The 55,494-nt window shown below is 64.6% G+C and carries 58 protein-coding genes (1 of these 58 only partly in view); 24 read left to right on the top strand and 34 right to left on the bottom strand.

Annotation, left to right across the window (positions count from 1 at the left end; all coding sequences use genetic code 11):
• Both LGM71_RS23125 and LGM71_RS23120 read right to left on the bottom strand, forming a co-directional pair.
• A protein-coding gene (locus tag LGM71_RS23125) for a type II toxin-antitoxin system VapC family toxin (protein WP_226116539.1) crosses the window boundary here: on the bottom strand, positions 1-76 show its start. 308 nt of this gene lie to the left of the window's left edge; 76 of the gene's 384 nt are visible here — the first part of the coding sequence; the start codon lies at positions 74-76; the stop codon falls past the left edge of the window.
• Positions 73-279 (bottom strand): type II toxin-antitoxin system VapB family antitoxin, encoded by a 207-nt coding sequence (locus tag LGM71_RS23120; RefSeq protein ID WP_174912129.1) that lies wholly within the window; start codon positions 277-279, stop codon positions 73-75. Before LGM71_RS23120 ends, LGM71_RS23125 begins: the two co-directional genes overlap by 4 nt.
• A gap of 523 nt (positions 280-802) precedes the next feature.
• On the opposite strand from LGM71_RS23120, the gene LGM71_RS23115 reads away from it, so the two are divergent.
• Positions 803-1,462, top strand: coding sequence for a carbonic anhydrase (locus LGM71_RS23115; protein ID WP_124628873.1), 660 nt, complete (start codon positions 803-805; stop codon positions 1,460-1,462).
• A 281-nt stretch (positions 1,463-1,743) separates the two neighbouring features.
• On the opposite strand, the gene LGM71_RS23110 is transcribed toward LGM71_RS23115, so the two are convergent.
• On the bottom strand, positions 1,744-2,313 hold the full coding sequence (locus LGM71_RS23110; RefSeq protein ID WP_226116537.1) for a lipocalin family protein: 570 nt from the start codon (positions 2,311-2,313) through the stop codon (positions 1,744-1,746).
• 251 nt (positions 2,314-2,564) lie between these two features.
• On the opposite strand from LGM71_RS23110, the gene LGM71_RS23105 reads away from it, so the two are divergent.
• The 13 genes from LGM71_RS23105 (at position 2,565) to LGM71_RS23045 (ending at position 13,949) form a co-directional block, all read left to right on the top strand.
• Positions 2,565-3,176, top strand: coding sequence for a sigma-70 family RNA polymerase sigma factor (locus tag LGM71_RS23105; protein WP_059608031.1), 612 nt, complete (start codon positions 2,565-2,567; stop codon positions 3,174-3,176).
• Complete coding sequence (locus LGM71_RS23100) at positions 3,173-3,907, top strand: anti-sigma factor domain-containing protein (RefSeq protein ID WP_151049144.1); 735 nt, start codon at positions 3,173-3,175, stop codon at positions 3,905-3,907. The genes LGM71_RS23105 and LGM71_RS23100 overlap by 4 nt, the downstream gene beginning before the upstream one ends.
• Before the next feature lie 151 nt (positions 3,908-4,058).
• On the top strand, positions 4,059-4,892 hold the full coding sequence (locus tag LGM71_RS23095) for a DUF1295 domain-containing protein (RefSeq protein ID WP_226116535.1): 834 nt from the start codon (positions 4,059-4,061) through the stop codon (positions 4,890-4,892).
• Positions 4,889-5,989, top strand: a complete 1,101-nt coding sequence (locus tag LGM71_RS23090; RefSeq protein WP_226116534.1) for an SAM-dependent methyltransferase — start codon at positions 4,889-4,891, stop codon at positions 5,987-5,989. Before LGM71_RS23095 ends, LGM71_RS23090 begins: the two co-directional genes overlap by 4 nt.
• Positions 5,986-6,606 (top strand): lipocalin family protein, encoded by a 621-nt coding sequence (locus LGM71_RS23085; protein ID WP_226116532.1) that lies wholly within the window; start codon positions 5,986-5,988, stop codon positions 6,604-6,606. Before LGM71_RS23090 ends, LGM71_RS23085 begins: the two co-directional genes overlap by 4 nt.
• Positions 6,607-6,698: 92 nt before the next feature.
• Complete coding sequence (locus LGM71_RS23080) at positions 6,699-8,003, top strand: NAD(P)/FAD-dependent oxidoreductase (protein ID WP_226116530.1); 1,305 nt, start codon at positions 6,699-6,701, stop codon at positions 8,001-8,003.
• A complete protein-coding gene (locus LGM71_RS23075) occupies positions 8,000-8,854 on the top strand; it encodes a DUF1365 domain-containing protein (protein WP_124906394.1) in 855 nt (284 codons plus the stop codon). Before LGM71_RS23080 ends, LGM71_RS23075 begins: the two co-directional genes overlap by 4 nt.
• Positions 8,851-10,068, top strand: a complete 1,218-nt coding sequence (locus LGM71_RS23070; RefSeq protein WP_226116528.1) for an SAM-dependent methyltransferase — start codon at positions 8,851-8,853, stop codon at positions 10,066-10,068. The genes LGM71_RS23075 and LGM71_RS23070 overlap by 4 nt, the downstream gene beginning before the upstream one ends.
• 1 nt (position 10,069) lies before the next feature.
• Positions 10,070-10,597: a chalcone isomerase family protein gene (locus tag LGM71_RS23065; protein WP_226116526.1), complete on the top strand. Its 528-nt coding sequence runs from the start codon at positions 10,070-10,072 to the stop codon at positions 10,595-10,597.
• A 109-nt stretch (positions 10,598-10,706) separates the two neighbouring features.
• Positions 10,707-10,877, top strand: coding sequence for a DUF2256 domain-containing protein (locus LGM71_RS23060; RefSeq protein ID WP_082729517.1), 171 nt, complete (start codon positions 10,707-10,709; stop codon positions 10,875-10,877).
• Between the two features lie 793 nt (positions 10,878-11,670).
• Positions 11,671-12,261, top strand: coding sequence for a hypothetical protein (locus LGM71_RS23055; protein WP_226116524.1), 591 nt, complete (start codon positions 11,671-11,673; stop codon positions 12,259-12,261).
• Between the two features lie 135 nt (positions 12,262-12,396).
• Entirely contained in the window at positions 12,397-13,128 is a 732-nt protein-coding gene (folE, locus tag LGM71_RS23050) for a GTP cyclohydrolase I (RefSeq protein ID WP_059608020.1), read from the top strand.
• A 116-nt stretch (positions 13,129-13,244) separates the two neighbouring features.
• Complete coding sequence (locus LGM71_RS23045; protein ID WP_124906404.1) at positions 13,245-13,949, top strand: sigma-70 family RNA polymerase sigma factor; 705 nt, start codon at positions 13,245-13,247, stop codon at positions 13,947-13,949.
• A 311-nt stretch (positions 13,950-14,260) separates the two neighbouring features.
• Here LGM71_RS23045 and LGM71_RS23040 read toward each other — a convergent pair whose 3' ends face one another.
• From LGM71_RS23040 to LGM71_RS23015, 6 genes are read right to left on the bottom strand one after another with little or no spacing between them, the layout of a single operon-like run.
• The gene (locus tag LGM71_RS23040; RefSeq protein WP_175868011.1) at positions 14,261-14,962 is read right to left on the bottom strand and encodes a succinate dehydrogenase iron-sulfur subunit; all 702 of its coding nucleotides are present in this window, start codon (positions 14,960-14,962) and stop codon (positions 14,261-14,263) included.
• Positions 14,963-14,983: 21 nt separating this feature from the next.
• Positions 14,984-16,759, bottom strand: coding sequence for a succinate dehydrogenase flavoprotein subunit (gene sdhA, locus LGM71_RS23035; RefSeq protein WP_151052550.1), 1,776 nt, complete (start codon positions 16,757-16,759; stop codon positions 14,984-14,986).
• A 3-nt stretch (positions 16,760-16,762) separates the two neighbouring features.
• A complete protein-coding gene (sdhD, locus tag LGM71_RS23030) occupies positions 16,763-17,131 on the bottom strand; it encodes a succinate dehydrogenase, hydrophobic membrane anchor protein (RefSeq protein ID WP_226116522.1) in 369 nt (122 codons plus the stop codon).
• Between the two features lie 4 nt (positions 17,132-17,135).
• Positions 17,136-17,552, bottom strand: a complete 417-nt coding sequence (gene sdhC / locus LGM71_RS23025) for a succinate dehydrogenase, cytochrome b556 subunit (protein WP_175868010.1) — start codon at positions 17,550-17,552, stop codon at positions 17,136-17,138.
• Positions 17,553-17,565: 13 nt separating this feature from the next.
• Positions 17,566-18,018: a DUF3429 domain-containing protein gene (locus LGM71_RS23020; protein ID WP_226116520.1), complete on the bottom strand. Its 453-nt coding sequence runs from the start codon at positions 18,016-18,018 to the stop codon at positions 17,566-17,568.
• A 2-nt stretch (positions 18,019-18,020) separates the two neighbouring features.
• Positions 18,021-18,773 (bottom strand): SDR family NAD(P)-dependent oxidoreductase, encoded by a 753-nt coding sequence (locus LGM71_RS23015; RefSeq protein ID WP_124625093.1) that lies wholly within the window; start codon positions 18,771-18,773, stop codon positions 18,021-18,023.
• 286 nt (positions 18,774-19,059) lie between these two features.
• Here LGM71_RS23015 and LGM71_RS23010 point away from each other — a divergent pair, with 286 nt between their 5' ends.
• A complete protein-coding gene (locus LGM71_RS23010) occupies positions 19,060-20,082 on the top strand; it encodes an NAD(P)/FAD-dependent oxidoreductase (protein WP_319000397.1) in 1,023 nt (340 codons plus the stop codon).
• Positions 20,083-20,368: 286 nt separating this feature from the next.
• On the opposite strand, the gene LGM71_RS23005 is transcribed toward LGM71_RS23010, so the two are convergent.
• Positions 20,369-21,898: a cryptochrome/photolyase family protein gene (locus tag LGM71_RS23005; protein WP_226116518.1), complete on the bottom strand. Its 1,530-nt coding sequence runs from the start codon at positions 21,896-21,898 to the stop codon at positions 20,369-20,371.
• A 378-nt stretch (positions 21,899-22,276) separates the two neighbouring features.
• On the opposite strand from LGM71_RS23005, the gene LGM71_RS23000 reads away from it, so the two are divergent.
• Positions 22,277-23,248: a MerR family transcriptional regulator gene (locus LGM71_RS23000; protein ID WP_226116517.1), complete on the top strand. Its 972-nt coding sequence runs from the start codon at positions 22,277-22,279 to the stop codon at positions 23,246-23,248.
• Between the two features lie 226 nt (positions 23,249-23,474).
• Here LGM71_RS23000 and LGM71_RS22995 read toward each other — a convergent pair whose 3' ends face one another.
• Complete coding sequence (locus tag LGM71_RS22995) at positions 23,475-24,434, bottom strand: alpha/beta hydrolase (protein WP_413226904.1); 960 nt, start codon at positions 24,432-24,434, stop codon at positions 23,475-23,477.
• Positions 24,435-25,144: 710 nt separating this feature from the next.
• On the opposite strand from LGM71_RS22995, the gene LGM71_RS22990 reads away from it, so the two are divergent.
• The gene (locus LGM71_RS22990) at positions 25,145-25,705 is read left to right on the top strand and encodes a DUF2878 domain-containing protein (RefSeq protein WP_226116515.1); all 561 of its coding nucleotides are present in this window, start codon (positions 25,145-25,147) and stop codon (positions 25,703-25,705) included.
• A 98-nt stretch (positions 25,706-25,803) separates the two neighbouring features.
• Complete coding sequence (locus tag LGM71_RS22985; protein WP_226116513.1) at positions 25,804-27,324, top strand: cryptochrome/photolyase family protein; 1,521 nt, start codon at positions 25,804-25,806, stop codon at positions 27,322-27,324.
• 290 nt (positions 27,325-27,614) lie between these two features.
• On the opposite strand, the gene LGM71_RS22980 is transcribed toward LGM71_RS22985, so the two are convergent.
• On the bottom strand, positions 27,615-28,199 hold the full coding sequence (locus LGM71_RS22980) for a fasciclin domain-containing protein (RefSeq protein ID WP_413226903.1): 585 nt from the start codon (positions 28,197-28,199) through the stop codon (positions 27,615-27,617).
• 265 nt (positions 28,200-28,464) lie between these two features.
• Between LGM71_RS22980 and LGM71_RS22975 the strand changes: the two genes are divergently transcribed.
• Entirely contained in the window at positions 28,465-29,154 is a 690-nt protein-coding gene (locus LGM71_RS22975) for a hypothetical protein (protein ID WP_059602865.1), read from the top strand.
• Between the two features lie 20 nt (positions 29,155-29,174).
• On the top strand, positions 29,175-29,843 hold the full coding sequence (locus LGM71_RS22970; protein ID WP_226116511.1) for a hypothetical protein: 669 nt from the start codon (positions 29,175-29,177) through the stop codon (positions 29,841-29,843).
• 333 nt (positions 29,844-30,176) lie between these two features.
• On the opposite strand, the gene LGM71_RS22965 is transcribed toward LGM71_RS22970, so the two are convergent.
• The 9 genes from LGM71_RS22965 to argH form a co-directional block, all read right to left on the bottom strand.
• The gene (locus tag LGM71_RS22965; protein WP_226116509.1) at positions 30,177-31,190 is read right to left on the bottom strand and encodes a porin family protein; all 1,014 of its coding nucleotides are present in this window, start codon (positions 31,188-31,190) and stop codon (positions 30,177-30,179) included.
• 304 nt (positions 31,191-31,494) lie between these two features.
• Positions 31,495-33,060: a methyl-accepting chemotaxis protein gene (locus tag LGM71_RS22960; RefSeq protein WP_226116507.1), complete on the bottom strand. Its 1,566-nt coding sequence runs from the start codon at positions 33,058-33,060 to the stop codon at positions 31,495-31,497.
• Positions 33,061-33,214: 154 nt separating this feature from the next.
• Positions 33,215-34,621 (bottom strand): MmgE/PrpD family protein, encoded by a 1,407-nt coding sequence (locus LGM71_RS22955; protein ID WP_226116505.1) that lies wholly within the window; start codon positions 34,619-34,621, stop codon positions 33,215-33,217.
• Positions 34,618-35,526, bottom strand: coding sequence for a polysaccharide deacetylase family protein (locus LGM71_RS22950; protein ID WP_226116503.1), 909 nt, complete (start codon positions 35,524-35,526; stop codon positions 34,618-34,620). Before LGM71_RS22950 ends, LGM71_RS22955 begins: the two co-directional genes overlap by 4 nt.
• Positions 35,523-36,395 (bottom strand): polysaccharide deacetylase family protein, encoded by an 873-nt coding sequence (locus tag LGM71_RS22945; RefSeq protein ID WP_226116501.1) that lies wholly within the window; start codon positions 36,393-36,395, stop codon positions 35,523-35,525. The genes LGM71_RS22950 and LGM71_RS22945 overlap by 4 nt, the downstream gene beginning before the upstream one ends.
• A gap of 7 nt (positions 36,396-36,402) precedes the next feature.
• Positions 36,403-37,236 carry an ABC transporter substrate-binding protein gene (locus tag LGM71_RS22940; RefSeq protein ID WP_226116499.1) on the bottom strand — a complete coding sequence of 278 codons (834 nt, stop codon included), beginning with the start codon at positions 37,234-37,236 and terminating at the stop codon, positions 36,403-36,405.
• Between the two features lie 77 nt (positions 37,237-37,313).
• Positions 37,314-38,117: an amino acid ABC transporter ATP-binding protein gene (locus LGM71_RS22935; RefSeq protein WP_319000396.1), complete on the bottom strand. Its 804-nt coding sequence runs from the start codon at positions 38,115-38,117 to the stop codon at positions 37,314-37,316.
• Positions 38,114-39,007, bottom strand: a complete 894-nt coding sequence (locus tag LGM71_RS22930) for an amino acid ABC transporter permease (protein ID WP_226116495.1) — start codon at positions 39,005-39,007, stop codon at positions 38,114-38,116. Before LGM71_RS22930 ends, LGM71_RS22935 begins: the two co-directional genes overlap by 4 nt.
• A complete protein-coding gene (gene argH / locus LGM71_RS22925) occupies positions 39,001-40,434 on the bottom strand; it encodes an argininosuccinate lyase (RefSeq protein ID WP_124625145.1) in 1,434 nt (477 codons plus the stop codon). The genes LGM71_RS22930 and argH overlap by 7 nt, the downstream gene beginning before the upstream one ends.
• A gap of 126 nt (positions 40,435-40,560) precedes the next feature.
• On the opposite strand from argH, the gene LGM71_RS22920 reads away from it, so the two are divergent.
• On the top strand, positions 40,561-41,439 hold the full coding sequence (locus tag LGM71_RS22920; protein WP_124625148.1) for a LysR substrate-binding domain-containing protein: 879 nt from the start codon (positions 40,561-40,563) through the stop codon (positions 41,437-41,439).
• A 31-nt stretch (positions 41,440-41,470) separates the two neighbouring features.
• Here LGM71_RS22920 and LGM71_RS22915 read toward each other — a convergent pair whose 3' ends face one another.
• The 6 genes from LGM71_RS22915 to LGM71_RS22890 all read right to left on the bottom strand — a co-directional run bounded on the left by LGM71_RS22915 (position 41,471) and on the right by LGM71_RS22890 (position 45,204).
• Positions 41,471-42,112: a GNAT family N-acetyltransferase gene (locus LGM71_RS22915; RefSeq protein ID WP_226116493.1), complete on the bottom strand. Its 642-nt coding sequence runs from the start codon at positions 42,110-42,112 to the stop codon at positions 41,471-41,473.
• Entirely contained in the window at positions 42,102-42,851 is a 750-nt protein-coding gene (locus tag LGM71_RS22910) for an amino acid ABC transporter ATP-binding protein (RefSeq protein ID WP_226116491.1), read from the bottom strand. Before LGM71_RS22910 ends, LGM71_RS22915 begins: the two co-directional genes overlap by 11 nt.
• Positions 42,838-43,488 carry an amino acid ABC transporter permease gene (locus tag LGM71_RS22905; protein ID WP_124625151.1) on the bottom strand — a complete coding sequence of 217 codons (651 nt, stop codon included), beginning with the start codon at positions 43,486-43,488 and terminating at the stop codon, positions 42,838-42,840. Before LGM71_RS22905 ends, LGM71_RS22910 begins: the two co-directional genes overlap by 14 nt.
• Positions 43,485-44,171, bottom strand: a complete 687-nt coding sequence (locus LGM71_RS22900; RefSeq protein ID WP_124906120.1) for an amino acid ABC transporter permease — start codon at positions 44,169-44,171, stop codon at positions 43,485-43,487. Before LGM71_RS22900 ends, LGM71_RS22905 begins: the two co-directional genes overlap by 4 nt.
• Positions 44,172-44,260: 89 nt before the next feature.
• Entirely contained in the window at positions 44,261-45,067 is an 807-nt protein-coding gene (locus LGM71_RS22895) for a transporter substrate-binding domain-containing protein (RefSeq protein ID WP_059602822.1), read from the bottom strand.
• Positions 45,064-45,204 (bottom strand): hypothetical protein, encoded by a 141-nt coding sequence (locus LGM71_RS22890; protein ID WP_185633766.1) that lies wholly within the window; start codon positions 45,202-45,204, stop codon positions 45,064-45,066. Before LGM71_RS22890 ends, LGM71_RS22895 begins: the two co-directional genes overlap by 4 nt.
• Before the next feature lie 142 nt (positions 45,205-45,346).
• Between LGM71_RS22890 and LGM71_RS22885 the strand changes: the two genes are divergently transcribed.
• Positions 45,347-45,619, top strand: a complete 273-nt coding sequence (locus LGM71_RS22885) for a hypothetical protein (protein WP_226116490.1) — start codon at positions 45,347-45,349, stop codon at positions 45,617-45,619.
• Between the two features lie 33 nt (positions 45,620-45,652).
• Here LGM71_RS22885 and LGM71_RS22880 read toward each other — a convergent pair whose 3' ends face one another.
• From LGM71_RS22880 to LGM71_RS22870, 3 genes are all read right to left on the bottom strand, one after another.
• Entirely contained in the window at positions 45,653-45,973 is a 321-nt protein-coding gene (locus tag LGM71_RS22880) for a DUF4148 domain-containing protein (protein WP_124906118.1), read from the bottom strand.
• Positions 45,974-46,126: 153 nt separating this feature from the next.
• A complete protein-coding gene (locus LGM71_RS22875; protein ID WP_226117022.1) occupies positions 46,127-47,476 on the bottom strand; it encodes an ATP-binding protein in 1,350 nt (449 codons plus the stop codon).
• Positions 47,476-48,138: a response regulator transcription factor gene (locus tag LGM71_RS22870; RefSeq protein WP_059602812.1), complete on the bottom strand. Its 663-nt coding sequence runs from the start codon at positions 48,136-48,138 to the stop codon at positions 47,476-47,478. Before LGM71_RS22870 ends, LGM71_RS22875 begins: the two co-directional genes overlap by 1 nt.
• A gap of 164 nt (positions 48,139-48,302) precedes the next feature.
• Here LGM71_RS22870 and LGM71_RS22865 point away from each other — a divergent pair, with 164 nt between their 5' ends.
• The gene (locus LGM71_RS22865) at positions 48,303-48,677 is read left to right on the top strand and encodes a cytochrome b562 (RefSeq protein WP_226116487.1); all 375 of its coding nucleotides are present in this window, start codon (positions 48,303-48,305) and stop codon (positions 48,675-48,677) included.
• Between the two features lie 43 nt (positions 48,678-48,720).
• Positions 48,721-49,287 (top strand): cytochrome b, encoded by a 567-nt coding sequence (locus tag LGM71_RS22860; RefSeq protein WP_124906112.1) that lies wholly within the window; start codon positions 48,721-48,723, stop codon positions 49,285-49,287.
• A gap of 51 nt (positions 49,288-49,338) precedes the next feature.
• On the opposite strand, the gene LGM71_RS22855 is transcribed toward LGM71_RS22860, so the two are convergent.
• From LGM71_RS22855 to LGM71_RS22840, 4 genes are all read right to left on the bottom strand, one after another.
• Positions 49,339-49,692, bottom strand: a complete 354-nt coding sequence (locus LGM71_RS22855) for an H-NS family nucleoid-associated regulatory protein (protein ID WP_413226902.1) — start codon at positions 49,690-49,692, stop codon at positions 49,339-49,341.
• 199 nt (positions 49,693-49,891) lie between these two features.
• The gene (locus LGM71_RS22850; protein WP_226116486.1) at positions 49,892-50,299 is read right to left on the bottom strand and encodes a hypothetical protein; all 408 of its coding nucleotides are present in this window, start codon (positions 50,297-50,299) and stop codon (positions 49,892-49,894) included.
• Positions 50,300-50,472: 173 nt separating this feature from the next.
• Positions 50,473-51,135, bottom strand: a complete 663-nt coding sequence (locus LGM71_RS22845; RefSeq protein ID WP_124906109.1) for an OmpA family protein — start codon at positions 51,133-51,135, stop codon at positions 50,473-50,475.
• Positions 51,136-51,265: 130 nt separating this feature from the next.
• Positions 51,266-55,494: YadA-like family protein (locus LGM71_RS22840; RefSeq protein ID WP_226117018.1), on the bottom strand; the 4,229-nt coding region annotated here is incomplete at its 5' end.

Raw genomic sequence — 55,494 nt, 5'->3', positions numbered from 1 at the left:
GCAGCAGCTGGATAAGCGCCGGTAGCGGTCGCCGGAAATGCTCGACCCAGACGGACGTGTCGACCAGAACACTCATCGGGCGGCTGCCTCCGGGTTGCGGCGCGGAACATCCGGCATGTCGGGCGCGCTACCGCCAAGCGCGGCAAGGCGTTGGCCGGCCTGGACACGCACGAACGTTTCTAGTGCAGCCCGAAACAGGTCGGCCGGCGACATACCCGGCTCGGCAAGTTCGAGTGCGCGCGCATACAGAGTGTCGTCGACGGTGACGGTGGTACGCATGATGGCTCCTTTGATGTCGTTTCGCATCAATTTTAGCATCAACTCGCCGGCGGTCCAGTCGTTGATAAATGAATTAATGGTCTGTCTGAAATGGGGCCGTGACGCTTGCGCGAGCGAGAGTCGACTACGGAGGCGGGAGCGGTTGTCGAAATTCGTCACGGCGTTGCAGGCGCGCGCATAGGCGTGGTCTCGTTCTGCATGGTCAACGCGCTGCGCGACCATCCGTGCGCAAGTGACTTTTAAGCAACGACTCGGGGCAACAAAGCGTGTGAGTTGCAGTCGTTGCGCCGGCGCCGTATGCGTCGGCCAAGACCGGGCTCGTAGATGGTGTTTTCTTGTGACCATAAAAAATCGATAGTCAGCATTATGTCAAGTTGAACTGCTATTCGCCCCCGTACCTGGGTGGGTCTCGCGCGATGCTGCGCACCATACCCACGCTCGCCGGACATGCATTATGATGCTCGCCGCGCAGGCGTACCTGCCGCTACTGCGCTGATCATTCGACTGAAGTTCTGGAGCGAGCATGCAAGACATCATCGACGGTTTTCTGCGTTTTCAGCGCGACATCTACCCGCAACGTGAGGCGCTTTTCAAACAACTCGCGACGTCACAGAACCCCAAGGCGCTGTTCGTCACGTGCTCCGACAGCCGAGTCGTACCTGAGCTGCTCACTCAGCGCGAGCCGGGCGAACTGTTCGTGATCCGCAATGCGGGCAATATCGTGCCGTCGTACGGCCCGGAACCTGGCGGCGTGTCGGCCACCGTGGAATACGCGGTCGCCGTTCTCGGCGTTCGGGATATCGTGATCTGCGGCCACTCCGATTGCGGTGCGATGGGCGCGATTTCGCGCTGCACCTGCCTCGATCATCTGCCGGCCGTCGCGAACTGGCTGCGTCATGCCGATTCCGCGAAAGTCATCAACGCCGCGCATGAATACGACTCGCCGCGCGCGAAGCTCGACGGGCTCGTGCGCGAAAACGTGATCGCGCAGCTTGCCAACCTGCGCACTCACCCTTCCGTCGCGCTTGCGCTGGAGCAAGGACGCCTGAATCTGCACGGCTGGGTCTACGACATCGAGACAGGCGGCATCGACGCGCTGGACGGCACCACCCGACATTTTGTCCCGCTGGCCGAGTCGCCCGCGGTGGTCGCGGTGAACTCGCGCAATCGCGGACAGGTCTAGCCCCCGACCGGTTCGCGCCCGGTATCGGGCGCGAACACAACGCCCCGATGAACAGAACGGGTACGCAGGCGCCGGTTGCATCGATCAGCCCCGCGCGTGTCTTGCGCCGTCGAGGCTGACGCCGTTTCGCGTGACGTGCATCGAGCAACGTCACGCGACTTCGGTCTTCGACCAGCCTCTCCGCTTCCTCTCCTTCGCAACCGTCATCGGCACGGCGCATACGGAACGCGGCGTTGCCCGCACCTAATGAGGCCGCGCATGCCGGTTGCAGTGTGGTCGCCCTAATGCGCAGTGCGCAGCAGCATCGTCGTGTCGTAACCGAGCGTCCGGACCCGCTCAACAAGCGCCGCGGCCTGTTCAGCGGAGGGCTTCGCGTCGCGCGTCAGGATCCACAGGAACCGACCCGACGGTTCACCGACGATCGACCATGAATAGTCGTCGGCGTGATCGAGCACCCAGTAATCGCCGAAAAAGAAAGGCCCGAAGAACGACACTTTCAGCTTTGCATTGCCGCTATCGGCCACGATCTTTGCGCGCCCGTCGGAGGTTCGCGCGCGGCCGTCCGGTCGACCTTCGTGGCAGGTATTGCGCACGCCGATGAGACCGTCTTCCCGCTTCGCATATTCGGCCGTCACCCCGGCGCAGCCGCGCTCGAACCGGTTCTCGTAGCGCGCGAACTCGTACCATCGGCCGACGTAGCGATCGAGATCAACGGTTCTCGCGGGCTGCGGAACATGCGCATTGCCGCTCGGTCCGCCGGCCAGGCCTGCGCATCCCGCGAGCAGGAGTGCTGCGCCCGCAACGATCACACTCGCCGTCCGCAGCGGTCTACCAAGGGTACTTCGCTTCATTCAATGGCTCTCCAGGCACGAAACCCGGCCATTGTGCACCCAACCAACGGTGGGCTGCAGCATCCGCCGAATGTCGCGGCTGCCTGCATCCCCGTGTGCGAGTCGCTCGTATCTGGCTGAGGGTCTCACAACGCGCGTCGCCCGGCACAACGTGCAGCGGGTCGGCCGCAGATCGTTCAATCAAAATGCGTCCGACAGTGCTATATTTCGCTCGACATTCACACCATGGCGATCCGCGCCACCCACTTCGCATGAGCGACACGCCGAACGGTGCCAAAGGTTTCGACCAGTCAGCCCCTTCGCGCGACGCCGATGCGGATGTCGCGCGCCGCGAACATCTGAATAGGGTGATGCTTCAGGCAGCAGCCGGCGATCAGGCGGCTTTCGCGGAGTTGTACCGGCTGACCGCGTCGCGCGTGTTCGGAACAATCGTACGCATGCTTCACGATCACGGGGAAGCCGAGGATCTCCTCCAGGAGGTCTACACGACCGCGTGGCGACGCATCGAAGCGTTCGACCCGGCGCGCGGCGGCGCGATGACGTGGCTGATCACGCTGGCGCGCAACAGGACGATCGACCGTTTGCGGCAGCATCGCGACGCGCAGCTCGACGACGAACAGGTGCTGGAGCTTCCCGACGAGGATCCGACGCCCGCCGCGCTGGCGGAGGCGACGCAGGAGCGCCAGCGCCTCGAGCGCTGCCTGGCGCAACTCGATCCGCAGCAAGGCCGCGCGGTGCGCGAGGCCTTCTTCAGCGGTGCGACCTACAGTGAGCTGGCAGCGCGGCTGCGCGTGCCGCTCGGAACCATGAAGAGCTGGATCCGGCGCAGCCTGATGCAGCTGAAGGTGTGCCTGGAGCAATGAATACGCCGGCCGATCACGATTCCGAATTGCGCTGCGCAGAATACGCCCTCGGCGTGCTCGACGCAGACGCACGCCGCGAGCTGGAGCAGTCCGCCGCTCGCGATCCGGCGTTGCAAGCCACGCTCGATCGCTGGCAGCGCCGCCTCGCCCCGCTCGCGGACGACGTCACGCCCGTCGACCCGCCCGCGCGAATCTGGACGAGGATCCAGCACGACCTGGGCTTCATCCCGCCGCCGCGCGCACGCCGCTCCGCGCCAGCCGGCGGCTGGTGGAACAGCCTGCCATTGTGGCGCTGGGTCGGCATTGGCGCGAGCGCGGCGGCGCTGGGGCTGCTCACGGTCAATGTGATCCGGGTGGGCGAAGCGCCGCAGCGCCCCGCTGCCGTCGACAGCAGCTACATGGCGGCCACGCTCGCACAAGCGGATGGCGTTGCACGATGGACCGCCACGGTCGACTTGCGCCGTGCCCGGATGGTCGTGGTGCCCGCGAACACGCCGCCGGTCGCCGCGGATCGCTCGACGGAACTGTGGCTGATCCCGCCGAATGCGAAGCCGATCTCACTCGGCGTATTCGCGTCGAACGCACCGGCGTCGATGACGCTGCCGCAAGCGATCGTCGCGCAACTCGGTGCACGCGCGGTGCTCGCCGTGTCGCTCGAGCCTCGCGGCGGCTCGCCGAGCGGCCAACCCACCGGGCCTGTGCTCGCCACCGGCTCGATGCACATCGCCTGACGCGTGCAACGCGCGCTCAACGCGTAAAGCGCGGCAGCGTGCCGCCCGTTGCTTTCACGCTCGACGGGATCGCGCCGCATCTCGTCGCATCCGGTTGCATCCGTTCGGTCTCCGGCTCCGTATAAGGGGATATCGCGTCCCCGGAGCCCGTATGCCCGCCGTCGCCGTTGCCCTCCTCGCCTTCGTCGGACTGATCGTGTCCTTCACGGCAGTGTGGATTACCCAATTGCATTCCCGGAACGCCGGGATGATCGATCCGGTCTGGGCCGCGACGCTCGGCTGCGTAGCCATGTTCGTCGCCGTGCTGGCAACCGGCTCGGAACTGAATCGCGCGCTCGTGGCCGCCGGTGGCGGCATCTGGGGGCTGCGACTCGCGCGGCACCTGTGGCGGCGCAATCGCGGGCAGCCGGAGGACCCGCGCTATCGACAGTTCCGCCTGCAGTGGGGCGACGCAGCGCCGCGCAACATGTTCTGGCTGTTCCAGTTGCAAGCGTTGATCTCCATGTTGCTGTCGCTCGCGTTCTTCATCCCCGCATACAGTGCGCAAGCCCCGTCCCGGTTCGCGATTGCAGCGGCAGTCGCGATCTGGATCGCCGCCGTCGCCGGAGAGACTGCCGCCGACCGGCAACTCAAGCGGTTCCTCGCGAATCCCGACCACGGCGGCCAGGTCTGTCGCGTCGGATGGTGGCGCTATTCGCGGCACCCGAACTATTTTTTCGAGTGCGTGCACTGGCTCGCCTACACGGCCCTGGCGATCGGAATGCCGTGGGGCTGGCTGACGCTGATGCCGCCCATCCTGATGGCATGGTTGCTGCTCAAGGTATCCGGCTTGCCGCTGCTCGAAGCGCGTCTGGTGCAAACCCGGCCGGGCTACCGCGAGTACATGCGCACGACCAGCGCCATCGTTCCGTGGCCACCGGGGCCGGCGCGCAGCCCTTCCCCCACTCGACCCGATCACCCTGAAGACCGGAGCACGCGATCATGACCGCTACCACCTCGCAACCGTCGCCGGCCTCGATGGCTGTACCCAACGACGCCTGGCTGATTCGCTACTGCGAGCGCGGCTGGCTGCCGGACCGGCTGATCCGGACCGGAATGCGCGCGCTCATGCGGCAACGCCTGCGCGCCGAGCACGCGTATGACGGCGAACGGCGCGCGGCGGCCCTCGACGCACTGGTGCGCGAACTGGGCGCGAGCCCGATCGCAATCGAGACGCACGCGGCGAACACGCAGCATTACGAGGTGCCCGGCAGCTTCTTCGAGGCCCATCTCGGCCCGCGGCTCAAATATTCGTGCGGCCATTACCCGCGTGGCAACGAAACGCTGGCGCAGGCAGAGGAGGCAATGCTTGCGTTGTACGCGCAGCGCGCCGAGCTGGCGGACGGCCAGCGCATTCTCGACCTGGGATGCGGCTGGGGTTCGCTGTCGCTATGGCTCGCCGAGCGGTATCCGGCGGCGCAGATCGTCGGCCTGTCGAACTCGCACGGTCAACGCCACTTCATCGAGCAATGCGCGGCGCGGCGCGGGCTGACGAATCTGCGAATCGTGACCGGCAACGTGGTGGAGTTCGACTTCGGTCCCGAGGACGCCGGTTTCGACCGCGTGCTCTCGATCGAGATGTTCGAGCATATGAAGAACTACGGGCAACTGCTCGCGAAAATCTCGCGCTGGATGCACGACGACGGCAAGCTCTTCGTGCACATCTTCGCGCACAAGCTACTCGCCTATCACTTCGCGGTGCGCGACGACACCGACTGGATGTCGCGCCATTTCTTCACGGGCGGGACGATGCCGTCGGCCGATCTGCTGCTGCGGTTCCAGGACGACGTGCGCATCGCCCGCCAATGGTGGCTCGACGGCACTCATTACGCCCGCACGGCCAATCAGTGGCTCGCGTCGCTCGACGCGGCGCGCCACCGGGTCATGCCGATTCTCGAAACGGTCTACGGCGCCGACGCCCGCATCTGGTTCCAGCGCTGGCGGATGTTCTACATGGCTGTCGCCGAGCTGTTCGGCTATGCCGACGGACAGGAATGGGGCGTCGCCCACTACCTGTTCGACAAGCGCCGGGGGCGTGCATGAGGGCCGCCCTGTTGCACCGGGTTCTCCGCCGCGTCGCCGTCACGTTCGCGACGGCGCTTGCGATCGGGGCCGCCGGCTGCTCGGGCAGCCCGCCGAACCCGAATCCGCGCGCCGCCGTTCCGCTGTCGACCGTGCCCGTCGACTTGCCGCGCTACATGGGTCGCTGGTACGTAATCGCCAACATCCCGTATTTCGCGGAGCGCGACTTCGTCGGCAGCCGGGCCGAGTGGAGCCTGCGCGAAGACGGCCGGATCGACGACGCATTCGTCGGCCGCAAAGGCGGCTTCGACCAGCCCGAGAAGCACTATCGGTTCGTCGACTCCGTCAAGCCCGGCAGCGGCGGTGGCGAATGGCGCGTGCGGCTGTTCTGGCCTGTGTATGTCACGCAACTGACGCTCTACGTCGACCCCGACTACCGGTACACGATCCTCGGCTACCCGGGCAAGACGCTCGGCTGGATCTTCTCGCGCGAGCCGACGATGGACGAGGCCACCTATCGCTCGCTGCTCGCCCGGCTCGATGCGATGGGTTACGACACGTCGCGCTTCAGGCGGGTGCCGCAAACACCGGACCAGATCGGCAAGCCGGGCTTCGCATCGCCCGGCGAACGCGAATGAAGGCAGCAACTGCATCCGCAGCGTGCCGTGGCTCGTATATCCGCACATGTCATTCCCGAACCTGCTCTTGTGATTGACGGAGACCATTCGCGATGCACCCGGAACTCTCAGTGTCGCTGCCTGGCCGGCGTATCGCCGTCGTCGGCGCCGGCATCGCGGGCCTTGCCAGCGCGTACCTGCTTGCTCGCCGTCACCGCGTGACGCTGTTCGAGGCTGCCGACTATCTCGGCGGTCACACGCACACGGTCGACGTCGACCTCGACGGCGCACGCCACCCCGTCGACACGGGATTCCTCGTGTTCAACGACCGGACCTATCCGAACCTGATCGCGCTGTTCGACGAACTGGGCGTGGCCGCCCATTCGACCGACATGTCGTTTTCGGTTTCGGTCGACGGCGGCCGGCTCGAATGGGCCGGCAGCAACCTGAACACGGTATTCGCGCAACGCCGCAACCTGTTCTCGCCGACTTTTCTCGGGATGTTGCGCGACATCCTGCGCTTCAACGCGTCCGCGCACGATCACCTCGAATCGGCGAACCGGGAGCGCCTTTCGGTCGGGGAACTGCTCACGGCCGGCGGCTACGGCGCATCGTTCCAGCATCACTACCTGCTGCCGATGGCGGCCGCGATCTGGTCGAGCGCGGCCAACGACATCCTGCGGTTTCCGGCGGCGACGTTCCTGCGCTTCTGCCTCAATCACGCGTTGTTGCAGGTCAACAACCGGCCGCCGTGGCGGACGGTCCCGGGCGGCGCGCGCCGGTACGTCGAGCGCATCGCAGCGACGCTCGACGACGTGCGCTTGAATACGCCGGTCCGCGCGATACGGCGCGACGACGCGGGCGTGACCGTGGTCACCGACACGGCCGGTCACGAGCGGTTCGACGCGGTCGTGCTGGCTTGCCATGCGCCGACCAGCCTGCGGCTGCTCGCGGATGCCAGCGACGCCGAGCGCGAGGTGCTGGGCGCCGTGCGCTATCAGCACAACGTCGCGGTGCTGCATACCGATACGGCGTTGCTGCCGCGCCGCCGACGCGTGTGGTCGGCGTGGAACTACCTGAGCGGCCGGCCGGGGCGCAGCGGTGGCGAGTCGCCCGTGTGCGTGAGCTACCTGCTCAACCAGTTGCAGCCGCTGCCGTTCCGCTCGCCGGTCGTCGTCACGCTGAATCCGGTCGACGAGCCCGCCCCCGGCACGCAGCTCGGCCGCTACGATTACGAGCATCCGCTGCTCGACCTCGCGGCCGTCGACGCCCAGCAACGTCTGCCGGCACTGCAAGGGCCGCGTCATACGTGGTTCGCGGGAGCGTGGACGGGCTACGGCTTTCACGAGGACGGACTGAAGTCCGCGTTGCGCGTCGCCCGCGACTTCGGTGTCGCTCCGGCCTGGGCCAAGCCATGAGCGTGCCCTTTGGCCGCGACGGCACGGCCGCCCGGCTTCTCGTCGGCAACGTGATGCATGAACGGCTGCGGCCCGTGCGCCATGCGTTCACGTATCCGGTCTTCCAGGTCTGCTGCGACGTCGAACGGCTGGACGAGATCGATGGCAACTGGTTCGGTATCGATCGCTGGCGCCCGCTCGGACTCGCGTTGCGTGACTACGGCCCGCGCGACGGCCGCGCGCTCGGCCCGTGGATGCGCGATGTCCTTGCGCACGCCGGCATTCCCGCCGACGGCCCGATCTGGCTGCAGACGATTCCGCGCATCTTCGGCTACGCGTTCAACCCGGTGAGCTTCTGGTACTGCTACGACCGCGCGGGCCGGCTTCGCGCGCTGTACGCCGATGTGCGCAACACGTTCGGTGCGCACCACGGCTACCTGATGAGTGCGATGCACCACGCGCCGATCGACGCCGACACCGTGCTCGTCTGCCGCAAGACGTTTCATGTCTCGCCGTTTTGCGACGTTGTCGGAGATTACGCGTTTCGCGTGCGTCAGCGCGGCGATCACCTCAGCGTGGCGATCGACTATCGCGACGACGACGGTCTGCTGCTGCGCACGGCAATCGGCATGCGGTCCGCGCCGCTGACGGCGGCACGCGCGTGGCGCGCGCTGGCCCGGCAGCCGCTGAACGCGATCAACGTCGTCATTCGCATTCATTGGCAAGCGCTGCGGCTGTGGCTCGCGCGCGTGCCGTTCTATGGCAAGACGCCCCCCGGCCGTTCTGCCGCTGCAGATTCGCCATTGTCCCGTTCACCGGGCGCGTCGCCACGCGGCCGCTCGGCGATGTCCGATCACGAGGCTCGTCCATGACCTTGCTGCGCCTGCTGTCTCCCGCATCGCAACCGGCGATGCCGCTCTCGGCCCGGTTGTTCATCGCGCTGCTACGACAAATCCGCGACGGTCACCTGACGCTTGTAACGCCCGAAGGCGCGCAGCATGTGTTCGGCGATCCGCACTGCCAGCCGGCTGCGACGCTGCAGGTCCGCGACTGGCGGGCGTGCCGTGCGATCCTGCGCGCGGGCGACATCGGATTCGCGGAAGCGTATCGCGCCGGCTGGATCGACACGCCCGAACTCGTCGCGCTGCTGCGCCTCGCGATCCGCAATCAGCCGGTGATCGCGAAGACGGTGACCGGCGGCCGCCTGGCACGCGTCTGGTACGCGCTGCGTCACCGGCTGAGGATGAATACGCGGGCCGGCAGCCGCCGCAACATCCACGCGCACTACGATCTCGGCAACGACTTTTACGGGTTGTGGCTCGACGACACGTGGACGTATTCGAGCGCATGCTTCGACGGCGACGCGCAGCGTTCGCTCGCCGACGCGCAAACGGCGAAGTATCAGCGCATCGTCGATTCGCTCGGCCTGCGCGCGGGCATGCGCGTGCTCGAGATCGGGTGCGGCTGGGGCGGCTTCGCCGTGCATGCCGCACGGCAGGGCATCCGCGTGCATGGCGTCACCATCTCGCAGGCGCAATACACACTGGCCCGCGAGCGCATCGCGCGCGCCGGGCTGTCCGATCGGGTCACGCTCGAATTGCGCGACTATCGCGACGTCGACGGCCAATACGATGCGATCGTGTCGATCGAGATGTTCGAGGCCGTGGGCGAAACGTTCTGGCCGGTGTATTTCGACACGCTCAGGCAGCGCCTGAAGCCCGGTGCTCGCGCGCTGATTCAATCGATCACGATCGTCGAGTCGCAATTCGAGGCCTACCGCGCGTCGAGCGACTTCATCCGCGAGTTCATCTTTCCCGGCGGGATGCTGCCGAGCCCGGAGCGCTTCGTCGATGCCGCGCGGCGGGCCGGCCTGGCCGCCGAGCCGGTGCTCGCGTTCGGCGACGACTACGCACGGACGCTGCGCACATGGCGGGCTACGTTCGAGGCACGCATCGACTCGGTGCGCGCGCAACGGTTCGACGAGACGTTCATTCGCACCTGGCGCCTCTATCTCGCCTATTGCGAAGCGGGATTTGCCGAGCGGCGAACCGACGTGATGCATTTCGTCGTGTCGTCGGGCGGCTGACATGAGGCGCCGGCTTGCGTTGCTTGCCGCTGCCGCGGCGCTGGCTGCACCGCTGTACGCCGGCGCGAGCTGCGTCGACGATATCGCATCGGCGCGACTGATCGGATCCGGCCGGTTCTGCATACTGGGCATCTGTCTGTACGACGCTCAGCTTTGGGCGCCCCGGTCTCCCGGCGCGTTCGACACGCCGTTTGCGTTGTCGCTGGCCTACCGTCACGACGTGAAAGGCGAGCGGCTCGTCTCGACGGGCATGGACGAGATCGAGCGCCTCGCACCCGCGCCGTTGCCGGCTGCGACACTCGATGCATGGCGCCGCGATATCGAACGGGCGTTTACCGACGTATCGCGCGGCGACGTGCTTTGCGGCGTGTATTTTCCCGAGCGCGGCGCACGCTTCTACACCAACGGCCGCCTCACGGCCGACGTGACCGACCCGGCGTTCGCGCGCGCGTTCTTCGCGATCTGGCTCGACCCGCGCACGCGGGCAAAATCGTTGCGCCGTCAGCTGCTGGGCGACGATGCGCGCTGATTCGATGGTGAGCGATGGTTAGCGGCGGTGACCGGTGCATCGTATCGATGCCGACAGCATCGATCGACGGGACAGTTCGCCAGTGATCCTTCTCTACGCGTGATTCGCGATGGCCAACAAGACGCACTTGCCTGACAAGATATGCGAGACCTGCGGCTTGCCTTTCAGCTGGAGAAAGAAATGGAAGGCGGTCTGGGGCGAAGTCCGATATTGCTCGGAGCGTTGCCGCCGGAATCGGCGGTCGCCCTCCGGCATGAAGACGAACGCTTCGCGTCGTTGAATTCGCATTGATGAGCCGATCGCGAGCAGCGCGCGGGTCCGGGTAGCGCTTCGAAGCGCCGAGACGGAATGCTCGCCCTGCTTCGGTTCACCGGGATCGATCGGCGCCGGTGGGCGCAGGCGTGCTCGTCAGCGCGGCCCATCTACCCTTCCCCACGGCCCTCTGGTTTGGAGCATACATGGTCGCCTCCAGGCGATTCACTCCACCCCGCATCAGCTTGTATGACGCTTGCGTGAAAGCGCGGTCATGTTCGCTTGCGCGAACAGCCGTGTTCCGACGCGTTGACGCACAAAAGTGAGACAAGATGGATGCGCGCATTGAATTTGCACACTTATAGGCGCACATTGTGGCCCGTCTAGGCATCAAATTGCTGCAAATTCGATGACGTCGAAAGGCGTTTCGCGCGCATTATTTCTATGCAACTCCCTCCTCGTAATGAGCGTTAGTGCACTGATAACGCCATTTTCCGACCCTGACTGGACGCTTGACGCAAAAATTTCCGGTACAAATTATTCTATGAGTCGAGGTTCTGCTTCACTTTCCCGAAAATTTGCATACAATCCCAGCTGTGACGCATCAATCGACCGAGGGAGGCCCCGTGCCAACACGCAATCACGACATCAAGCCGCGCCGGTTCCCGGCCTGTCCGGCTTCATTGATGGCGCGCGTGGCCGTCGCCACGGCACGCAGCCCGTCACACCAGCCCGGTGCGGCGCCTGGCCGGCCGGTTGCATCGCGCTTGCGGGTCGCCGCGCAGCAACGCGGCCATCGCTGTCGGTGCCGCTCGCCGCACGTGACCGACCGGTGTTCAAGCGCCGGTCTGAACGGCGCACTGCCTGAACGGCGATCGAACACCATCGCGGCTGGCGCGTGCCCGACGCTGCTCGTCACGGGCGGCCTGACTGCATCCGACGAAACGGTCGAGCGAGTCGGCCTGCACGTCAGCGAGCGTGTCGAATCGGTGTCGCGGGCGCTGCGGCAGCCCGGCCTCGATGTCGACGCCCTGATCGCCGAGGTCTCGTCGTTGCACGTGGATCTGGCGAATCAGTTCGTGTCGCTGGCGCAGGCGCGCCGTGTCCGCGCGGCCGCAATCGTCTATGAGTACGGCAGTGCGCAAGCCCTCTCGGTGGTTCGCCTTGCAGGCTTCCACCTGTTTCGCTCGGTCGGCGGCCGCATCGACGAGGCGCTCGTGCTGGCGAAGCTGCAACAATCCGTCGCCCTCACGTTCGCGGCGAAGCCGGCGGAGAACGACCCGATATTGCGGTTCCTCCGCGACGTCGACGGCTGGGCCCCGGCAACGCCGATGGGTCCGTCGTGCGCGATCAGAGCCGGATCTCCGGTGACGCTGCCGGGTCGCCATGCACGCCGGTGCGCGCGCAGGTGAGCGTCACCCGGTGGATGCGTCGTCGAAATGGCGGCAGCGTCCACACGGTTTTTACCCACGGAACACAAGTCAATCATCGCATCGTCTCAGTCGTGATCCATCGCAGCACCACCTAACCTCGAGAAACGAACCGAAATGGGAAATCTGATCGACGCTCCCGAGCACACCTTGACTGCGATCGACGAGGGCATCCCTCTGTCGCACATCATTCGTCGTCGGCTTGAGAACGCGGGCGCGCGCTTCCATGCAAACGACAACATCGCCGCGCACCTGCGCGACGGCGAGTTGGATGCGTTGCAAAACGAAGTCGCGCAGGGAATGGAAGCCGTGCTGCGCTCGCTCGTGATCGACGTCGACAACGACCACAACACCCGCGAAACCGCGCGGCGCGTCGCGAAGATGTTCATCCGTGAAGTGTTCGCAGGCCGCTACGACGCGGCGCCGTCCGTCACCGAGTTCCCGAACGTCGAGCGGCTGGACGAGTTGCTGATCGTCGGGCCGCTGCGCGTGCGCAGCGCCTGCTCGCATCATCTTTGCCCGATCATGGGCCGCATCTGGATCGGCGTGCTGCCCAGCGCCACGTCGAATCTGATCGGCCTGTCGAAGTATGGAAGGCTGGTGAACTGGGTCATGACGCGCCCGCAGATCCAGGAAGAAGCGGTCAAGCAGATTGCCGACCTCCTCGAATCCCGCATCTCGCCCGACGGGCTTGCCGTCGTGCTCGAGGCCGAGCACTTCTGCATGCATTGGCGCGGCACCAAGGATGACCAGGCAAAAATGACCAACAGCGTGATGCGCGGAAAATTTCTCGCGGACGCGTCGCTTCGCCGAGAGTTTCTCGCCTTGTTGTCCGGAAAGAATGCGTAAAGCGCGCGGCAGGCATTCGCGACGAATGCGCCGGCGCCGTGCTTGGTCATGATCCGCGTCCGCTCGTCACCGCGGGCGCGCAACAGCAGGAAGCTCAAAGCCATGCGGAGTTCCCGATGAACTGGTCGCACGATTCACTCCGCCCGTCCGCCGGCCAGGGTCGATCGACGACGCTGCAGTCAGGCAGGCAGCAGCGCCGGGGCGCGTCCCGCGGGAGGTCACGCCCGGGCGGCAGAACCGAATTCACCGCCGATGCGGTCGTTCAGCCCGATGAAGCCTCCGACGCGCATGCGGAACTCGACCAATTGCTGTCGCGCGTCGCCGCCGGCGACGAGCACGCGTTCGCGCAGTTGTATCGATTGACTGCGGCGCGGCTGTATGGCGCGATCGTCCGGATGATCCGCGACCGCCATGAAGCGGAAGACCTGCTTCAGGACGTGTTCACGACGGCGTGGCGTCGTGCCGATTCATTCGACGCCAGACGCGGCACGGCGATGACATGGCTGATGACGCTCGCGCGCAATCGGACCATCGACCGGATCAGGCAGCACCGCGAGGTGCCGCTCGATGACGAGCTGGCGCTGTCGATCCCAGATGAAAGCCCGACACCCGACCTCGGCGCGCAGGCGAGCCAAGAGCGCCAGCGTCTGGAGCGCGGGCTCGCGCATCTGGGCGAGCGGCAGGCGTATGTGCTGCGGGAAGCGTTTCACAGCGGCGCATCGTATGCGGAGCTGGCCGAGCGCATGCAGGTGCCGCTCGGCACGATGAAGAGCTGGATTCGCCGCAGCCTGATGCGACTCAAAATCTATCTCGAGCAATGAGCGGGCGAGTCACTTCTCGGGTCGATCGCGTTGCGCGAGGCGGACCGAGCGACGGCTGCGATCCGCGCAGCCGTTGAATCGATATTTGTAGCGGTGGGAGCCGAGTATTGCGCGCAAGTTCGCCGATCCTTCGAGGATCGGAAACGTGCCGTCACCATTGCGCGCCGTGTGGATAACGAACGATCGTCAATCGAGCGGCAACATGCCCGGGCAACATGCGCCCGGCGATCGTAGCGCAGATGCGCATGTGTACCCCACCCGAGCCGAGAGCGCCCATCGACACCCCCCGCTCTTTCACGCGCATCGAGATCTCATAGCGCGCGACGAACCATCAGTTCCTTGATCTTGCCGATCGCCTTCGTCGGGTTCAAGCCCTTCGGGCAAACGTCGACGCAGTTCATGATCGTGTGGCAACGGAACAGACGGTACGGGTCTTCCAGGTTGTCGAGGCGCTCGCCGGTGGCCGTGTCGCGGCTGTCCGCGATGAAGCGGTAAGCCTGCAGCAGGCCGGCCGGGCCGACGAACTTGTCCGGGTTCCACCAGAAGCTCGGGCACGACGTCGAGCAGCTCGCGCACAGAATGCACTCGTACACGCCGTCGAGCTCGTCGCGCTCTTCCGGCGACTGGAGACGCTCCTTCTCCGGCGGCGGCGCGTCGTTGATCAGGTACGGCTTGATCGAGTGATACTGGTTGAAGAAGTGCGTCATGTCGACGATCAGGTCGCGCACGACGGGCAGGCCCGGCAGCGGACGCAGCACGATCTTCTGCGGCAGGTCGTTCAGGTTCGTCAGGCACGCCAGACCGTTCTTGCCGTTGATGTTCATCGCGTCCGAGCCGCACACGCCTTCGCGGCACGAGCGGCGGAACGACAGCGTCTCGTCCACGGCCTTCAGCTTGACCAGTGCGTCGAGCAGCATGCGCTCATGCTGGATCTCGAGCTCGTACGTCTGCATGCGCGGCGCCGCGTCCTTGTCCGGATCGTAGCGGTAGACTTCAAAAATGCGTTTTGCCATTTCGGATTCCTTTGACTCGGCTTAGAACGTGCGCGGCTTCGGCGGCACGGAGTCGACCGTCAGCGGCTTCATTTGAACCGGCTTGTAGTCGAGGCGATCGCCTTCGCTGTACCACAGCGTGTGGCGCAGCCAGTTGTCGTCGTCGCGGTGTTCGTAATCGCTGTGGGCGTGCGCGCCGCGGCTTTCCTTGCGCGCTTCCGCCGACACCATCGTCGCGCGCGCGACTTCGATCAGGTTCTCCAGCTCGAGCGCTTCGACGCGCGCGGTGTTGAACACCTTCGACTTGTCCTTCAGGTGGATGTTTTCCACGCGCGCCTTCAGGCCGGCCATCTGATCAACGCCTTCCTTCAGCAGTGCCGACGTGCGGAACACGCCTGCGTGCTTCTGCATCGTCGCGCGGATGTCGTTGGCGACGTCCTGCGTGTACTCGCCCGAGGCCGACTTGTCGAGCTTGTTCAGACGCGCCAGCGAGAATTCGCCTGCATCGGCCGGCAGCGGCTTGTGTTCCTTCTGGTTCTTCACGTGCTCGACGATGTGGTTGCCGGCCGCACGGCCGAACACCACGAGGTCCAGCAGCGAGTTCGTGCCGAGGCGGTTCGCGCCGTGCACGGACACGCACGAGCACTCGCCCACTGCGTAGAAGCCGTTGACCGGATCCTTGTGGCCGCGCGACGTGCCGACGACCTGACCATGGATGTTGGTCGGGATGCCGCCCATCTGGTAGTGGATCGTCGGGACGACCGGGATCGGTTCCTTGATCGCATCGACGTTCGCGAACTTCAGCGCGATTTCGCGGATCGACGGCAGACGCTTCATGATCGTCTCGGCGCCGATGTGCGACAGGTCGAGCAGCACGTGGTCCTTGTTCGGACCGACGCCGCGGCCTTCCTTGATTTCCTGGTCCATCGAACGCGACACGAAGTCACGCGGCGCCAGATCCTTCAGCGTCGGGGCGTAGCGTTCCATGAAGCGCTCGCCGTTCGCGTTGCGCAGGATGCCGCCTTCGCCGCGCACGCCTTCGGTGATCAGCACGCCCGCGCCGGCCACGCCGGTCGGGTGGAACTGCCAGAACTCCATGTCCTGCAGCGCGATGCCCGAGCGCGCGGCCATGCCGAGGCCGTCGCCGGTGTTGATGAACGCGTTGGTCGACGCCGCGAAGATCCGGCCTGCGCCGCCCGTCGCGAACAGCGTCGTCTTGCCTTCCATGATGTAGACGTCGCCCGTCTCCATCTCGAGGGCCGTCACGCCGAGCACGTCGCCTTCCGCGTCGCGGATCAGGTCGAGCGCCATCCATTCGACGAAGAACTGCGTCTTCGCCTCGACGTTCTGCTGGTACAGCGTGTGCAGCAGCGCGTGACCGGTACGGTCGGCGGCCGCGCAAGCGCGCTGGACCGGCTTCTCGCCGTAGTTCGCGGTGTGGCCGCCGAACGGACGCTGGTAGATCGTGCCGTCCGCGTTACGGTCGAACGGCATGCCGAAGTGTTCCAGTTCGTACACGACGTTCGGTGCTTCGCGGCACATGAACTCGATCGCGTCCTGGTCGCCGAGCCAGTCGGAACCCTTGATCGTGTCGTAGAAGTGGAAGTGCCAGTTGTCTTCGCTCATGTTGCCGAGCGACGCGCCGATGCCGCCCTGTGCGGCCACCGTGTGCGAACGGGTCGGGAACACCTTCGACAGCACGCCGACCGACAGGCCCGCGCGCGACAGTTGCAGCGCTGCGCGCAAGCCCGAGCCGCCCGCGCCGACGATCACCACGTCGAACTTGCGGCGCGGCAGGGAAGTTTTGATTGCAGCCATTCTTTACACTCTCCAGAGAATCTGCGCGGCGTAGCCCGCACATGCGAGCAGCCAGACGATGGTCAGCGATTGCAGCAGCAGGCGCACACCGACGGGCTTCACGTAGTCCATCCAGATGTCGCGCACGCCGACCCATGCGTGGTAGAAGAGGGAAAGCAGCGTCACGAAGGTCGCGAGCTTCATCCATTGCGCGGAGAAGATCGATGCCCAGCCTTCGTACGAGAAGTCGTGCGCGCCGAAGAACAGGACGAGCAGAATGACCGTGTAGACCGTCATGATCGTGGCGGTGACGCGCTGCGCGAGCCAGTCGCGCAGGCCGTAGTGAGCGCCGACGACGAGGCGCTTCGAGCCGATTCGGTTATTGGCTGCCATTTTCTTAGAATGCTCCGAACAGTTTGAGTGCCATGGCGATCGTCAGGGCGATCGAGACGACAAAGACGACGACGGCCGTCCGCTTGCCGCCTTCCTTCGAGACGGCGTCGTGGTTGACGTCCATCAGCAGGTGGCGAATGCCGGCGCAGAAATGGTGGAGGAACGCCCAGGACAGCGCGAGGACGATCAGCTTGACGACGATGTTGGAGAGGAAAGCCTTGAAGACTTCGAAGCTGAGCTCGGAGGTGAGACTCTGGTCGAAGAGGAACAGCAGGAACGGCAGGAACAGGAACAGCAGCGCGCCGCTGACTCGATGGAGGATCGACAATATCGCCGCCAAGGGCATGCGATATTTCATCGTGATATCGCCGAATCCGATGTTCCGGTATTCGGGTTGGCGTCGCGTTCGGGACGTAGTCATGGAAGGATCCGGATCAACCGTTCATCGAAGGTGTGGCGGCCAGTAGCGACAGGCCTGCCACACTCGTCAACAGGCACCGCAACGCGAAATACCAGGCCGGAATGAAATCCTTTCTCCACAGGACGCCGTCGACGGCCGCGCAGGCGACGAGCACGATCGCCATTCCCGTGAGCCGCGCGCCGATGCCAGGCATCATGAGCACGGCCCACGCCATCAAGGCGGGAATCACGCTCCACCCGTAGAGAACACGCTGGCGGGGCGGCGATTCGGCTGCACGCAGCGCGACACCCCAATGCACGGCACCGACGAACGACGCGATACACGCGGCGTAGTTCAGCAGCGCGTGCACGTAATCGTCACTGGCAGCCGACGCGTGGACACTCAGCCACGACAGCGCGATGAACGGCACGAGGCCGGCCAGCGCCAACGCTGCGGGCACGCGGTAACGACGCAGGACCGCACGCATGGTCATGGCCTCGGCGGAACGATCAGCGCGCCCTGACCACCATCGACGCCGAATTGCTGGCCGGTCACCCATGATGCATCGTCGCTCAACAGGAACGCCGCAAGCGCGGCGGGATCGTCGCCGGCGCCGAGCCGTCCGAGCGGATTGGCGTCCGCGAGGCGCTTCGCGACCTGCGGCGCACTGGTCAGACGCGCGGACATTGCCGAGGCGATCAGGCCGGGATGAATGCAGTTGACGCGAATCCCGCGCGCCGCGTAGGTGGCGGCCGCCGACTGCGCGAGCGCGGCCACCGCGGCTTTCGCGCTGGCGATGGCCTCATGGTTCGGGAAGCCGGCTCTCGAAGCGACACTGCCGAACAGCACCGCACTGCCCCCTGCCCGAGCGGCGAGCAACACGCGGACGAACGCGCGCAATGCGTTCCATGCCGAGAAGTAATTCGCCGCGAACGCGTCGTGCAGTTCCGCATCCGAAGTCGAATGCATCGGCTTGACGACGATCGAGCCGACGCAATGCGCGAGCCCGTCGGGCACGCCGAAGCGCTCGATGCCCGTCTCGAGCGCGCGATCGAGCGCCGCCGCGTCAGTCGCGTCGGCAGGCGCAACGACCACACGCTCGCGCGACATCGTCTCGGCAAGGGCGCCGAGACGATCCGCGTTTCGTGCGGTGAGCACCATTGAAACGCCCTTGGCGTTCAAACGACGCGCGAGTGCGCTGCCAACGGCCCCCGTTGCACCGCAGATCCAGACAAAAGCCATGGTGACTCCTGTTGCGAGCATCCGTCCCGTACGGCGACCCCGGCGCCTGCATGCGCGGCGCTCGACGACCGCCGCGCGATGCGCGACCGGGTCGCGTCATGCCATTGATTACGGACTTCATTCTATGCCATTTTTGTGTCGCGTGAAGCGACATTACGACTCACGATACGAACATGACGCAGTATATTCGGGTCAACAGTCACGGAATCCAGCCGATGACGCTCGCATGACGTAGAATTCCTGGTGTGAGCGCGCAAAATGTGCGCACTATTCTGCATTTTTTAAGATGAATCAGATGACTGCATTTTCCGACTCACCCGCCACCATCGCGATCGTCGGCGCGGGAATTGCCGGCCTGGCCTGCGCGCGCGTCCTCGCCGAAGCGGGTCATCGAGTGACGGTGTTCGAGAAAAGCCGTGGAGTGGGCGGGCGAACGAGTACGCGTCGCGCGGACGGCTGGCAGGCCGATCACGGCGCGCAGTATTTCACTGCGCAACATCCGGCATTCGCCGCCGAAGTCGCGCGATGGGTCGCCAGCGGCGCAGCCGCCCCGTGGGCCGCGCGCGTCGCATCGATTGGCTCGCTCGGGCCGCGGGAATTGCTCGCGCCAGCTCAGCGATACGTGGGCGTGCCGGGCATGACTGCACCGGCGCGGCATCTGTCGGCGGGAATCGAGACGGTGCTCGAGACCACGATCACCGAGTTGAGGCGCGACGAACAGGGCTGGCGACTGATCTCGGCCGAGCAGGGTGCGCTGGCCGTGCATCACGATGTCGTCATCGTTGCAGTCCCGGCGCCGCAGGCCGTACCGCTCCTGCGGCGCGCCGAACCGGGTCTCGCGGTGATCGCCCAGCGTACCGAGATGCGCCCGGCCTGGGCAGTGATGGCGCAGTGCGGCCATTTGCCCGATCCGGGCTTCGACGCCGCATTCGTCAATTTCGGTCCGCTTGGCTGGATCGCCCATGACACATCCAAGCCCGGGCGCACCGGCGTGAGCACCTGGGTGCTGCACGCGACGCCCGAGTGGAGCCAGGCTCATCTGGAGGCGCCGCCCGAGCAGATAACGCGCACGCTGCTGGACGCCTTTCGAGACATCGTGGGCGCCACCGCCGATACGGCAACCGCCCATCGCTGGCGCTATGCCGAGCTGGCGTCGTCGTCTGTTGCAGCTCCCGGCCGCTTTGCGTGGCGGGCGGGGCCGCGCATCGGACTGTGCGGCGACTGGCTGGGCGGCGGCAAGATCGAAGGCGCATGGCTCAGCGGCACCGGCCTCGGCAGCGCGGTGGCCGACACCCTGATCACGCGCTGAGCGGCACCGCTCGGATCGCCGCCGCATCACGGCGGCGACCCGAGCGCGCCTTCGCTTGCCGGCGCGGGTTGCTGCGCTTGCGTGATGCCTCGCTGTTCAAACCACGTCGAACACTCGAACCCGCTTCGCTTCGCGAACGCGCAGCGCGGCGGTCGGCGGTCGGCAGGATTGCGCCGGCGCGAGGCAATGGAGATCATTGGCGATCCGAAGCGAATGACGCACTCACGCCGTACGCGCATGCTTCGCACACGCCGTTTTCGACGAAGGCGGCCGATGACCGAACGGCCTACAGCGATTCGATATTCCGTACGACGCTGTCCGCCTGCATGCGAATCGCTTCGAGCGCCTCGTTATCGAAACGCGCGAGCTGCCGATAGACCATCGCAAGCCGATGGTTGTGTTGCAGCGCGTCCCTGTGCCGATCGAAAAAGTCCCAGTACAACGCGTTGAACGGGCATGCGCGCGCACCGGTTCGGGCGTTGCGGTCGTACGCGCAGCCCTTGCAGTAATTGCTCATCCGATGGATGTACGCGGCGCTGGAAACGTAGGGCTTGGTTGCCATTGCGCCGCCGTCGGCGAATTGACTCATGCCGAGCGTGTTCGGCATCTCGACCCATTCGAACGCATCGATATAGACACCGAGATACCACTCATGCACCGCGTGCGGATCCAGCCCGGCCAGCAGCGCAAAGTTGCCGATCACCATCAGCCGCTGGATATGGTGCGCATGCGCGTCTTCGAGCGACTGCCGCAACGCATGCGACATGCAGGCCATTCGCGTGCGGCCATTCCAGAACCAATGCGGCAACGGGCCGCGATGACCGAACGCATTGCTTTTTTCATAGCCCGGCATGCGTGCCCAGTACACACCTCGCACGAACTCGCGCCAGCCCAGTATCTGCCGGATGAACCCTTCGACCGCGGCAAGCGGTGCCGCGCCACTGCGATACGCGTGCTCGGCCCGCGCGACGACTTCGCGCGGATTCAACATTTTCACATTGAGCGCGAACGACAGCATCGAGTGGAACAGTCGCCGAGCACTCCCATGCATCGCGTCCTGGAACTGCCCGAAAAACGGCAGTGCGTGCCGGATGAAGGAGTCGAGGCAGGCGAGCGCTTCGGCTCGATCGACGGGCCAGCGGAAGTCGTCGGCCGACGGCTCCCCGAAACTGCGCACCCCAGCCGCCACGATCTGCCGCCACAGCGCGCGATGATCGTGATGCGGACGCCAGTCGGCCGGTTCCGCGGGCGAGCCGGACCAAGCCTGGCGGTTTTCCGCATCGTAGTTCCATTGCCCGCCTGCCGGCTGCCCTTCCCCGTCGAGCAATACGCGATGGCGCACGCGCATGTTCCGGTAGAAGCGATCCATGATCCATGATCGGCCCGTTCCGAGCACCCGCCCGACCTCGTCGCGCGTCGTGTAGAAATGACCGGTATCGACCGCTCGAACCGGCACGCTCGCAGCTGCTGCATAGGCGCTCAGTTGCTGGTCGACACGCCATTCGTCGGGCAGCAGATACTCGATGCACGCTGCGCCGTGAAGCTCGCCGACACTGTCCAGGTTGGCGGGAATGCCCTGGCGATTGAGCGGGTCGTCGATCTCGATGTAGTGCACGCGATGGCCCGCATCGCGCAACAGCTTCGCGAAGCGACGCATCGCCGCAAAGATGGCAATCAGCTTCTGAGCGTGATGGAGCGTGTAGTCGGTCTCCTGCCGAACTTCCATCAGCAAGTAGATCGTGTCGGCCCGGACATCGGAAAACCAATGATGATTCGGGTCCAGCTGGTCGCCGAGGACAAGCCTTAATGTCTTCATGGAACGCTTCGCCATTGATGATCGCTGCCTGGGTTGTCGAGACACCTGCATCGCCACCTCGCGGCACGCCCCACGCCAGAATCTGTCGCCGCGTCACGACCACGCTCGCCCGTCTGTCGGCGGCGCTGCTTGGAAACGCCCGCGTCATCGCGCGTCGAACGAAACACCTTGCCCCTCCTAGCTAGCGCCCCGCACCGCGCGACCTGACTGACCTCGCGACACCGAGCGGTACCGCTGCGAAGCATTCTAGTCGGCTCGCACTTCGCGAACCAGCTTTCCGGGCAAAAATCCGCATATTGAATCACTTTCCTGCTTCAAATTTCAGGCAAACTGCGTACAATCCTGAGACAACTGTACGTCGACTTTAGGAGAGCAACGATGCCCCCTCGCAAGGATCGCGATACTCCTCACCGCTATCGCAGCGGTGAGGCCGCGCGTCTGGCGCGCATGCCTGCAGCAACGCTGAGGATCTGGGAAAGGCGCTATGACGTGATTGCTCCGCCCAAAACGCCGTCCGGACAAAGGATGTACTCGGACGACGACGTACAGCGAATTCGTTTGCTGAAAGCGCTCGTCAATCAGGGCCACGCGATCGGCTCGATCGCCAGCCTGAGCCGCGACGAACTCGAGGCGTTGTCGCTGACGAATACGCATGGCCCGGCGCTTCCCGAGGCGGGTGTGAGCCTCGCGGTCATCGGTACGCTTTCGATTTCGGAAGCCGCGGTAGAGCGAATGGGAATCCGGATCGCCGCACGAATCGACTCGCTTGACGACGCGAGCGAGCATGCGAGTACGCCAGTAGACGCCCTCATCGCGACGACCACGTCGCTCCATGAGGATGTCGTCTCGCAGCTCGCTGCCGTGGCGCAAAATCTCAACGCGCATGCCGTGGCCGTCGTGTACGCGTTCGGCACCGCAGAGGCGGTCGAGCTGGCGCGTCTGTCGGGGTTCGAGCTTTTCCGGTCGACGGAAGGCCAGACCAACCCCGCATCCATCATTTCGAGACTAGCGCAAGCCGTCGTCAAGGCGCGCCAGTCGAACGAGGCGGATCGCGGGCTTTGGCTGCGCACGCGGCGACGCTTCGACGAAGCGACGCTGGCGTCGCTCAGCGGCCTGTCCACCACCGTCAAATGCGAGTGTCCGCGTCATCTCTCCGAATTGATCATGCAGCTTGGTGCGTTCGAGCGATACAGTGATGAATGCGTGTCACGATCGCCGGCCGATGCGTTGCTGCACCGCCACCTCGGAGACGCAGCAAACCGCGCGGCCGAATTGCTCGAGACGGCGCTTGCCATCATTCTTCGCGAAGAGGGATTGGGCGGAACGACGCCGGAGCTGAAGGCGCTGTAGCGCGGCAAGCGCCGCCGACTGTTTCTACTTGCCCGCGACGATAGGTGGCGATGCTGCGCAGCACACGTGTCAAGCGCATCGTCGCGCGCAATGTGCTGACAGCGAGTGCCGCCCTTTTTCGACGCGTTCGTCGTTGAGCGGCGACGCCGCGGGTTTGTCCGACCGCACGACAAGCCGTCGATTCAGGACCGGCACACCTGCGGGTGCAACGCAGGGCTTTCCTCGATCATCGAGCCGGAACCGAAGAGCGAGCCACCGCGGCAGGGGTTGTCGGCTGCCCGCTCGCGGTTCCAGCATTCGACGCCTTCGCGACGCGATCCGTGAACGCGGAGAGATCGTCGAGTACTGACGCCACCCCTCTCAACGGCGCGCCCAGAACACCGACGATCGACGCATGGCTCACGTTCCCGTAACGCATGACCACGACGGTGTCGCCCATGTCTTGCAATGCGTGCGCGAAGCGGTACGTGTTGCCGGGCTCGACCACCGTGTCGTTCTCCGCGACTGCCAGCCACATCGGCGGCTCTCTACCCTGAACGAATCGAATCGGCTGGCTCGCCGCACGCGCTTCCTGCGGGAATATCTTTTCCAGCGTTGCATCACGCAGCGGCAGGAAGTCATAAGCGCCGGCCAGACCAATGACGCCGGCGATATCGCTCTTCTGCATCTCCTGTGCCGCCAGATAGCGGCCGTCGGTCGCAAGCAATGCGGCAATCTGTGCGCCCGCGGAGTGCCCCATCAGAAACAGGCGACGCGGATCGCCGCCGAACGCAACTGCGTGCTCGCGTGCCCACGCCACCGCCTGCGCCGCATCGTCGACGAAACCGGGAAAGGTGGTCGCCGGATACGTCCTGTAGTCGGGCAACACGGCAACAAAACCCCTCGACGCCAGTGCCTCTCCCACGAAGAGATAGTCCTTGCGCTCGCCGGACTGCCAGCTTCCGCCGTAAAAGAACACGACCACAGGCGCGCCCGCATTCGCATCGGCCGGCCAGTGATGCAAGACGCGCGCGGGCAAGTAGACGTCGAGCACTTGACGCTCGCCGGGTCCGTACGGGATATCTGCGAAAAGACTGAACGTGTACCTCGGCGTTAGCGCGTTCAGGAGCCGCACCGGACTACACGCGCAGAGGAAACCGACCGCGAGCAGCACCGACAGGACGGCCAGTCCGGCTTTCATGTTCATGCAAATCTCCTTACCTGACGATCCCGGTCGCATCCGCCGCCGTGTATGGGGGTTTACGGAACTGGCGCGGACGCGGATGCATGTATCGCACGACAGCCGACACCCGCCGTCCAGGATCCACGAGCGGATGTTCATCGTTCGAGCGCCGGCACGCTCAGGCAATCTCGCGTCTCGTTTGTACGCCCTGCCCGAATTCCGACCGGTTGGCCTATCGGCCCGGTTCAAACCCGACGCTGCGCGACATGAGGCGCGCAATCCCAATGCGTTGCAGCGGCAACCTCGTAAGTGGCAGTGCAGTCCACAGCGCTACCGGCCACCGGGTGCCCGCTCAACGGCATCCAGATATTCCCTTCGCAAGTGCATCCGTCCGCAATGCAGCGTCGTATTGGAGATGGGAATCGACGCCGAATGCCGACAATCGCTCCCTGCAAAGCTATCGTCTGGCAATGGTTCCGCTCGTCGACGATATTGAGAGCCGTCTGCCATGAACGTTCTACCTGCCACTTTCCCCGAGATGCAACGTCGCCGTGGCGGCTGGATCGATTTCGCTTGTCGTCGAGGGCGGCGTATCGCTTTGCTCGGCGCGTACACATGTGCACCACTGATGCACGCGGCATGGCGACCATGTCGTTACTGATCCCGAGCGAACGATCATGACAAGTGCTACGAATCAAGGAACGTCGGGCACGCCAGCGCTGGGCGCCGCTCGCGTGTACGTCTATCTCGCGACGACCCAGATAGGATGGCTGGCATGCGTGATGACTGCCGCATCGCAACGCGCCGCGTGGGGAGTCGCGTATGCGCTGATCGCGACGGTCGGCCATCTTCTCTTCGCACGCCGACCGTCCTCCGAGGCGCGGCTCGTCCTCACGGTCACGGTGTCCGGATGGTTATGGGACAGTGCCGTTGCGCATTCCGGCCTGCTTGTGTACCCGAACGGCGTTTTGCTCAAAGGAACGGCGCCGTACTGGCTTGCGGGGCTATGGGCGCTGTTCGCGATTCAACTCAATACTTTGCTGCACTGGCTCCGGGAGCGACCGCTCATCTCGGTGCTCGTCGGCGCATTCGCAGGCCCGGCGTCCTTTCGCGCAGGTGCGGCGCTGGGGGCCGTTCATTTCAAGGATCCGACTGCAGCGCTCGTCGTTATCGCAACCGGCTGGGCGTTCATCTTGCCGGCCGCGCTCGCGATTGCACGCCATTGGGATGGGGTAACGCCCCTTTCTCCGCCAACAATCGGCGCAGACGTCATGAATGACGCCCGCGCCGAATAGAGATATTGGCTCGATAAAGCTGGAAACGCACAAGAGCGCTTCATCTCCGATTCTCCGATCCCGTTCACATTGCCAACGAACCTTCTCAGGCAACGCACATGACCAGCTCCGAATTGCCGTATCAATCCCGCCCCGTTATCGTATGGTTTCGTGACGATCAGCGGCTCAGCGACAATCCCGCACTTTCTCATGCGGTCAGTACCGGCCATCCTGTTGTTTGCGTTTACGTATACGACCCTGCCCCGAAGATCGGGCGTCCCATGGGTGGCGCGCAACGGTGGTGGCTGCACGAGTCCTTGAGAAAACTCGATGACGCGCTTTCCGCTCTCGGTGGCTCGCTGATCGTGCTTCGCGGAAACGAACATGAAGCCATCAGGAGTCTCGCCCTCGAGACCCAGGCGGCAATGGTTTTGTGGAATCGCCGCTACTCGAAAGCGCAAACGGAAATAGATGCATCGATCAAGAAAGACTTGATCGGCCGCGGAATCGAAGTTTCAACATTCAATGGCCATCTTTTGCGGGAACCTTGGACAGTCACCACACGTGAAGGCTTGCCGTTCCAGGTGTTCAGCGCGTACTGGAGAGCCGCTCAGCGCGATGATTTTTCCCCGCCATGTCCACTATCGGCGCCCTCTCGGATCACGTTCTTTGCCGTCTCCAAAAACGTCAGCGCACACCTCTGTACGCTTGCCGAGCTTGCACTGCAGCCCTCAAAGCCTGACTGGGCGGAGGGGCTGCGTGCGACCTGGCGATGCGGCGAGGATGCGGCTGGACATCAACTTGAGGCCTTCATTGAACACTCGTTTTCCGATTATGCCGGCGCACGAGATTTTCCAGCCACTCAAGCGACGAGCCGGCTTTCTCCCTATCTTCGCTTTGGCAACATCTCGGCTCGGCAAGTGTGGTACGCGACGTTATCAGCGGTAGACGCAATGCGAAGCAGGCGAGTCGTTCGCATTGACGATTCCCAAAAAGAGTCGTTGAACAAGTTCTTCAGTGAACTCGGATGGAGAGAATTCTCGTATTATCTTCTCTATCACTGCAAACCCCTCCATCAGTTCAATTTTCGGCCTCAGTTTGACTCCATGCCGTGGCGCACCGACGGAAAGGCGCTTCGCATGTGGCAAATGGGAAAAACAGGATACCCGCTGGTAGACGCCGGCATGCGCGAGCTTTGGCACACTGGCTGGATGCACAACCGCGTGCGCATGGTGACAGCGTCATTTCTCACAAAGCACTTGCTCATCGATTGGCGTGAGGGCGAAGCATGGTTCTGGGATACGCTGGTTGACGCGGATGAGGCAAGCAATCCCGCCGGGTGGCAATGGGTTTCAGGAAGCGGCGCCGACGCAGCCCCGTATTTTCGAATCTTCAATCCTGTTTTGCAGGGGAAAAAATTCGATCCGAAAGGCGAATACACGCGGCGGTGGGTGCCCGAACTCTCTGCACTTCCCGCCGAATCCGTCCACAGCCCATGGACCGCTTCTACTGAAGCGCTGCAAAAAGCATCCATCAGTCTCGGCGCAAGTTATCCCTTTCCGATCGTGGATCACCAGCTTGCACGCGCGCGAGCCCTCAGCTCGTTAGATCTCCTGGATACCCAAAGCCAAAGGAAGTGATCCTCGGTCGTTATCGAGAAGGTACGGGACGGCACGGGAAACTTCAGCTGCAACCCGGCCACCGGCAAGTTCGTCGATCTCGTCGAAGCCGATATCGTCGATCCCACCACGGTGACGCGCACTGCGCTGCAAGATCGATCGCTGCGATCGAGCACGAATCGTCGGTTGCAACGTTCGGGCTCGACCGTGCGAAAGAAGCGCCCCGACGACACACCGGGGTCGCTGTGATGTGCAGGAGCGTGCCGCCCGCTTCCGCACATCACGTTCTCTGTCAGATACAGGCTGAAGTATCAGGGCATCAGCACGGAGTCGACCACGTGAATCACGCCATTGGACTGCATGACATCGCCGATCGTTACGTGCGCGACGTTACCCTTGTCGTCGGTGATGGCCAGCCCGTTCGTGCCACGGCTGACGATCAGGGCATCACCTTCGACTGTCTTCAGCGTCGCCTTGCCGCCACCTTGGTCGACCGCCTTGGCAAGGTCGAGTGCCGTGAGTCGTCCGGGTACGACGTGATACGTGAGCACCTTGACGAGCGCACCCTTGTTCTCCGGCTTCAATAATGTCTGCACCGTGCCAGCCGGCAACGCAGCGAATGCCTCGTTGGTCGGTGCAAATACCGTGAACGGCCCTTTGCTCGACAATGTGTCGACCAGCCCCCCGGCCTTGACCGCTTCGACCAACGTCGTGTGATCATGAGAATTCACCGCGTTTTCGACGATGTTCCTGGACGGGTACATCGCAGCGCCGCCCACCTCGACCGTCTGCTCCATCGACATGGATCCTGTCTCGGCGGCCTGCGCGTAAATGCACGTTGCGAATGCAAGGGCGAGCGCCACGCCCCCCAGTTTTGCTTTGCTGCCAGATTTCATTTGGGTTCTCCGGGAAATTTGCCGCTGTTGGCTGGAAGCATTCGGATATACGAGTCGAACCGCGCAGCGGATGCGCGGTTGACCAATTCATCGTGACCAGATCTGCGGCCGGGGGACTGGCAAGGGTGTCGAAACCATGTCCATCTGCTGACGTCACTGCATCCGTTCTTGCTTTGCCGCCGTATATGGGTGTGCCATCCAGCCAAGGTGCTTGGCGTCCCACCTCGGGAAATGGCGTCGCGATGGCATCCAGAGGAGACAACTCATGAAGCGTTCCATTGGTATCGCGGTTGCCGCAGCGGCGCTGTTCGCGCTCAGCGCTTGCGGAGGCGGAGATGACATTGCTCCAGCGGTCGCGCAACACCCGGAGAATCAGGCCATCTGGGCCGCGCTCGGTGGAGATTCGGCTGCCCCCGGCGTGGTGGCCGGCGTGGTCAATGCAGCTGTCGCAGGCCTCTTGGCGGACCCGGTCGAGGCGCCCTATTTTGCGGCGGTAACCGGTAATGCCAGCCACAGCAGTGCAGCCCATGACACCCCCGCACGGCTTGAAGCATGCCTCACGCTGCAGTTTGAATCGCTCCTCGGCGGTCCGTACACCTACCCTGGCCCGGTCAAGGTCGCTGGAGACATCGACTCCCAGCCGGAGATGTGCCAAGACATGACGGCTGCCCATAACGACGTCGGCGTTCCCGGCTGCGTGTTCGACCAGTTCATGGTGGATCTCGTCGCGACGCTGCAAAGCAAACTCTCGGCCGCAGACTTTGCAGCACTGACGTCGACGACAAACGGAACGTACGCGCTCACCGAGAAAAATTCAGCCGGCATCCCGGTTGGCACGAAGTTCCAGTTCAGTGCGGTACCAACCCTGTTCAACCTGCGTAGTACCGTAATCAACGCCACGCCCGGCGGCCCGGTGTATCTTCCCCCCACGGTTGCAACATCATGCACGGGCTGACTGCGGTGCGCAGAACTCACGTGATTGCCTGGCTCACTGCGGCAATGCTCGTGAGTGTTGCCGGGATCGGCTGGTTGCACACGTCACAGGGGCGACGGCTCCTCACCGAGCTTGGCGTGAAATGTCCAGTCGATTCCGTCGATTCCCGAACGGTGCTGTCGATTCGCAACAAAGCCATTTTGCTGGAGAAGGGCGTATCAGCGGCCCCTAACCGTCCTGCGTTCGGCCTGCAGCTTGATCGCAGTACCGAAGCAGAAGTGTTGGAAAGAATGTCGCAGGACAAAGCGCAATGCCTCGAATTGTCTCGAGGCTTGCGCTACCTGCGCTGTCGGGGGGTGCCTGCAGAAACGCTCGGCTCGCATGGCCCACCAGTGAGCGAAATATGGTTCAGCTTCGCGCCGGATCGCACGCTGATGGCCATCAATGTGTACCGTCGCGACATGTCCGCAGCTGAAACACGGCAGAGCTGGCAGATCGCCGTCCAGAATCTGCGCAATTTGCTCGGTGCGCCAACATCCGTATCTGGAGATACAACGCTGGAATCGCTTATAGGCAAACCCGTGGCGGTTGCACGGGTGAGCTACACCTATTCGGATTACGTCGCGACAGTTACCGCATCCCACTTGCCATACGGGGGACTGGCAGTCCGCGAGCAATATATGTCGACCGCGGTCAAGCAAGAAGGATGAAGACTTTGACGAGATGCCCGACCACGGTCCGGCATCTCGCGAACCTCATCGCTGGTGAAGATCGCCGGGAGTCAGTAAGCGAACCAGTCCGCATTCCAGCAACGACGACGTTCCAATTCAGCATCAGTTTGTTAGAACTCTTAATAATGTAGCCTGTATAAGAATCGCCCCGACGACAAAGCGACTCACTTGCTGCGCCGGCTTGTTCCACCGACTAACCCGCGCTCGCGCGCCCATACGATCGCCTCGCCGCGCCTGTTCACGTCGAGCACCGCGAAGCCGTCGGCCGTGACCTCGCCAAAAAAGCGTGAGCCTGAACGCAAGAACGAGCCATTAGAAATTGCGTGCCAGGCCGACCATGAACATGTCCTGATCCTTATCGTTGCCCGTTGCGACACGATTGAAGCGCAAGCTGGCAGCCCAATCGTTCGTGACCTGATAGCTCACCTGCGCGCTGAGCAAGGCATTGAGTCTCGTCTTGCTCGAGACTTCGTCCCGATCGCGCGAGAGATACGGACCTACGCCTGCGGAAAGCGTCCATTTGCTCTTGATCGGCGCGACGTACCAGAGTTGCGCTGCCACGCCTCTTCGACCGGCGACGCCATTATTGCCTTCGTAGACGAAGCTCGCCGAATAGGCCCACGCATTGCCGAGCGGCCGCTTGACTTCGACCATATACCCTTTTTCGATCGGCACTTGAGGACGGTTCGTTTGCGACGTCCCGGCCCAAACGCTAAGCTGCGTCTTGCCGTCCGAAAGCGCGGGGCCGGGATCGCCGCCGAAATCCGAGCCGATGCCGAAGAGCACCGCGTCGGAATTGAATCCGCCAATCATCTGGACGTGGTTGTACTGGACCTTGAGGAAGAAGCGGTTGGGAACGACGTAATACCGCACCCCTGCCGACGCACGCACACCCCAGCGCTTGTCGTTGCGCACCGCGTTGTCGACATGCGTCGTGTCCATGCTGAAATACGGTCCCGCCGAGAATTCGAGCGCCACGCGGTTGCCGACCGGCCAGCGAAACGAACCCAGGGCGGCGAAGCCGTCACGGTGGTGATCCAGGGGATGCCCCTCGTTCACATACGCGAGGTAGACCGAGAGGTAGTCATTCAAGACGTCGCCGAAGCCGACTTCGTAGGCGCGCCAATGCATGTCGCCGCCCTCGGTCGCGCGTCCGTCGCCATACACGGCATAGACGTTGATTTTTCTTTCAGTTGGCTTGACCCCGGTCGGCAAGCTCGACGGACTGTCCTCGGCGTGAACGTGGCCTGGGCCGGCCAGAATTGCCAGACCGGCGATCGAGCTTGTGAGCACAAAGCGCGAATAGATGCGACGGCACTGTCCCATTTGGACACCCCCTCACTCTGGTCACAGCGATTTCCTGGACAAGCTGACAGCGATTATAGGCTGCCTCGGGTAACAGGGGCCAGGCCAGTCACTACGCCGGTTGTAGCGTTTACGAGCGGCTCTCGCGATCGGTTGATGCCGGCATGGGTGGCAGTTCCTTTAACTTACATTTCGCTGAACGCGGCAGTGTCATTCATGGCGACACCCTATCCGCTGGTCGCTGAACCTTGTCACGTGAAAGCGCCGCTCGGGCAAGGCTGCTCGCCACGTTACCGGCCATGTGGATCGAGACGGCCGCCCGGGATCACGAATCAGCCTGCGCGGAACCGATCCGAAAGACCGAGACAGTCGCCTCCAGCTGCCCCGCCTGCTCCTTCAGCGACAGCGCGGCCGCCGACGCCTGCTGAACCAGCGCCGCGTTTTGCTGGGTCACCTGATCCATTTGCGTCACGGCCTGATTGACCTGTTCGATGCCTCTGGACTGCTCGTCGGACGCGGCCGCAATCTCGCCCATCAGCACGTGCACGCGTTGCACCGACGTCAGGATATCCGCCATCGTCCCGGTCGCGCGATCGACCTGTCGCGCACCGGTCTCGACGCGTCTCAGCGAATCCGTGATCAGTTCCTTGATCTCGCGGGACGCCGTGGCGCTGCGTTGGGCGAGCGATCGCACTTCGCCTGCGACGACCGCGAATCCGCGGCCCTGCTCGCCTGCCCGCGCCGCTTCGACCGCCGCATTCAGCGACAGGATGTTGGTCTGGAATGCGATGCCTTCGATGACGGAGATGATTTCGGCGATCTTGCCCGACGCTTCCGACAGACCACGCATCGTGTTGACGACTTCCTGCGTCGCCTGATTGCCCTCTTCGGTCAGCAACGCCGCGTCTTGCACCACCTGATTCGCCTGCTTCGCATTCTCGGCATTCTGGCGAACCGTCGAAGTCAGTTGCTCCATCGAGGCGGCCGTTTCCTCCAGCGACGCGGCCTGCTCTTCGGTCCGTTGCGACAGGTCCATGTTGCCGGCCGTGATCTCGTGCGCGGCCGTCTCAATGGAGTGCGAGCCTTCCCGCACCACGCGAATCGTCTGCAGCAGCTTGCCTTGCATCGTCCGCAGGCCGGTCATCAGTTGCCCCATCTCGTCGGTCGAATCGACATCGATCCGCGTCGTCAGGTCGCCGCCGGCAATCGCGCTGAAATGGTCGAGTGCGTGCGCAAGCGGCGCACCGATCGCGCGCTGAAGCGACCACCACGTGAGTACGGCTGCGCCGAGCGCGACCACGATGCCGGCGATCGCGATCCCGACGAACCAGTGGAAACGCGCCTGCGCGGCATCGAACGTGATCCGGGAGGCCGTGATCTGGATTCGGCCGAGCGCGTCCATCGCGTCGGAGACGTCGATGAACAGCGACGGCGGTATGTGCCGCCAGACGTCGGGGATTTTCACGGGATCGCGCGCGTCAATGGCGCTGAACATCGGTTCGAGGCCGTTCTCGACGAGCGCGTTGAACTTCGTGTTCGCGTCGGCCGCGCGGCGCGCTTCTTCGGGGCCGGAGAGCCGCAGCGCGCGATACGCGTCCCACGCCTTTTTCGACGCGGCCAGCAGTTCCCGGGATGTCGCGGTTTCCTGCGGCACGTCGGAACTGTTCGGATCGAGCGCGATGCGATAGAGCCACAGGCGGGTTCTCGACAGCGCGACATTCGCCTGCCCGAGCGCCTCCGACGATGCGAGCCGGTCGGAATAAAGCGTCTTCACATCGTCGTTGCTTATCGCTACGCCAATGACACCGATGATGCCGCCGATGACGAGCAGTACGCCGAGAAAGCCCATCGCCAGCGCCAGCCGGACGCGAATGCTGAAATTCCTGATCATGATGAGGGAAGCGTTGAGCACGAAACCGTTGCATGCGACGCATGCGTGTCCAGCCGATCGAAGGCGGCACGTGCGAGACCGATGCCACGATAACGACCGGAGCGGCGCGTGAATTAGTGCGGAACCGACAAGGAACGTTTCCGGAAACGGGGCGTTATGGGCGGAATTTCGGCGTGGTAGGTGAATCGCCTTCATCGGCCGCGAGCAACGCGTTCAACACCCGCGCGTCCGGCAACCGCTCCAGCGACAGGCACGTGTCGCTCAGCGCATCGACCTGCGCGGGGACGAGCGCGATGCCCGCCAGTGCACGAAACTTCGCCAGCAGTGCCGCATCGGACAGCGGATTGCGTGGATCGCCGAGTGCGATTGGCACGTGATGCGATTGCCGCCGCCCGTCCGCGCGATGCAGGATGACGGTCGGCTCGTCGAGATCGCCGAGTGCCGGATCGACCTCGATCGCGATGCGCGCGAGCAGCGCGGTGACGCGCGAATCCGTGCGCCTGTCGTCGCGATAAGCGCCGATTCCGGTGTCGCCGAACGCAAGCGCTGCCGCAACCGCGTACGGCAGGCTCATCTGCGACGACGACAGTGTCGACAGGTCGCGGCCGCCGCACATCCGGGCCACGAATGCGCTCGCCCGTACGACCACCCGCTCGATCTCGCCGGCCTCGAACGTGCGACCTTCGGCCAGTTGCAGCGCCGCGTCGACCGCCGCATGCGCACTGCGGCACGACGCGTGCGGCTTGATCGAGCAGCGCATCAGTTTCCAGTGCACACCGAGGCCGTCGGTCAATGCGTCGGGCGCATGCGATTGCGCGGCGAACGTGGTGAAGAAGCCGCCCCAGACGTCGTCGAACACACCGGCCGGGCCGCTCACGCCTTCGCGTGCCAGCAGCGCCGCGAGCACGCCGCCCTCCGCCGCCCGCCCGGCGTGCAGCCGCTTCGTCTGCGATCCGTCGTGGATGAAACCCCACAAGCCACCGGAGAAACTCGCCGCATGGCCGAGCGCGTCGCGCGTGCGCGCGGCGTCGAGCCCGAGCACGCGCGCGCTTGCTGCCGCCGCGCCGAACACGCCGCAGCTGAGCGTCGAGTGCCAGCCGGCACCGTTGTGCGCAGAATAGCCGCCAGCCGCCTCGAGCACGCGCCGGCCGACGTCGTAGCCGAGCACGATCGCCGCCACGCATTCCCGGCCGGTGACGGGGCGGTCCGCGCACGATAGCGCGGCGAGCACGGCCGGCATCACCACCGCGCCCGAATGATCGCAGCCGCCGGAATCGTCGAGCTCGAGCGCGTGCGCGGCGATCCCGTTCACGAACGCTGCATCGCGTGCGCCCGCGGCCCGTCGTGTGCCCCACAGTGTCGCGCCGTCATGCGCGACCGTACCGGTCAGCGCGCGCGCACTGCGTGTCTCGACCGCGGAGGTACCGGCCAGCGCCGCGCCGAGCGTGTCGAGGATATGACGCTTCGCCTTCGCGACGACATCGTCTGGCAATGCACTGGCATCTGTCCGCGCGACGAACGCCGCGAGCTGCGTGGCACGCGTTTCCGTCACCGTCTTCATCGCGCCGACTCGTCCGCCACGCAATGCGCGAACACGTCGACCGGATGGCCCGGCGGATTGACGGGCACCTGCGCGCGCCACCAGCGCGCGATGTCGCGCCCGGTCGCGAACCAGACGTCGCCCGCGTCGCGCAGATGCGCGAGCAACGCGCGCAGCAAGTCGATGCGCCCCGCGGTGCCGATGATCTCGGGATGCAGACGCAGCACGCAGCACAGCCCGAAGCGGCGAAACCCGTCGACGTCTCGCCGCCAGTTGTCGAGCACGTCACGGTACGCCGCGATGCGCGGCTGGCCGGTCGGCACGGGCGGCGACAGGTTGAACTCGAAGTACGGCTCGTCCTCGAGCTCGTAGTGCAGCGGCAGCTCGACGAGCCGCGCACCGTCCGCGTGGCCCTCGCCGCGCGGATGCACGTACGGCAGATCGTCGCCGCGCCACGACGACGACCACGTGAAGCCTTCCGCGACGAGCCAGTCCGCGAAGCCGTCGGCCCAGTTGCCGGTGAACGAGCGAAACCCTTCGACGTCGCGGCCGATCGTGTCCGCGAGCGCCGCGCGCCCGGTGCGGCACGCGTCGATCTGCGCGGCGAGCGGCAGCGCGTCAAAGTCTTCGCAGCGATAGCCGCTCACGCCGAGTTCATGGCCGGCAGCGTCGATCTCGCGCACCGCATCCGCATGCGTCTTGGCGACGATGCCCGGGACGAACCAGCTCGCCGGCACACCGAATGCATCGAACGCATCGAGCAAGCGATCGACGCCGCGCGTCGCGCCGTAGCGCCATACCGACAGCGATTTCTCGCGGCCGACGATACGCGGCTCGCGTGTCTGGATACCGTGTATGTCGTTGAAATCGACCGTGATCGCGATCGCGCAACGCGCGCCGTCCGGCCAGGCAGGAAGTGTCGTCACAGGCCGCTCCGTTGTGTCGATTGCGTGTCGGACGAGTGCTGCGTGAGCCACCAGTCGGCCACTTCGCGACAGCGCGCGAACCAGACGCCGTCCCGCGCGCGCATGTGTTCGAACCACGCTTCGAGCAGCGCGAGGCGGCCGGGCTTGCCGCAGACTTTCGGATGCAGCAGCGTCGTCAGGCACAGCCCTTCGCGGTATATACCGTCGAATTCGCGCGTCCAGTTGTCGAGCGTCGCATCGTAGCCGGCGATCCGGTCGAGCCCGGCCGGATAGTCGGGGTTGCGGTGATATGCGAGCGACGCGTAATCGTCGGTTTCCCAGCGGCCGGGAATCTCGACGAGCGGCGGCTCGCCGTCAGCGCCGGGCAGCAGGTATGGACGGTCGTCGCCACGCATCGAACTCGAATAGCGCACGCCGGCTTCGCGCAGCACGCTCACTGTCGCCGCGCTCCAGTCGCCGGACGGCGTGCGGAACCCGACCGGCCGCACGCCGAGCGTACGGTAGAGAATCTCGGCCGACTGCGCCATGATCTCGCGCTGCCGTTTGGGTTCGAGCGTCCAGAACGCTTCGTGGCGGTAGCCGTGATAGCCGATCTCGTGCCCGCGCTCGACGATCGCCGCGCATTGCGCGGGCCAGGTCCGCGCGACCCACGCGGGCACGAAGAACGTCGCGGGCAGGTCGAACGACGCGAGCACGTCGAGCAGCCGGCCGAGCGCGCGCCACGGCCCGTAGCTGCCGAGCGTGAAATACGCGGGGTTGCGCCAGATCGACCCGTTCAGCATCGCGTCGCCGGTCGGGCCGTCGAGATCGAACGCGAGCGCGACGCACGCGCGCTTCGCGTCCGGCCACCTGGGAGCCAGGTCCGTCATCGCGCGCTCAGTGCGTGCCGTTGATCATCGCCTTCGTCACCGCGTGCTCCTGCAGTCCCCACTTCGCCAGGATCTTCTGGTAGGAACCGTCCGCGATCAGCTGGTTGAGCGCCGTCGTCAGCGCGCCGCTCAGCGCGGTGTTGCTCTTCGCGACGCCGATGCCTGTGTATTGCGACATGAACGGCTTGCCGACCGGCGCGTAGGCGTTCTGCTCGAGGCTGTTCTGGTAAGGCAGCGTCTCGCCGCCCTGCACGGCCGCGTCGATGCGGTTCTGGCGCAGCTGCATGCGCGCATCCGACGAGCCGTCGGTGCCGACCACCACGATTGCCGGCTTGCCGGCCTTCACGCAGTTCTCCGCGCTCCACGCCGTCGTATTGTCCGGGAACGACGTGCGCCGGCTCGACCCGACGCGCTTGCCGCACAGCGCGCCCATCTGCGCGAACTCGCCCGCGCGCGTCTTCAGCACGTAGAACTGCGGCCCCGTCTCGATGTAGTCGACGAACGTCACCGCATCGCGACGCGTCGGCAGGTCGGTCATGCCGGACAGGATCATGTCGACGCGCTGCGTCGCGACCGCGCTCATCATCTGGTCGAAGCTCGTCTCGACCCAGTTCAGCTTCGCGCCCATCTTCGCGGCGAGCGCCTCGCCGAGATCGACGTCGAAGCCCGCGAGCTTGTCGGTCGCCGGGTCCTTGTATTCGAACGGCGGGTAGTTCGGCACAATCGCGACGTTCAGCGTGCGCTTGACGTTCGCGGCCTGGGCGACCGCGAAGGAGGCATGAAGCGCGAGCGTGCCGAATGCGGCAGCGGCCAGCGTGCGGGTCAGGACGGATGCTTTCATGGGGTGTCGCCTTGTCGTGGTGGTGTAAGGGGGTACCGCGGTGCTGCGTTGCACGTCTCGTCGGCGGCGCGATCCGCTCAGGCAATCACGGCTGAGATGAAGTCGCGGGTGCGCGCATGCGTCGGTGCAGACAGCACCTGGTCGGGCGGCCCGCTCTCGACGATCCGTCCGGCGTCCATGAACACGACGCGATCGGCGACCTCGCGCGCGAAGCCGAGCTCGTGCGTGACGACGATCATCGTCATCCCGCTCTTCGCAAGATCGCGCATCACGGCCAGCACTTCGCCGACGAGTTCGGGGTCAAGCGCCGACGTCGGTTCGTCGAACAGGATCAGTTGCGGATGCATCGCGAGCGCCCGCGCGATCGCGACGCGCTGTTGCTGGCCGCCCGACAGCTCGACCGGAAACGCGTCGCACTTGTGCGCAAGGCCGACGCGCGCGAGCAGCGCGCGGGCCTCTTCTTCTGCTTGCGCGCGGCGGCGCTTGAGCACCTGCACAGGCCCCTCGATCACGTTTTCGAGCGCGGTCTTGTGCGGGAACAGGTTGAAGCGCTGGAACACCATGCTCGTCGCGAGCCGCTGGCGCGCGACCTGACGCTCCGACAGCTCGTGGAGCCGGTTGCCCGTGCGCCGGTAACCGGCCAGCTCGCTGTTGACCCACAGCGCGCCCGCGCTGATCGTCTCGAGCTGGTTGATGCAGCGCAGGAACGTGCTCTTGCCGGAGCCGGACGGCCCGATGATGCACAGCACTTCGCCCTGCGCGACGTCGAGCGTGATACCGTGCAGCGCCTGGAAATCGCCGTACGACTTGCGCACGTCGACCGCGCGAACGACCGCGTTCGTCATGACGTTCTCCTTAGGGTTGTGGGTCGTACCGCTCATTTTCGGCCCGCCGCGCGGCCTGCGCCGCGTGCGAAGCGCCGTTCGACACGAGCCTGCGCGAACGACAGCACGGTGACGACTGCGAGATACCAGATGCCCGCGACGATCAGCAGCTCGATCACGCGCGCATTCGCGTAGTAGATGTTCTGCGCGTTGTGCAGCATTTCGGCGTACTGCACGACGCTCGCGAGCGACGTCAGCTTGACCATGCCGATCAGCTCGTTGCCGATCGGCGGCACGATCACGCGCATCGCCTGCGGCAGGATGATCCGGCGCAGTGCCTGCAGGCGCGCCATGCCGATCGATTTCGCGGCCTCGTACTGGCCGGTGTCGACCGACAGCAACCCCGCGCGCACGACTTCCGACGTATACGCGCCCTGGTTGATGCCGAGCCCCAGCACCGCCGCGAGGAACGGCGTCATCACGTCGACGGTCCGGAACTCGGCGATCCCCGGGATGCCGAGCGTCGGAAACACCAGCGCGAGGTTGAACCACAGCAGTAGCTGGAGGATCACCGGCGTACCGCGGAACAGCCAGATGTAGCCCTGCGCGATCGCACCGAGCACCGGGTTCGACGACAGCCGCATCACCGCGGTGACGACCCCGAGCACAATGCCGAGCGTCATCGCGAGGACGGTCATCACGATCGTGTTGCCGAGTCCGGTCAGGATCGAGTGCGCGGTCAGGAACTGGCCGACGACGCGCCATTCGATCTGCCCGCGCGCGAACGCGAGCGCCACGTAGGCGAGCGCGGCGATGATCGCGATCGACGCGACATAGCGGCCCCAGTAGCGCCGGCGCACGCGCACGAGTGCGGCGGTGTCGTCCGCCGCGGCGACGCCCGCGGCCGGTGCGCCGTGGAGACGGTGCGAATCGGATGCGCTCAGCATGATGGCCCCCGGTAGTCGGCCGCCCACGCGGCCTGGCGTTCGATCGCGTTGCTCAGGCGGCCGATCTGCTCGCGCACGCGCGCGGGCGACGTGCCGCCGGCGCCGCCGCGAGCGGCGACGGCCGCGTCGAGCGTCAGATGCGCGCGCACCGCCGGTGCGAGGCGAGCGTCGACGGCCTGCAGCTGCTCCGTGCTGGCATCCGCGAGCTCGATGCCGTCGCGTTCACACGCGCGCACGAGCGCGCCGGTGATCTCGTGCGCCTCGCTGAACGGCACGCCCGACAGCGCCAGCCAGTCGGCGACTTCGGTCGCGAGCGTGAAGCCGAGCGGCGCCTGGCGGCGCATCTCGTCGACGTTGACGCGCATCGTGCGGATCATCCCCGCCATGGCGGGCAGCACGAGTTCGAGCGTGTCGATCGAATCGAACGCGGCGATCTTGTCTTCCGCGAGATCGCGGTTGTATGCGAGCGGCAGCGACTTGAGCGTCGCGAGCAGGCCGGTCAGGTTGCCGATCAGGCGCCCCGCCTTGCCACGCGTGAGTTCCGCGATGTCCGGGTTCTTCTTCTGCGGCATGATCGAACTGCCCGTCGCGTAGCCGTCGTCGAGTTCCACCCAGCGGAATTGCCGGGACGTCCACAGGATCACTTCTTCCGACAGGCGAGACAGATCAACCGCCAGCATGCTGGTGACGAACGCGAATTCGGCGACGTGATCGCGCGCGGCCACCGCGTCGATCGAGTTCTCGCACGGCGCGTCGTAACCGAGCTCCTGCGCTGAAAGATCGGGGTGCACGCAGATCGCCGAGCCGGCCAGCGCGGCCGCGCCGAGCGGCGAGCGTGCGGTGCGGCGGTCCCAGTCGACCAGGCGGTCGGCATCGCGATACAGCGACTGCGCATGCGCGAGCAGCTGATGACCGAACACGATCGGCTGCGCGGGCTGCAGGTGGGTGAAGCCGGCGGTGACCGTGTCAATGTGCCGGCTTGCCTGGCCGACCAGCGCATCCTGCAGGTCGAGCACGCCGCGTACGAGCTGGCGCGCCTTGTCGCGCAGGTACAGACGCAGGTCGTTCGCCGCCTGGTCGTTGCGCGAGCGCCCGGCGCGCAGCTTGCCGCCGAGCGCCGGCAGCCGCTGCGTGAGCACGCGTTCGAGGAACGTGTGCACGTCCTCGTCGGCGAGCGAAGGCGCGATCGCACCGGCCGCATGGTCGCGCGCGATGCCGTCCATCGCGGCCAGCAGCTGCGCGAGCTCGTCGTCATTCACGATGCCGGCACGGTTCAACTCGCGTGCATGCGCGCGGGAGCCTGCCAGGTCGTACGGGACGAGTCGGTAGAAACTCGGATCGGAGCGCGACAGGTTCTGCAGCGCCTCGGACGGTTTCGACTGAAAGCGACCGCCCCACAGGCGCTCGATCGGTTCGGTAAGGCTCATTGCGGACGACCTCGTCTCGGTTGGAGTGCCCTCACTGTAGGCATTCAATTTTTTTTGTTGTAGCGAGAAATTGAATCCGCTTAAATGAAATTTTTCTCAGCACCGTCCTCGCCGACACGCTCGCCGATGCGCAACCGCCTCCCCCCGTTGAACCCGCTTCGCGCGTTCGAGGCCGCCGCCCGGCGCGGCAGCGTATCGGCCGCCGCCGACGAACTGCACGTGACCGCGAGCGCGGTGAGCCACCAGATCCGGATTCTCGAGAGCACGCTCGGCGTCGCCCTATTCGTCAGATCAAAGGCGCGCGTGAAGCTTACGCCCGAAGGCGAAGCGCTGCTGGAGCCGGTCGGCACGGCGTTCGACATCATCGCGAACGCTACCGTCAGGCTCGATTCGCCGGCCGCCGTCGGCGATCTCGTCGTGTCGACGCCACTGTCGCTGACGTCGCGCTGGCTCGCCCGGCACATCGGCGATTTTCTCGAGCGCTATCCGGGCATCCATCTGAAGGTGATTCCGTCGAACGACGAGCGCGAGATCTATTCGCCGGATGTCGACGTCTGCATCCGCTACGGGGAAGGCAACTGGCGCAACCGGCACGTCGAGCTGCTCGAGCATCCGGCGCTGTTCCCGGTCGTGAGCCCCGCGCTGATGAACGGGCGCGATGCGATCCGCAAGGTGCAGGATCTCGCGGGGCGCACGCTGTTCTGCGAGCACGCGGGCTCGTGGATGCGCTGGCTGGCCGAAGCGAAGGCCGACCGGCTGCCGGGCATCCGCATCCTCGAGATCGGCAACGCGCACATCGGCGTCGAAGCCGCGGTGCACGGCCAGGGCGTTGCACTCGGCGACAGCCTGTCGGTGCGCGACGACCTGATCGACGGCACGCTCGTGCGGCCGTTCAGCGAAACGGTGCCGTCACGTCATGCGTACTATCTCGTCACGCGTCACGAACTGACCGAGACACCGCTCGTGACCGCGTTCACCACGTGGTTGCGCGCGCGGCTCGCGTAATGCGCGCGCTCGCTTGCGGTCGGGCTGGACGTCAGGAAACGAGGCTCGCGAAGTCGTCCCACACCATGACGATGTTCTGCGATCGCCAGATCGGCCCCGCATCGACGTACTCGCCCGCGAACCGGCCGTTCAACGCCTCGTAAAACGCGATCGCGGCCGCGTTTCCCTTGACGACACTCAACGCGGCGCCCGGATACCGTAACGCTTGCAGATGCGTTGCGAGTTGCGCAAGCAGCATGCGGCCGATGCCGCGACGCTTGAAGTGGGGATCGACGTAAAGAAACTTGATTTCGCCACGGCCGCCGAAAATCGGCTCCGACGGCGCGCCGGCTGCGCCGATGCCGACGATCCGGTAACCAGTTTGCGCCACGAGCACCAGCTGGTCGCGCTCGTTCGACGCCAGCTTCTCCCGCCATTTCCTGCCGCGATACTGCTCGTCGAGGGCGGCATGCGCTTGCGCCGGCGCGAGATCGCGATAGGTATGCCGCCAGACCTTGACGTGAAAATCGGCGATCGCCTGCGCATCGTCGAGGCTGGCGGACCTGATGGATATTCCGGTCATGGAGGACTCTCTCGGGCGGCTCGGCGCGCGCGGGCGCGGCGCACACGCCGGATTGTCGGCGATCCGGGTGACGATGTCAGCACCGCGCAGGCGTGGCCGATCAGCGCGCAACGGCTTCCGTGTTCCGGACGCTGCCCAGAAAGCGCGCCAATTCCACCGTCTGCGGCCGCTCGAAGATCTCTTCGGCCGTCCCGCTCTCCCACACCCTGCCCTGGTGCATGAAGACGATCCGGTCGCTCACCGCACGCGCGAAGTTCATCTCGTGCGTGACCATGATCAGCGTCATGTCCTCGCGCGCGAGTTGCTCGACGACGCTCAGTACCTCGCCGACGAGTTCGGGATCGAGCGCGGACGTGATCTCGTCGCACAGCAGCACGCTCGGCTTCATCGCCAGCGCACGCGCGATCGCGACGCGCTGCTGCTGGCCGCCCGACAGCTGCTCCGGGAACGCATCGAACTTGTCGCCGAGGCCGACGCGTTCGAGCATCAGCTCCGCGATCGCGCGCGCCTGCTGGCGATGCGTGTTCTTCACGACGGACTGCGCCAGCATCACGTTTTGCCCGGCGCTCAGATGCGGAAACAGGTTGTATTGCTGGAACACCATCCCGACCTTGAGCCGCAGCGCACGCAGGTCCGCGTGCCGCGCGTCGACGCGTTCGCCGTCGATCGAGATCGTGCCCGCGTCGATGCCCTCGAGCCCGTTGAGCGTGCGCAGCAGCGTGCTCTTGCCCGAACCGCTGCGGCCGATGATCGATACGACCTGCCCGCGCTCGACGGAGAAATCGATGCCCTTGAGCACATGATGGGTGCCGAAGTTCTTTTCGAGACCACGGGTTTCAACGAGCGGCATGCCATCTCCTTTGCAACGTGCGCGCATAGCGGGTAAGCGGATAACAGAGCGCGAAATAGATCAGCGCGACGAGGCCATACACGACGAACGGCCGGAACGTCGCGTTCGAGATCGCGATGCCGACCTTCGTCAGCTCGGTGAAGCCGATGATCGATACCAGTGCCGTATCCTTCACGGCCTGCACGCCGAAGCCGACCGTCGGTGCGATCGCGATGCGGGCGGCCTGCGGGAGGATCACGTGACGCAACTGCTCGACGTAGCTCATGGCCAGGCTCGCCGACGCCTCCCACTGCCCCTTCGGCACCGCCTCGACGCAGCCGCGCCAGATTTCCGCGAGATACGCGCTGGTGAAGAACGTCAGCCCCGCCGTGGCCGCAACCCACGGCGGAACGTCGAGCCCGACGAGCGGCAGGCCGAAGAACACGATGAACAGTTGCATCAGCAACGGGGTGCCCTGGAATATCTCGATATACAGCTTCGCGCAGCCGCGCAGCACCGTCGAACCCGACACGCGCATCACGAGCAGCCCGAGGCCGACGAGGCCGCCGGACACGAACGACACGATCGACAGCACGATCGTCCAGCGCGCGGCCAGCAGCAGGTTCGCGAGAATCTGCCCGAACGTGAAATCGGTCATCGCGCACCTCGTACGCGGCGGGAGAACAGGCGGCGCCCCATCGTGCCGAGCGCGCCACGCAGCAGCAGCGCCATCGCCAGATACGCGAGCGTGATGACGAAATACGTCTCGAATGCGCGGAAGTTGCGCGACTGAATGTAGCCCGCCGCATAGGTCAGATCGGCCACCGAGATCTGCGACACGACCGCCGAACCGAGCATCGTGATCACGATCTGGCTCGAGAGCGCGGGAAACACCTTGGCGAGCGCCTGCGGCAGCACGACGTGGCGCAGCATCTGCGCGCGCGACATCGCGAGCGCGGATGCCGCCTCCAGATGTCCGTTCGGGACGGCGGCGACGCCCGCGCGCACGATCTCGACCGAGTACGCGCCGAGATTGAGCGTCATCGCGAGAATCGCGGCCGTGTATTCGTCGATGTGCACGCCGAGCGCGGGCAATCCGAAGAAGATGAAGAACAGCTGGACGACGAACGGCGTATTGCGGATCGCCTCGACGTACGCGCCGATCAGCGGGCGCAGCCGCACCACCGCAGGCGCGTCGGCGCTGTACGCGGCCGCGCCGAGCACGCCGATTGCCACGCCGAGCACGGTTGCGACCGCAGTCAGCGCAAGCGTGATCGCCGCGCCGCTCGCGAACACGCCGGCGTATTCGGCAAGCTCGCCGAATTGAAGCTGATAGCTCATGACGATTGAGTAAATTCGGGTTCTGACGATGACGCCCACCGCACCGGCGGTGCCGGCCGCGGCGAGGTATCAGGTGGCACGGCGGTTCGTCACAGGCCGGCCGGCAACGGCTGGCCGAGCCACTTCCTCGACATCGCACCCAGTGTGCCGTCCTGCTTCGCATGCGCGATCGCATCGTCGATCTTCGCGAGCAGGCGCGGTTCGTTCTTGTTGACGCCGACGAAGCACGGCGAGTTCTTGATCACGAACTTGACCTCGGGCCGACGCGGCGGATTCTTCGCGAGAATCGCCGCCGCGACGATGTTGCCGGCGGCGATCAGTTGCACTTGCCCCGACAGGAACGCCTGGATCGTCGCGTTGTTGTCCTCGAAGCGCTTGATCGTCGCATTCGGTGCGAGTTGCGACAGCGCGATCTCCTCGAGCGCGCCACGCGTGGCGCCGACCGTCTTCCCGGTCAGGTCGGCGGGCGCGCTCACCTTCACGTCCGCCGGCCCGAACACGCCCTGGAAATACGGCGCATACGCCGTCGAGAAGTCGATGACCTTCTCGCGCTCCGGCGTCTTGCCGAGCGACGAGATCACCATGTCGACCTTGTTGGTCGTCAGATACGGAATCCGGTTCGCGCTGTTGACGGGCACCAGCTTCAGCTTCACCCCGAGCGATTTGGCGAGCAGCTCGGCCATGTCGATGTCGTAGCCCTGCGGCTGCATGTCCGTGCCGACCGAGCCGAACGGCGGATAGTCTTCAGGCACCGCGACGCGCAGCGCGCCGCTTTTCGCGATGGTGTCGAGCGCGTCGGCATGGGCCGGCGCAGCAGCGAACAGCGCCATCACGGGGGCTGCGATCAGCGCAGCCAGCCAGGTGCGGCGGGGGAACGGTCGAGTCGTCGGGCTCACGGTGAATCTTCCTTGTCTGGTATGTCGTCGGGCAGCGCGCAACCGTTGCGCGGCCAAAACAACTCCAGCAAAAACCGGGCCATCGCCGTGTAACGCTTGCCGCGCCGGCACCAGACAGGAATTCCGGCGAACTGCATTCCCCATTTCAGTGCATGAGCCGGCGCCGGCGGCGGCGGTTGCCCTCGCAGTGCGCGCCGGCGCACCAAATTACCTAACCGGTTCACCCTGGGGATTCGGACGCCGGCGTATTGGACGCACGCCGGCTTCTGTTCATCGAACGTGGATAGCCCGTCTTTCCGTCAGGCGGTGTTCAGACGGCGGCGCGTACGTGCGCGAGAAACGGTCAGCCTGAAGCACGGCAAGGTGTTCGAAAACACGTGTCACCATCAGACCACCGAGACGTTCCACAATCCGGCGCTGACCAGCACGTCGGACGCCGACGACTGGCTCGCGCCAGGCGTCGGTCTGGTCAAGTCGGTCGCGGATACCGCCGGCACCCGGATCATCACGCGTGAGCTCGAGTCGGCGACCGTTGCCGGCAAGTCGTATTGAACGTGGGCGCTCCGACCGCTCGCGTGTGTGCCGTCAATGATGCGTGTACAACCGAGGCGCCGCGGCATGATTCTGGATCGCGGCTCCCGAGTCGGCCCCCGCCCCGTATGCCGGCCCATAGCCCGACACATCGGCCTGCGGCGTCGATTCGGAAGACCGGATGCGTGCCTCGGCCTGCTGGATCGATTGCGGATAGTGAATGTCCTTTCGGGCCGGGTTGTAACCGGCTTGCTCGACCTGCGTGATCTGGGCGCGGACTTCCGCTCGGGTCAGGCCGCTGCCTGATTGAGCTGCCAATGCGAATGCGGGGATGATGGCCGCCGCCAGCACGATGGTACGGATTGCGAATTTCATGATCTCGACCTCCAGTGAACAGGGTCGGCATCCGAGGACACCTCTTCTGCCGTAGAGACAGCATGCTCCGCCAAACTGAAGGCAACGTTAACTTCACGTCGTCGAACGCATCGGATGTGAAAGACAGGGGCGGACCCGGAATCACCGCTTCGGTCACGCCGATGACGGCAACGTCACGCGCACGCCGAACCCGTTGCCGCTCAACCCGTCGATGTACGTCAGACTCCCGCCGAGTTTTGCCACGATGCGCGCGACGATGGACAGCCCCAGGCCGCTGCCGCTTTCGTCGTGATCCGCCCCGCGAAAGAAGCGATCCTGCAGTCGGGACAGATCTTCTTCCGAGACGCCGGGTCCGTCGTCCCGTACCTGCAGGCGGATCGCGCCGGCATCCTGCCACGACGTGATTTCGACGCGCCCCTGTTCGCGACCGTACTTGATCGCGTTATCGACGAGATTGTCGAGCAGGACGCGCAGAAGCGTCGACGATGCATGTGCGATAACCGGACCGCCGACGCATGAAATCAGCGACATCTGCTTGCGATCGGCGCGCGCCTGGTGGTCGTCGATGCAGTTCTGCACCACGCGCGCGAGATCGACGTCCTCGCCGGGCATCGGGACGGTTTCGTCAAGTCGCGCCAGTGCAAGCAGCTGGTCCGCCAGATGCGTGCTTCGGTCTACGCCCTCGACCACCCGTTGCATCGCGCGCCGCTGACGGTCCGGATCGCGTGCGGTAAGCGCGACCTGTGCCTGGACCTTGAGCGCGGCGAGCGGGGTCTTGAGCTCGTGCGCGGCGTCGCTGGTAAATGCGCGCTCGCGATCGAGCGAGCCTCGCAGACGTTGCAGCAACGTGTTCAGTGCGGCAACCAGCGGCCGCACTTCGTCGGGAATGCCCTTCGTGCCGATTGCATCGAGGCTGTCGGGGGAACGTGCGGCGATTGCCTCCGACAGCGTCCGTAGCGGCGTCAGGCTGCGTCCGATCGCCAGCCAGATCAACACGGCCAGCACGGGCAACGCGAATGCGAGCGGCCGCGCGACACGGCGCGCCACCTCCGCGGACAAGTCCGAACGGTGCGTGCGTTGTTCGAAGATGCGCACGGTGCGGCCGCGCGCGGCATCGGTCACCACGTACGCGTGCCACTTCGAATTGCCGAACCGGATCGGGCTCGATGCGGCAGCGGGAGACACCGGCAGATCGAGCGAGTCGAGCCCCGGACTGGCGGCCAGGATTCGTCCGCCCGCGTCACTGATCTGATACAGCATGCGCGGTGATGCATCGTTGTCGCCATCGTTGTCTTCCCCCGAGCCGAGGACGATGTCCGCGAAGACCGGCAGATCGGACGCATCGAGCGCGACGAACGCTCTTGCGATCTGCTCGAGGCGGGTTTCGTCCCACTCCTCCGCTTCGTGGATCGCCTGGCGATAGCTCGACACCAGCGAATACGCCCAGACCACCACGACACCCGACAGCACCAGTAAGGTCAGCCGTTGCCGGATCGAGCGCATCACGACGCTTTCTCCACCACGTAGCCGACACCTCGAATCGTGCGGATCAATTCGGCCCCCAGTTTCTTGCGCAGATTCGACACATGCACTTCGATCGCATTGCTTTCGATTTCTTCGTTCCAGCCGTAGAGGCTGTCCTGGAGCTGCGTACGCGAGAGCGGGCGGCCCTGATTCGCCAGCAGTTCGACCAGCAATGCGCATTCGCGCGACGTCAGCGCGATCCGTTCGGTGCCGCGCGTTACCGTCATCAACGAAGGATCGACCGACAGGTCGCCATATTCGATCGTGTCGGTGCTGCGGCCCTGCGAGCGTCGCACGAGCGCACGGCATCGGGCGATCAGTTCGGTCAGGTCGAACGGCTTGCCGATGTAGTCGTCGGCGCCCGCGCTCAGGCCGCTCACGCGATCGGCCACCGTGTCGCGCGCGGTCATGACCAGCACCGGCGTATGGTCGCGGCGCTTGCGAAGCCAGTCGAGCAATTCGACTCCCGACATGCGGGGCAGGCCGAGATCGAGCACGACGAGGTCATACGGCGTGGTTTCGAGCGCGAGCTGCGCATGCCTGCCATCGTGCGCCCAGTCGACCGTCATGCCGGCCTCGATCAGGCCATCCTCCACCCCGCTGCCGATCAGCTTGTCGTCTTCCACGAGTAACACCCGCATGGTGTCGCGTTCCTTTTGGTCGGGACATGGCGTCCATTGGCGCACGATAACCGTAGAAACCGACCGGCATCAAGCACGGCGGGGAAAAATGCGGTCCTTAAGAATCCGTTAACGTCGGCATTCTATGGTCGCCGTCACCGACACTCGCAATCGAATCGACGACCATGAACAGGCTACCGTTCCGACTCCGTTTTTGCGCAACGCTGGGCGCGTTGCTTTTCGTGGCTGCCGCGCCGGCGTCCGCAGGCGAGATCAAGACGCTGATGCGAGACATGAAGCACGCGATGCAGGGTGCCATGAACAGCCGGACGATTCCGGAAATGAACGGCTACGTGACCCGGCTCGAAAGCGATGCGCAGCAGGCGAGCCGCCAGCGGTATCGCAATGACCAACCGACTTACGACGAAGGCATGCGCACATTGCGGGATGAATTCACCGCGGTCGACCGGGCCATCCAGGCCAATGATCTACCCGCCGCAAAGCAGGCGTTGCGCCGGATAGACGGTACGAAGAAGCACTATCACGACCTGCTCGGATAACCCGAGCAGGGCACGCTTTCGCCACTGAACAGGCATTCCCGTCATGAAAACCAATACCCGCTATCCACTGTCGATCAGCCTGCTGCACTGGCTGCTGGCCGCCGCGCTGATCGGCAACCTGATCGTCGGCTTGCTGCTCGACGACAACGAGGACCTCGTCAGCCTGCACAAATCGATCGGCATCGCCATTCTTGGGCTCGTGGCGCTTCGTATCGTGAATCGGCTGCGTATGCGCCGCAGCCTCCCGCCATCGGTCAATCCGGCCGGCACGCTGAACCATTTCGCGGAACGCAGCGTCCACGGGCTGCTTTATGTGCTGATGTTCGCCATTCCCGTGCTCGGGTGGATGAAGACGAACGCGGCCGGGCACACGGCCAGCTGCTTCGGGCTCTTCTCGCTACCGACCCTGGTGCCCAGGAGTCGCGAGCTGTCGCATTGGCTGGGAGAACTGCACGCGCTGACGGCTTACGGGCTCGCCGCGCTGGTCGGCCTGCACGTGCTGGGCGCGGTGGCGCACAAGCTGTTCAGGTCGGAGAACGTGTTTCCGCGCATTCTGCCTTTGCCCGCGCGCGTCGCCCGGCAGCGGGTCCCGTCCGGTGACCGGAATTGAGCGTCGAGTAAGTGCCTCACTTTTCGCGGACCGCGAACCATCACGCCATCCTCAAAGTCGGTGGCGTTCGTCTTCACCGCCGCCCGGATGTCGGCATGCCATGCCGCGGGCGGTGAAATACGAACACGCCTGGGCGGCTGAAATTTTTGATCCGGCTTGATCCGTGGATGGCTGACCGAGATTCAGTCGAGATTGCTCGGATTCCATATTGCTTCCCGTTTCGGTGGCAATCGCGAATTTCTTGAGGTTCTGGCCAATAAGCCATCGAGGCATCCGTCCCCTTCCGGTCCACGTGACCCCTGTCTCGGGTTCCAGGTATCTGGCCTCGCCCTTCCCGAGTATGCGCGACCTGAGTTCCTTACGATGAACGATCGCATGAATGTCGACTCCGCATTCCGTGTGCAATGCCAGTACGCGCTCTGCGATTAGCTTCGCCTGGTGATCCGCGTCGTGTCGATAACCCGTTTCAATTTCTCGAGATCGACAAGCAATCCGCGCTGGTCAGCGACGGTGCGACTTATCGAAAATACACGATCCGAACAGCGTCAGCGGATATGTCGCCTCAGTAAAATCAAGAAAATGAATTTATGGGAATTTACGGGTTTTATTTTATTTGTTTGAATTTCAATTTATCAGCATGAAACTTGGAAAAGTTTATAGCTGTGTTTGACATAAAAATCTCGGATCGAATTCGTTCTGCTATCGAAATTCCATGCTTTATGCCAAGCTCGATCGCCATGTTAAGTAATTGGGGGGACGGGTTGATCGACGACATACGAATTGCATCCATCAATCCCTTCCGGATTCCGACGCCTACCATCGAATTCTCTCCGCACACTCCCTGTGCGAGGCCAAAGTCGTAAGCCAGAACATAGATGTGTCCTTCCAATCCGTCGAATTCCCCCTCTGTCGCCAACCCGAAATTTTCCCTTGCCTCGAGAAAGATTCGATGCCACACGGAATCCCACTCTCCCCCAATCTCTTCGGCACAAGAATCACTCGGAATACTCATCCACTCACTCCATTTATTTGAGATCCCAAGGTGTCAGCTCGAAGGCGCAGGCCGGATTAAAGGTTGCATTCGACACGTTTTCGCCAGCATTCAACAACTCAAGCAATTCGTCCTTTAAACGTTGATGTGAACAGTAGCGGTTCGATGTCTTTCACTTGAACTCCGCAATTTGGCTACCTGGTGAGCACGATTTCAACCCGTCGGTTGCTGGCACGGCCCTCGGCCGTCGCATTGGGGGCAACCGGATCCGCGGCGCCGCGACCCGTAACCTTCAGCGTCTTCGCCTTCAGCCCGTGCGCGATTAGATAGCCCGCGACGGTCTCGGCGCGGCGCTTCGACAGATCGAGGTTGGCGGCGTCGCTGCCAACCGAGTCCGTATAGCCGGTAATCGTAACTTGTGAATACGTGCGGTCTTCGCGATTGCTCAGCATCCTGTCCAGCGAAGCAGGCGCGCCCGGTGCGAGCGTAGCGATGCCCGTCGCGAACAGCGCATCGCCCGCAAAGCTCACGTGGTCGGCGGGGATTGGTGCAGGCGCCGGTTCAGCGGCCGGTGCCGATGCAGCAGCAGCACCGCACTGGAACACCAGCATCACGGGGTCGGAATCGTCGCGCAGTGCACGGCCCGAATCAACGATGCGCACGGGCTGGTCGCTGCAAATCCTGCGGGCAACCTTCATGCAAGTCTGCGAGGTGGACAGCAGCCCCTGGCAGTCAACCCGGAACGTGCGCACGCCGTCGCGCGGCAGAAGCTCGGAGGCGTTGTAGGTCGGTCCGGATGCCGAACAGCCCGCCAGAAAGGCGGCAGATATTAACGAAGTGGCATACGACAATTTCATGGTTGTCTCTCGTATGGAGCGGATACATTGCAGACAAGAATTACGGTGTATCGGCAGCTTTTTCGGCAAAACCGATTATTTGTCGATCGAAAGCCATCTAGCCTCCGATCGACTCGATCTCAACCCACACTTACCACTGGTACGCTGCACCGACGCCAACGCTGGTGCCTTGCGAGCTATAACCCGCGCCAATCTTCCCCTTGACGTTTTGAGTAAACCGGATGGATGCACCGAACGCCACGGCCTGTTGGCCCTTGTAAGTGCCTGCACCGATACCTACCGCGATCGTTTTCCCAAGGTCTACGTCAGGAATCATCGTCAACGCCGTGGCAGCGGCAACACCGGCATATGCGGCCTTCGCGACCTGGTTCACCTGCGTTGATACCTCATTGATCCGCTGATCAGTGTATTGATTCGACTGCGACATGGATTCATTCAACTGGTTCAGGTTGACCGCGTCGGTGCCTTGCGTGCCAGGTGCGACGTTGGTGATCTGGCGCTGTTGCGTGTCGCTGCCTACCGACACCACATTCGAGCGACCTCCGTCCGTCGAATTCGCACCGATCGCCACCGAGTTCGAGCCGGCTGTCACGGACGGCCGATCATTTCCGGTACCGTTCATGTCGGCCGCGACGCCGTTGCTGTTGGCCATGCGCGTCTGGTTCTGGTTGATCGTCGTCGACAACTGGTTCACCGTGCTACTGATGTTCGTCACGCCGGTCGACAGCGAGGCCACCGTACTGTTCGTCGTGCTCAGGCCAGTCGACAGCGAGCCGATGCCTGTCGAAGTCGACGTGGACAGCGACGTCACCGTACTGTTCGTCGAGCTCAGACCCGTCGAGAGCGAGTTGATCGCGGTCGAGGTCGATGTGGACAGCGACGTGAGGTTGCTGTTGGTCGAACTCAGGCTGGTGGACAGCGAGCCGATACCAGTCGACAGCGAAGAGATGTTCGACGCGGTTGACGTCGACAGGCTGTTGACCGCCAGGTTCGTCGCGTTGAGCTGGCTGCCGTTGATCGCGTCCGTGCTGGTGACCGACACCTGCCCTGCGGCGACGTTCGTGATCTGACGTTCCGCACCCGGTGCGCCGACGCTCACCACGCTCGTCGGCGTGCTGCCGGCGAACAGGTAAGTGACACCGCCGATCGTCACGCTCGACGTCGCGTTGGCGTTGGCCGTGATCGAATTCGTGCCGAGCGCGACGTCGTTCACGTTCTTCGCGACCGCGTTCGAACCGAAGGCCAGCGAGCCTGCTGCAGCAGCAGTCGACGTGTTGCCGAGGGCGATCGAGCCGTCGCCGGCCGCCGTATTGGTATTGCCGAGCGCTACCGCGCCGATGCCGGTTGCCGTGTTGTTCGCCCCCATCGCCACCGCTCCGGTGCCGGTAGCAACGTTCGGATCACCGATCGCCACCGCACCGTCACCGCTTGCGGTGTTCGCGACGCCGATCGACACGGCCTTGCCGCCGGTTGCCGAAGCGCTCTGGCCGATCGCGACCGCGCCGTCGGACGACGCGTTCGAACCGTCGCCGACCGCAACGCTGCTGGCTCCAGACGCGCTGGCATTCGTGCCGGCAGCGAGCGCGTTGATGCCGGTTGCGCCGTTGTTGTTGTAGTTCGCCTGCTGCGTGCCATTGTCGTTGACGCTGTAGTAGTGCGTCTTGGCGGCTTCGATCGAGGTCGAGGTCGAGGTCGACAGCGACGTGATTGCGCTATTGGCCGAACTCAGACCGGTGGACAGCGAGCCGATACCGGTCGAAGTCGACGTGGACAGCGACGTGATCGAGCTATTCGCCGACGACAAGCCGGTCGACGTGGAGGTCGACAGCGAAGCCACCGAGCTGTTGGTCGAGCTCAGGCCGGTCGACAACGAGCTGATACCGGTCGAAGTCGACGTGGACAGCGACGTGATCGAGCTATTCGCCGACGACAAGCCGGTCGACGTGGAGGTCGACAGCGAAGCCACCGAGCTATCGGTCGAGCTCAGACCCGTGGACAACGAGCTGATGCCGGTCGAGGTAGACGTCGAGAGCGACGAAATTGAGCTGGTTGCCGACGAGAGACCGGTCGACGTGGAGGTCGAGAGCGAAGCCACCGAGCTGTCGGTCGAGCTCAGACCCGTGGACAGCGAGCTGATCGAGCTAGTTGCCGACGAGAGGCCGGTCGACGTGGAAGTCGACAGCGAAGCCACTGAGCTATCGGTCGAGCTGAGGCCCGTGGACAACGAGCTGATGCCGGTCGAGGTTGACGTGGACAGCGAGCTGATCGAACTGGTTGCCGACGAGAGGCCGGTCGAGGTCGACGTCGAGAGTGACGAGATCGAGCTGGTTGCCGACGAGAGACCGGTCGACGTGGAGGTCGACAGCGAAGCGACCGAACTGTCGGTCGAGCTCAGACCCGTGGACAACGAGCTGATGCCGGTCGAGGTAGACGTCGAGAGCGACGAAATCGAGCTGGTTGCCGACGAGAGACCGGTCGACGTGGAGGTCGAGAGCGATGCCACCGAGCTGTCGGTCGAGCTGAGCCCCGTCGACAGCGAGTTGATGCCCGTCGAGGTCGAGGTGGAGAGCGACGAGATCGAGCTGGTTGCCGACGACAGGCCGGTCGACGTCGAGGTCGAGAGCGAAGCGACCGAACTGTCGGTCGAGCTCAGACCCGTGGACAACGAGTTGATGCCAGTCGAGGTCGACGTGGACAACGAGCTGATCGAGCTAGTTGCCGACGAGAGGCCGGTTGACGTCGAGGTCGACAGCGAAGCGACCGAGCTGTCGGTCGAGCTGAGGCCCGTGGACAGCGAGTTGATGCCCGTCGAAGTCGACGTGGACAGCGAGCTGATCGAACTGGTTGCCGACGAGAGACCGGTCGATGCGGAGGTCGACAGCGACGCCACCGAGCTATCGGTCGAGCTGAGGCCCGTGGACAACGAGTTGATGCCAGTCGAGGTCGACGTGGACAGCGAGCTGATCGAGCTAGTTGCCGACGACAGGCCAGTCGACGTGGAGGTCGAGAGCGATGCCACCGAACTGTCGGTCGAGCTCAGCCCCGTGGACAGCGAGCTGATCGAGCTAGTTGCCGACGAGAGGCCCGTCGACGTGGAGGTCGACAGCGATGCCACCGAGCTGTCGGTCGAGCTGAGGCCGGTCGACAGCGAGTTGATGCCCGTCGACGTCGACGTGGACAGCGAGCTGATGGAGCTGGTTGCCGACGAGAGGCCGGTCGACGTGGAAGTCGACAGCGAAGCCACCGAGCTGTCGGTCGAGCTGAGGCCGGTCGACAGCGAGCTGATGCCGGTCGAGGTCGACGTGGACAGCGACGAGATCGAGCTATTGGCAGACGACAGCCCCGTCGAAGTCGACGACGAAAGCGAAGCCACCGAGCTATCGGTCGAGCTAAGCCCCGTCGACAACGAAGTGATGCCGGTCGACAGCGACGAGATCGCGCTGCTGGACGACGACACCGTCGTCGACAGCGAATCCACGATGGAATTGGTCGCGAAGAGTTGGGAGCCGTTGATCGCGTCCGTGCTGGTCGCCGTGATTTGGCCTGCCGCGACATTGGTGATTTGGCGCGTGGTGCCCGTGCTCGCATTGCCGACGCTCACCACGCTGCTCGGATTGCCGCCCGCGAACGTGGTGGTCACGCCGCCGACGGTACCCGTCGGCGTCGCGTTGGGCGCTCCAGTGACGGAGCCGCTGCCGAGTGCGACGTCGCCGGCGTTGTTGGCGATGGCATTCGGGCCGATCGCGACCGAATCGGTGCCGAGCGCCTGGCTGTCGGCTGCTGTCGAATTCGCGTGGAAGTACTTGATGCCCTGGTTGTTGATGCTGTCGATCGCCGAGCCGACGCTGTTTGCGGTCGACGTCGTGCCGTTCGCGTTGTACGTCGTGTACGACGGAGCGGAAACCGTGCCGGTTGCCGGGTCGTAGCTCGCGCCGCCGCCGAGGGCTGCGGCGGTGCTGCTGCCCAGATTGTCGGTCTTGGTCGCGACAGTGCTGAGGCCCGTGGACAACGAGTTGATGCCCGTCGAGGTCGACGTGGAGAGCGAGCTGATCGAGCTATTAGCCGACGAGAGACCCGTCGACGTGGACGACGACAGCGACGTGACCGAGCTGTTGGTCGAGCTGAGGCCCGTGGACAACGAGTTGATGCCGGTCGAGGTCGACGTGGACAGCGAACTGATCGAGCTATTGGCCGACGAGAGGCCGGTCGACGTGGACGACGACAGCGACGTAACCGAGCTGTTGGTCGAGCTGAGGCCCGTGGACAGCGAGTTGATGCCCGTCGAGGTCGAGGTGGACAGCGAACTGATCGAGCTAGTTGCCGACGAGAGACCAGTCGACGTGGAGGTCGACAGCGACG

It is taken from the genome of Burkholderia sp. AU33545, assembly GCF_020419685.1.
GTDB lineage: Bacteria > Pseudomonadota > Gammaproteobacteria > Burkholderiales > Burkholderiaceae > Burkholderia > Burkholderia diffusa.
The sequence above is the reverse complement of the archived record's forward strand: the minus strand, read 5'-3'. Positions and strand labels throughout refer to the sequence as shown.

Excerpts from the sequence above, each read along its gene's own strand:
- LGM71_RS23070 (WP_226116528.1), top strand. The coding sequence starts at position 8,851 with ATGACCTTGCTGCGCCTGCTGTCTCCCGCATCGCAACCGGCGATGCCG.
- LGM71_RS23000 (WP_226116517.1), top strand. The coding sequence starts at position 22,277 with ATGCCCCCTCGCAAGGATCGCGATACTCCTCACCGCTATCGCAGCGGT.
- LGM71_RS22975 (WP_059602865.1), top strand. The coding sequence starts at position 28,465 with ATGAAGCGTTCCATTGGTATCGCGGTTGCCGCAGCGGCGCTGTTCGCG.
- LGM71_RS22920 (WP_124625148.1), top strand. The coding sequence starts at position 40,561 with ATGCGCAACCGCCTCCCCCCGTTGAACCCGCTTCGCGCGTTCGAGGCC.
- LGM71_RS23110 (WP_226116537.1), bottom strand. The coding sequence starts at position 2,313 with ATGAAGCGAAGTACCCTTGGTAGACCGCTGCGGACGGCGAGTGTGATC.
- LGM71_RS23045 (WP_124906404.1), top strand. The coding sequence starts at position 13,245 with ATGAACTGGTCGCACGATTCACTCCGCCCGTCCGCCGGCCAGGGTCGA.
- LGM71_RS23090 (WP_226116534.1), top strand. The coding sequence starts at position 4,889 with ATGACCGCTACCACCTCGCAACCGTCGCCGGCCTCGATGGCTGTACCC.
- LGM71_RS23040 (WP_175868011.1), bottom strand. The coding sequence starts at position 14,962 with ATGGCAAAACGCATTTTTGAAGTCTACCGCTACGATCCGGACAAGGAC.
- LGM71_RS22875 (WP_226117022.1), bottom strand. The coding sequence starts at position 47,476 with ATGCGCTCGATCCGGCAACGGCTGACCTTACTGGTGCTGTCGGGTGTC.
- LGM71_RS23010 (WP_319000397.1), top strand. The coding sequence starts at position 19,060 with ATGAATCAGATGACTGCATTTTCCGACTCACCCGCCACCATCGCGATC.
- argH (WP_124625145.1), bottom strand. The coding sequence starts at position 40,434 with ATGAGCCTTACCGAACCGATCGAGCGCCTGTGGGGCGGTCGCTTTCAG.
- sdhA (WP_151052550.1), bottom strand. The coding sequence starts at position 16,759 with ATGGCTGCAATCAAAACTTCCCTGCCGCGCCGCAAGTTCGACGTGGTG.
- LGM71_RS22980 (WP_413226903.1), bottom strand. The coding sequence starts at position 28,199 with ATGAAATCTGGCAGCAAAGCAAAACTGGGGGGCGTGGCGCTCGCCCTT.
- LGM71_RS22995 (WP_413226904.1), bottom strand. The coding sequence starts at position 24,434 with ATGAACATGAAAGCCGGACTGGCCGTCCTGTCGGTGCTGCTCGCGGTC.
- sdhD (WP_226116522.1), bottom strand. The coding sequence starts at position 17,131 with ATGGCAGCCAATAACCGAATCGGCTCGAAGCGCCTCGTCGTCGGCGCT.
- sdhC (WP_175868010.1), bottom strand. The coding sequence starts at position 17,552 with ATGACTACGTCCCGAACGCGACGCCAACCCGAATACCGGAACATCGGA.
- LGM71_RS23075 (WP_124906394.1), top strand. The coding sequence starts at position 8,000 with ATGAGCGTGCCCTTTGGCCGCGACGGCACGGCCGCCCGGCTTCTCGTC.
- LGM71_RS23080 (WP_226116530.1), top strand. The coding sequence starts at position 6,699 with ATGCACCCGGAACTCTCAGTGTCGCTGCCTGGCCGGCGTATCGCCGTC.
- LGM71_RS22960 (WP_226116507.1), bottom strand. The coding sequence starts at position 33,060 with ATGATCAGGAATTTCAGCATTCGCGTCCGGCTGGCGCTGGCGATGGGC.
- LGM71_RS22900 (WP_124906120.1), bottom strand. The coding sequence starts at position 44,171 with ATGAGCTATCAGCTTCAATTCGGCGAGCTTGCCGAATACGCCGGCGTG.
- LGM71_RS23065 (WP_226116526.1), top strand. The coding sequence starts at position 10,070 with ATGAGGCGCCGGCTTGCGTTGCTTGCCGCTGCCGCGGCGCTGGCTGCA.
- LGM71_RS23115 (WP_124628873.1), top strand. The coding sequence starts at position 803 with ATGCAAGACATCATCGACGGTTTTCTGCGTTTTCAGCGCGACATCTAC.
- LGM71_RS23085 (WP_226116532.1), top strand. The coding sequence starts at position 5,986 with ATGAGGGCCGCCCTGTTGCACCGGGTTCTCCGCCGCGTCGCCGTCACG.
- LGM71_RS22985 (WP_226116513.1), top strand. The coding sequence starts at position 25,804 with ATGACCAGCTCCGAATTGCCGTATCAATCCCGCCCCGTTATCGTATGG.
- LGM71_RS22945 (WP_226116501.1), bottom strand. The coding sequence starts at position 36,395 with ATGACGGACCTGGCTCCCAGGTGGCCGGACGCGAAGCGCGCGTGCGTC.
- LGM71_RS22935 (WP_319000396.1), bottom strand. The coding sequence starts at position 38,117 with ATGAGCGGTACGACCCACAACCCTAAGGAGAACGTCATGACGAACGCG.
- LGM71_RS23020 (WP_226116520.1), bottom strand. The coding sequence starts at position 18,018 with ATGCGTGCGGTCCTGCGTCGTTACCGCGTGCCCGCAGCGTTGGCGCTG.
- LGM71_RS22910 (WP_226116491.1), bottom strand. The coding sequence starts at position 42,851 with ATGCCGCTCGTTGAAACCCGTGGTCTCGAAAAGAACTTCGGCACCCAT.
- LGM71_RS22965 (WP_226116509.1), bottom strand. The coding sequence starts at position 31,190 with ATGGGACAGTGCCGTCGCATCTATTCGCGCTTTGTGCTCACAAGCTCG.
- LGM71_RS22850 (WP_226116486.1), bottom strand. The coding sequence starts at position 50,299 with ATGAGTATTCCGAGTGATTCTTGTGCCGAAGAGATTGGGGGAGAGTGG.
- folE (WP_059608020.1), top strand. The coding sequence starts at position 12,397 with ATGGGAAATCTGATCGACGCTCCCGAGCACACCTTGACTGCGATCGAC.
- LGM71_RS23105 (WP_059608031.1), top strand. The coding sequence starts at position 2,565 with ATGAGCGACACGCCGAACGGTGCCAAAGGTTTCGACCAGTCAGCCCCT.
- LGM71_RS23015 (WP_124625093.1), bottom strand. The coding sequence starts at position 18,773 with ATGGCTTTTGTCTGGATCTGCGGTGCAACGGGGGCCGTTGGCAGCGCA.
- LGM71_RS22860 (WP_124906112.1), top strand. The coding sequence starts at position 48,721 with ATGAAAACCAATACCCGCTATCCACTGTCGATCAGCCTGCTGCACTGG.
- LGM71_RS23120 (WP_174912129.1), bottom strand. The coding sequence starts at position 279 with ATGCGTACCACCGTCACCGTCGACGACACTCTGTATGCGCGCGCACTC.
- LGM71_RS23060 (WP_082729517.1), top strand. The coding sequence starts at position 10,707 with ATGGCCAACAAGACGCACTTGCCTGACAAGATATGCGAGACCTGCGGC.
- LGM71_RS23005 (WP_226116518.1), bottom strand. The coding sequence starts at position 21,898 with ATGAAGACATTAAGGCTTGTCCTCGGCGACCAGCTGGACCCGAATCAT.
- LGM71_RS22940 (WP_226116499.1), bottom strand. The coding sequence starts at position 37,236 with ATGAAAGCATCCGTCCTGACCCGCACGCTGGCCGCTGCCGCATTCGGC.
- LGM71_RS22865 (WP_226116487.1), top strand. The coding sequence starts at position 48,303 with ATGAACAGGCTACCGTTCCGACTCCGTTTTTGCGCAACGCTGGGCGCG.
- LGM71_RS22890 (WP_185633766.1), bottom strand. The coding sequence starts at position 45,204 with ATGCAGTTCGCCGGAATTCCTGTCTGGTGCCGGCGCGGCAAGCGTTAC.
- LGM71_RS22880 (WP_124906118.1), bottom strand. The coding sequence starts at position 45,973 with ATGAAATTCGCAATCCGTACCATCGTGCTGGCGGCGGCCATCATCCCC.
- LGM71_RS23100 (WP_151049144.1), top strand. The coding sequence starts at position 3,173 with ATGAATACGCCGGCCGATCACGATTCCGAATTGCGCTGCGCAGAATAC.
- LGM71_RS22930 (WP_226116495.1), bottom strand. The coding sequence starts at position 39,007 with ATGCTGAGCGCATCCGATTCGCACCGTCTCCACGGCGCACCGGCCGCG.
- LGM71_RS22870 (WP_059602812.1), bottom strand. The coding sequence starts at position 48,138 with ATGCGGGTGTTACTCGTGGAAGACGACAAGCTGATCGGCAGCGGGGTG.
- LGM71_RS23095 (WP_226116535.1), top strand. The coding sequence starts at position 4,059 with ATGCCCGCCGTCGCCGTTGCCCTCCTCGCCTTCGTCGGACTGATCGTG.
- LGM71_RS22845 (WP_124906109.1), bottom strand. The coding sequence starts at position 51,135 with ATGAAATTGTCGTATGCCACTTCGTTAATATCTGCCGCCTTTCTGGCG.
- LGM71_RS22905 (WP_124625151.1), bottom strand. The coding sequence starts at position 43,488 with ATGACCGATTTCACGTTCGGGCAGATTCTCGCGAACCTGCTGCTGGCC.
- LGM71_RS22955 (WP_226116505.1), bottom strand. The coding sequence starts at position 34,621 with ATGAAGACGGTGACGGAAACGCGTGCCACGCAGCTCGCGGCGTTCGTC.